Raw genomic sequence first — 55220 nt, forward strand, 5'->3', positions numbered from 1 at the left:
TAAGGTACCCTGAGGGTGGTCGGGCCGGGGGAGCGGGCCGGTGTTGACTGCAGAAGAGAGCTCTAGCCGCGCGCGCCGAACAAGGCCGACCCGACGCGGACGTGGGTGGCGCCCATCATCACCGCCACTTCGAAATCGCCCGACATGCCCATCGAGCGCCCGGCGAGGCCGTGATCGGCGGCCAGCTTGTCAAGCAAGGCAAAGAACGGCGCGGCCTCGATCCCCGCTGGCGGCACGCACATCAGGCCGATCACCGGCAACGCCGCATCGCGCGCCTGCGCCAGCAGCGCGGGCAGTTCGGCAATCGCGCAGCCGCCTTTCTGCTCCTCGGCACCGATATTGACCTGGACGAAGCACGGCACCTGCCTGGCGGCCTTGTCCATCGCCTTGGCCAGCGCGGTGACCAGGCTGGGCCGGTCGAGCGCGTGGATGCAATCAAACAGCGCGGCGGCTTCATCGGCCTTGTTCGATTGCAGCTGGCCGATCAGGTGCAGTTCAAGGCCGGGATGCCGTTCACGCAGCGCGGGCCATTTGTCCGCCGCTTCCTGCACGCGGTTTTCGCCGAACGTGCGTTGGCCCGCCAGGATCAGCGGGGCGATGGCCTCGGCCGGATGGGTCTTGCTGACCGCGATCAGCGTCACCTCTTCGGTTTTGCGCTGGGCCACTTTGGCCGCATGGGCGATGCGGGCGTGGACATCGGCGAGCAGGACGGCTGGATCGGTCATGGCGCGGTGCTATAGCCAAGTGGTGCCGCGTTTGAAGCCCCTGCCTGCAATCTGGCTGTTCAGCGATGCCCGCAATGCTGCCGGGCTTGGTGCAGCGTTGCGCCGCCTGCCGCGCGGGAGCGGGTTGGTATTCCGCCATTATCACCTGAACGAGCGCGAAAGACGCGCCGAATTCGTGCGTTTGGCGCGGTTGGCGCGGGCCTGCGGCCACGTGGTGGCGCTGGCCGGCAGCAAGGCCCTGGCCCGCCGCTGGGGTGCGAATCTGGCCTATGGTCCGCGCGGTGATCTCGTCCCGGTCCATTCGCTGCGCGAGATTGGCCGGGCCGGGCAGGCACAGGCCGTAGTGCTGTCTCCGGTCTATCTGACCCGCTCGCACCCCGGCGCGGTCAGCTTGGGTCCGTTGAAATTCCGCATGCTGGCGGCGCGAGCCAAGGCGCCCGTGATTGCGCTTGGCGGAATGAACGCAGCCACCGCGCTGCGGCTCAAATGGCGGCACTGGGGTGGGATCGATGCCTTTTTGCGGCAAACCGAATCCTTGGAATCCTAAGGATTCTTGACGGCGAGTCATGGCAAGGCGCATAACGCCTGACCAGACCAGGGGAGCAACAGGCACATGGCCACACGACCGACTTCGGCCAGCCATCGCGGCGCGCGCGTCAATTGGCGTGCGGCGATGAAGCGCGCCGCGCGGCGCAGCGCCGAAATCGGCGGTGCGGCGGCGCTGCTGGGGGCGATGGTGTTCCTTGCTCTCGCGCTGGTATCCTATCACCAGACCGATCCTTCGGCTTCGACTGCCGCAGGCGGTCCGGTGCTGAACTGGATGGGCGGGGCCGGGGCCTGGGTGGCCGAACGCGCGCTGTTTCTGTTCGGCTGGATTTCGGTGCTGTTCCTGCCGCTGCTTTATGTCTTCGCGCGCAAGCTGTGGCGCTTCGTCGAAGAAGAAGACCTCGATCTGCCGCATGCCGACCATGCCTGGTGGCGCCCGATCGGGCTGCTGCTGTTCGCCATGGCGCTGATCGCCAGCACGATCGCACTCGCCATTCCCAGGGGCGGCGATGCCTATCCGGCAGGCTGGGGCGGTGTTGCCGGGCTGCTTGGCGCTGGCGCGGTGCATTGGCTGGCCGCTTTCGCTGGCGAAGGTTTCGCCTGGGTCGTCACGGTGCTGGCGGGCCTGGTGATGCTGGCTGCCGGGGCATGGATCGCGGGCCGGGTGTTTGCGATCGACTGGGCCAGCCTGATCACCCTGCCGGGCTTTCTGCGCCGCGCGCCGCGGACCGACCTCAGCGACGGCGATTTCATTTCCACCGCCGCGCCGCGCGCCAGAAAAGACCATGGCCAGCCGGTTCAGCCGCTTGCCGCTGCGCGCCGGGCCCCTGAAATCACCGATCCGGCCCGGGCCGCGCGGCCCGCGCAGCCCGGCGCCACCGCCGTGCGCCAGCGCGATCTGTTCGATGCCTATCGGCTCCCCTCGCTTGATCTGCTGCGCGATCCGCCGCCCGCCTCGCAGCAAAAGATCGACAAGCTGGCGCTGGAGCGCAACGCCCGCCTGCTCGAAACCGTGCTCGACGATTTCAACGTCAAGGGCACGATCGATGCGGTGCGCACCGGCCCGGTGGTGACGATGTACGAGCTGGAACCCGCGCCCGGCACCAAGGCCAGCCGGGTGATCGGCCTGGCCGAAGATATCGCCCGCAACATGAGCGCGATTTCGGCGCGCATCTCGTCGATCCCCGGGCGCACGGTGATGGGGATCGAACTGCCCAATGCCGATCGCCAGACGGTCAGCTTCAAGGAACTGGTCGCCTGCGAAAAGTTCGCCAATTCGAAGGCCCAGTTGCCGATCATTCTGGGCAAGGATATCGCCGGCGAACCGATCGTCGCCGATCTGGCGACCATGCCGCACTTGCTGGTGGCGGGCACCACCGGCTCGGGCAAGTCGGTCGGGCTCAACTGCATCCTCTTGTCGCTGCTCTATCGGCTGACCCCGGCGCAATGCCGGCTGATTCTGGTCGATCCCAAGGTGCTCGAACTCAAGAGCTACGACGATATCCCGCACTTGCTCTCGCCGGTTGTCACCGAACCTGCCAAGGCGGTGCGCGCGCTGAAATGGGCGGTCGAGGAAATGGAGCGGCGCTATCGCCAGATGAGCGAGCTTTCGGTGCGCAACATCACCGGTTTCAATGAAAAGGTCACCGGGGCGATCGCCAGGGGCAAGCCATTGGGCCGCCGGGTCCAGATCGGCTTCGATCCCGAAACCGGCGGGGAATTGTTCGAGGAAACCCAGCTCGATTACCAGGTGCTGCCGCAGATCGTGGTGATCGTCGATGAACTGGCCGATCTGATGGTCACCGTGGGCAAGGAAGTCGAAGTGCTGATCCAGCGGCTGGCGCAGAAAAGCCGCGCGGCGGGCATCCACCTGATCATGGCCACCCAGCGCCCCTCAGTCGACGTGATTACGGGCGTGATCAAGGCTAACCTGCCGACCCGGATTTCGTTCGCGGTGACCAGCAAGATCGACAGCCGCACGATCCTGGGCGAACAGGGCGCCGAACAGCTGCTGGGTAAGGGCGACATGCTCTACAAACCCGCCAGCGACGCGATCAAACGCGTCCACGGCCCGTTCGTTTCGGACGAGGAAGTCGAACAGATCGCCGATTTCTGGCGCGCCCAAGGCACGCCAGAATACGTCGATAGCGTGACCGAAGAGCCCGAAGACGGAAGTTTCGGCTTCGATGATCTGGATGCCACCGCATCGGACAGCCCGGACGAACGCAAGTATCGTCAAGCTTGCCAGATCGTGTTCGAAAGCCAGAAGGCCAGCGCCTCGTGGCTCCAGCGCCAACTTGGCGTGGGCTACAACACCGCCGCCAAATGGGTCGAGCGGATGGAGGGCGATGGCTTCGTCGGCCCGGCCAACCATGTTGGCCGGCGGGATATCTACCGCGACAAGGACGGCAGCCCGCTTTAGCGCCAGTCTTGCCCCTTGCGCGCTTCGTTCATCATGTGTGTGCTGGCTGCGTCAAAAGCCGCGAAATTCGGCGACAAAGAATTCCGTGCTGTTTGCAGCAAAGATCATGTTGGCATCTGGCATGCTGTGCCATTCGGCCTTCCAAAACCTGAAATCGCCGCGGGTGATTTTGATCCGACGAACCAGCATTCCCATGGCCGGATCACAGCCTGTCGCAAAGTCGTAAGCTTGCCTTAGTGCAAGCTGGAATCGCGCGATGGTGGTCGGCGTCATCTTGAGCAATTCAACCTTCAATTTAAGATCGGGGACCATTTCAAGGATGAGCCGCAATGTGTTGGCTTCGCCCCAGTTAGGCCCGCTGTCAGCTTCGTCCTTAAACATTGGCCGGCATTCCTTTTAACGAGATCGCCCAACACGCTTACTTCGGTTATTCGCCCCCCAATGCTCTGCGAATCGCTTGATAGCCGAAAAACAGACGACCTTCAATAGCATGTCACCGATATGACGCATGGAGGTGGTGAATACTGGCTTCCAGATGCGCGATGAAGTGTCTTATACGTGCGCTATGAGGCACGCAAGGTAGTTGCGTATTGCGCTTCAACCGCTTAATGTCGACCTTTCACGCGCCACGCGAATGTGCGGCATGTCGAAATTTGGAGGCCATCGAACCTATGGGAGCCAGACTATGAGCACCAAAGTTAACCCCAAAAAGACCTTACGTTCTGCTGGGCGAACAAATGGTCCAGACATCGCAATTGACGAGTTGGATGCAACCGCTAGCGCTCGGATAAACCTCATCCTCCCTGGAATGCAAAACGCAACCTTGAACGCGTTGGTCGCCCAAACTGGTTTGCCACGAACTGAAATCGTCAGGCACGCGATTGCTTTGCTTGGGGTTGCAATGAAGGGGCGAAGCAAGGGTTTGGAGCTTGCCATGGTTGATGCGCGTGACAATGTCGTTTCGCATATAGCGTCAGCACTTTAGCGCTGTACTTCGCGCTTGGCACCTAGCCGCACCAACAAATCCGCCCGGCCCGGCAATTCCGTAAGGATCCAGCGGGTCAGGCGTTCGTAGTGCTGGATGAAGCGCGCGATTTCGGGCGGGTCCATGGCGCGCGGTGCGGCGGCGGTGCGCAAGACTTGCTCCTGCTCCTCGCGCCACTTGGCCACCACGTCCCAGCCCGGCGCGGCGAGCAGGATCAGCAGGTCGATCCGGCCAAACAGGTCCTGATAGGCACCGGCCAGGGCGGCGTTGGCATAGCCGCGCCAGATCGCCTCGCGATCCTCAGCGGCTTCCAGTGCGTTGATCGGTTCGATCAGCGCAACTTGGCCCTGCGGCCTGGCCCCAACGCACCAGCCTTCCAGCAGCAGCACCTGCGTACCGCGCGGCGCGCAGGTCCAGTCAGCTTCATCCGCGCGATCATCGCGGCCCTTGTCGAAGCGCGGTAGCTTCGCCGGTTCGCCGCGATCGAGCGCCGCAATCGTGGCCATGCCGAGCGCCACATCATGCGTGCCGGGGACGCCGCGCGTAGCCAGCAGCGGGTGGACATCGCGCGCCAGCTGCGCCCGCTCGGCCCGCCTCAGGTAAAGATCATCGAGCGATAGCGCGGCGCAGGCTGTTCCTTGCTGGTTCAATCTGGCCGCCAGCGCCGCGACCAGCGTCGACTTGCCGCTCCCTTGCGCCCCGCAGATACCGACCACGAGCAGGCCCGTATGCTGCGCCGCCGCAGCGGTGATCCGGCGGCAGAGCAGGTCAAGCAGGTGCGGGTCGGGTCCGGCCATGTGGGCGATCCTAGCGCAGGGCCGCGCCCCTGCACATGGCCTGCACCGAAAAGGCTTGGCCCGCTCAACGCCTGCCCCATCCGTGCTGCTTGGCCGCCAATGCAAGACCGCAAGGTCAACAGGGAGGACAGACGTGATGCAAATGCTGGCCACGCGGCGCTGGGATGGCTCGCTGCTGCTCAAGATCGCTCTTGCGGCGGGCCTGGTGGCGCTGGGCGATACAGTGTTCTGGCGCTGGGAGCAGGTCGGCGGGGTGCAGGGGCTGTTCGGCCTGGGTCTATGCCTTGCGCTGCTGGCCGGGCGACCGGCAGTGCGGCGCGATAGGCGCGCGCTGGTGGCGCTTGGCGCGGCCGTGCTGTTCGCCTGCGCGCTGGTCTGGAACCCCGGCGCGCTCGCCTTCGTGCTGTTCTGGATCGCGATCGGGATGGCCACGCTGCTGCCCGCAACCGCCCGGTTCGATGATGGCTGGCGCTGGTTCCAGCGGCTCTGGGCGCATGGTTTCAAAGCGCTGTTCGGCCCGCTGATCGACCTGACGGTCCTCGGCAAGGTCCGCCGCAAACGACCGACGGGGCAAATGGGCCTGCGCCGGGTGATCCCGCTGCTGGCCTTGCCGCTGGCGGGCGGGGCGCTGTTTGTCACGCTGTTTGCCCAGGCCAACCCGGTGATCGCGGCGCTGCTGGCCGCGCTGAGCCTGCCCGCCTTCGATTGGGACCTGCTGCCGCGGATGATCACCTGGGGGGTGTTCGCGCTGTTTGCCTGGGGTGTGCTGCGCCCGCGCCCGCCGCGCCGCCTGCTCGGTACGCTGGATGCCACCGGCGATGTCACGCTGCCGGGCTTCTCGCTGGCCTCGATCACGCTTTCGCTGGCGGTGTTCAACGCGCTGTTTGCGGTGCAGAACCTGATGGATATGGCCTATCTTTCGGGCGCCGCCGCGCTGCCGCAAGGGATCACGCTGGCCGACTATGCCCACCGCGGCGCCTATCCGCTGGTTGCCACCGCGCTGCTCGCCGCGCTGTTCGTGTTGGTTAGCTCGCGCCCCGGTTCGAGCACCGCTGCCAGCCCGCTGGTGCGCTGGCTGGTCGCCGTCTGGATCGCGCAGAACGTGGTGCTGGTGTTCAGCGCGGCCTGGCGCACCTGGGACTATGTTCAGGCCTATTCGCTGACGACCTTGCGGATCTCCGCGCTGCTGTGGATGGCCTTGGTGGCGGTGGGACTGGTCTTGGTGCTGGTGCGGATGCTGCACGCCAAGCCGCTGAGCTGGCTGATCAATGCCAACCTGGCCAGTGCAGGTTTGCTGCTCAGCGTGGTCAGCTTCGTCGATCTCGGCGCAGTCTCGGCCAGCTGGAACGTGCGCCATGCCCGCGAAATCGATGGCGACGGCGCGCAACTGGACCTGTGCTATCTGCAACGGCTTGGCCCGGCAGCATTGCCTGCACTGGACCACCTGGCACAGCACCAGCCGTCATGGCCAGCCGTGTCCGGACTGCGCGCGCAGGCTCAGGCGCGCAGCGAAAGCGATATCAAGTACCACTGGTGGACGCTTGCAGGCCAGCTGCGCCTCGGCCGCTCGCTTGCGCTTGGCAAGGCCACCTATCCCGATACCTTTGGAGTAGGTTGCAATGCAAATGATCTGCGCGATTGACCTTGCCCCCACTTCGGCGACAATGGCCGCGATGACCCGCACCGTGCTCCTCGTCGATGATGATCCGCATATCCGCGAAGTGCTGGCCTTTGCGTTCGACAAGGCCGGGTTCGCGGTGCGCACGGCGGGTGACGGCGAAGAAGCGCTGAGCGACGCCGCGCGCCATGCCCCCGATCTGGTGGTGCTGGATATCAACATGCCGCGGATGGACGGGCTGGAAGTTTGCCGCCGCCTGCGCAGCCAGGGCGATGTGCCGGTGCTGTTCCTGTCCAGCCGCGACGATGAATTTGACCGGGTCTTGGGGATCGAGCTGGGTGCCGACGATTATGTGGTGAAGCCGTTTTCCCCGCGCGAAGTTGTGGCGCGGGCCAATGCGATCCTGCGCCGCTCCGGCCGCGCCGATGCCGCCCCCGCGGCCGGAGCGGCGGGCACAGTCGAAAAAGGCCTGCTCAGCCTCGACATCGAGGGCTGGGTGGCGCGCTGGCAGGGGGACGAAGTGGCGTTGACCGTTAGCGAGTTCAACCTGGTCCGTGCGCTGGCCGGGGCACCGGGGCGCATCCTCAGCCGCGACCAGCTGATCGACCAGCTCCACGGCCCCGGCTTTGCCATCACCGATCGCACGATCGACAGCCACATCCGCAACATCCGCCGCAAGTTCGGCGAGGTCGGCGCGCACGATGTGATCGAAACCCGCGCCGGGGTCGGCTACCGGCTGGGCCCTTGCAGCGGTGGTTCGGGCACCGGGGGCGCCAAATCCGGCGGCTGATTGCCAGCATGCGGCGCACCGCGCGGCGGGTCTGGCCGGTCCCGCGGCTGCGCTGGTTGCTGCTGGCGGTGCTGGTCTTCGCCGCGGCCTTGCCGGGCCTCGCGGCGCTGAGCCTGCGGGTCTACGAAAACGCACTGGTGCGCCGCACCGAGGCCGAGGTTTCGGCGCAGGCCGCCGCACTTGGCGCAGCCACCGCGCTGCTTTGGCCGGGCGCGCCGCCCGCTGCCGCGCCGCCGGCCAATGCGGTGATCCCGCGCGAGGAGGGGCGGCTCGACCCCTACGCCGCCGCGTTCGCCACCGGGATCGACTTGCGCTCTACCCCGATCCTGCCCGAACGTCCGCGCGCGGCCCGCGCCGCGCTGCTGCCTGATCCCGCCGCGCTTGAAGCGGCGCGGCGGATCGCCCCGGCGCTGGCTGAGACCAAGAACTCGACCTTGGCCTCGATCGTCTTGCTAGACCGTGAAGGAACCATGGTGTCCGGCCCGCAGGTTGGCTTTTCGCTGGGCCGGCTGACCGAGGTCAAAGCGGCGCTGGCCGGCGGCTCGCAAACCGTGATGCGCTATAACTCCAGCTACCGGCGCGGCTGGCTGCTCCACTGGCTCAGCCCGGCGACTGATATCCGCCTGCACCATGCCCGCGCGATTACTGTGGGCGGGCAAGTGGTCGGCGTGGTGCTGGTCTCGCGTTCGCCCAGCGCCCTTTTCCGGGGGATGTGGGAGGACTGGGGCAAGATCGCCTCTGGCGTAATCGTGATTTTCGGCCTGCTGCTGGGTATCGCCGCGGTGCTGGCCCGCGCTATCGTCGTGCCGGTCGAACGCCTGTCCGCCGCCACCCGCGCGCTGGCGCAGGGCCGCAGCGCCAGCCTGCGTCCGCCGACGCTGGAAGTACGTGAGATCCGCAGCCTCAATGCCGATTTCGCGGCGATGGCCGATGCGATCAACCGACGCAGCCGGTACCTGCGCGATTTCGCCGCCAGCCTCAGCCACGAATTCAAGACGCCGCTGGCCGGCATTCGCGGCGGGATCGAACTGCTGCAAGACCACGGCGCGACGATGAGCGACGCGGAACGCGCCAAATTCCTCTCCAACATCGAAGGCGATGCCGACCGCCTTGCGCGCCTCGTCAGCCGCCTGATGGAACTCGCCCAGGCTGACATGGGGGCCGACATGGCCCGCGCCGGTGATCAATCCCGCGCCGCCCTTCCCGCCGTGCTTGCCCGCCTGACCAGCGCCCACTCCACCGCGCATTTCGCGGTTACGGCCACGATCGAGCCCGACTATCCCGCGCTCGCCATCGAGGAAGAAGCGCTCGAGACCGTGCTCGCCACGCTGATCGAGAACGCCCGCCAAGCGGGTGCCTCCGCGCTGGCCATCACCACCGGTCACCGCGGCCGTTTTGCCTCAATCGCGTTGACGGATAATGGCCCCGGCGTGCCCGAGGCTGACCGGGTGAAGGTGTTTGACCCGTTCTTCACCTCACGCCGCGAAGACGGCGGCACCGGGCTCGGCCTGCCGATCGCACGGGCGCTGGCTGAAGGGCGCGGGGGATCGCTGGAGCTTGGCGAGACTGGCGCCGGGGCGTGTTTTGTGCTGACCTTGCCGGTGGCAGGCTAGCCGATTGGGGAGAGGAACATCATGGCGTTGCAAGAAGCCGGATCTGCACTGCGCTGGCAAGTAGGCGACGTTGCCATTACCCGCATCGTCGAGATGCCGATGCGGGTGAAAGTCGGTGAGGACGCGGCCTTCCTGCCCGTGGCCACAGTGGAGGCATTGCGCCGTCACCCCTGGCTCTATCCCGATTTTGTGTCCGAGGCTGACGAACTGCTGCTGTCGATCCATGCGCTGCTGGTCGAAGCGCCGGGGCTGCGGCTGGTGGTCGATACCTGTATCGGCAATGACAAGCCGCGCGGCTTTCTTGGCGGCAATTCGCTGTCTACGCCGTTCCTGGACAACCTGGCCGCGGCCGGGTGGCAGCGCGAAAGTGTCGATATGGTGGTCTGCACCCACATGCATGTCGATCATGTCGGCTGGAATACCATGCTCGACGGGGACAACTGGGTGCCCACGTTCCCCAATGCCCGTTATCTGTTTGCCCAGGCCGAATTCGATCACTGGATGGCCTTTGACGAGGACAATCAGCGCCAGATCATGGCGGATTCGGTACAACCGATCATTGATGCCGGGCTGGCGCAATTTGTCGCGCTCGATCACCGGCTGTCAGACGAAGTGCGGCTTATCCCCACCACCGGGCATACCCCGGGCCATGTCAGCGTGATGATCGAATCGCAGGGCCAGCGCGCGGTAATCACCGGCGATATGTCGCACCATCCCTGCCAGTTGCCCTATCCCGATTGGTCGCCCAATTTCGATACCGATCAGGCCGCTTCAGCCCGGACCCGCTGGCAGCGCTTCGGGGAATGGGCAGACGGCGAATTTCTGGTGATCGGCACGCACTATGCTGCGCCCACTGCGGGCAGAATCCGGCGCGAAGGCGCAGCCTTCCGGTTTGAGCTTTAACTCCCCACCGGATAACCGCGCCAGCGCTTGATCCGCCGGATCGCAAAGGCAGAGCGCATCGCGGAGACGCCGGGCAGCGCGGCGAGACAATCGCGGTGGATGTGGTCGTACTGTTCGAGGTCCTTGGCCGCCACGCGCAGCAGGTAATCGGCCTGTCCGGCCATCAGGTGGCAATCGAGGATCTCGTCAAAATCGGCCACCGCGCGCTCGAACCGCTCCATCGCCTCGCGGCTCTGGCTGGTCAGCGTGATCTCGACGAAGGCCTGCAGCTTGAGGCCGAGCGCGTGGGGATCGATCTGCGCAGCATAGCCGGTGATCACGCCGCTTGCCTCCAGCACCTTGATCCGCCGGTGGCAGGCTGAAGCCGATACGCCCGCCAGCTCGGCGAGGTCAGCGATCGAGCGCGACGAATCCTTCTGGAGCGCTTCGAGTATCAGCACATCATTACGGTCCACGGCAAATAATCCCGATACTGGTAGATAATCCGGGAAATATCACCGCAGAGACGCGATGCATAGGTAAAGATTGGTGAAACATTCGCCGCGCTCGCGCGTATTCTCTACGCCAGAACAAGGAGCACTCCATGCGCGTTGGTACCGTCAAGGAAATCAAGAACCACGAATACCGCGTGGGCCTGGCCCCGGAAAGCGTGCGCGAGCTGGTCAGCCACGGGCACGAAGTCTGGGTCGAAACCGGCGCCGGGCTCGGCATCGGCGCCGATGACAAGGCCTATGCCGCGGCCGGCGCGGTGATCAAGTCCGATGCCAAGAGCATTTTCGACGGCTGCGAAATGGTGGTCAAGGTCAAGGAACCGCAGGCCGGCGAGCGCGCAATGCTGCGCGAGGGCCAGGTGCTCTATACCTATCTGCATCTGGCCCCCGATCCTGAACAGACCGCCGATCTGGTCAAGTCGGGCGTCACCGCGATCGCCTATGAAACCGTGACTGGCCCGGGCGGCTCGCTGCCGCTGCTCAAGCCGATGAGCCAGGTGGCAGGCCGCATGTCGATCCAGGCCGGGGCCACCGCGCTCGAAAAGGCGCACGGCGGGCGCGGGGTGCTGCTGGGCGGGGTTCCGGGCGTGTTGCCGGGCCGGGTGCTGGTGATCGGCGGCGGCGTGGTCGGCTTCAACGCGGCGCAGATGGCGGTCGGCCTTGGCGCCGATACCACCATTCTTGATCGCGATCCCGAAGTGCTTGAACGGCTCGGGATCCACTTCGAAAGCCGCGCCAAGACGCGCTTTTCCAACCGCGCCAATATCGAACAGATGATCTGCGAGGCCGATCTGGTGATCGGCGCGGTGCTGATCCCGGGCGCCGCCGCACCCAAGCTGGTGACCAGGGACATGCTGGGCTGCATGAAGCCCGGCGCGGTGCTGGTCGATGTCGCGATCGATCAGGGCGGCTGCTTTGAAACCAGCCACGCCACCACCCACGCCGATCCGACCTATTTGGTCGATGGCATCGTCCACTACTGCGTCGCCAACATGCCCGGCGCGGTGGCGCGGACCAGCACCTATGCGCTCAACAACGTCACCCTGCCGCATGCGCTGCGGATTGCGGACCTTGGCTGGCAGGCCGCGCTGAAGGCCAATCCGTATCTGGCCGCCGGGCTCAACGTATCGGGCGGCAAGGTGACCTACGAAGCCGTCGCCGGCGAGCTGGGGTATGATTACACGCCGGTGGCCGAGCTGCTGGGATAGCAAGGACGACCTTTCGGCCCGGGCTGGGAAGTTGACACAGTTGACACTGAGTCCGCTTCTTCCAACAAGCCCTGGCAGTCGCTTTTCCGGGTTTGGTTGGCACGATTCGGGCATTCTGGACGAGCGTTGAAAATAAAAAGCCCGGTCCCTGCGCGCGGTTCGCTCACCCGTGAGATTCGCGGCGGCGCAGCGGGGGGAGAGCAAAAAGGGGCTGAAACCGGTCATGGCCCCGCAATGTCGCAGAGCGGCGCGAAGTAGGAAAACGCTTCTTTCGGCTGAAGGTTCGCGGGTCAGGACGAATTGAAGGAGAATCGTGCTCCCCCGCCCGCTTGCGGGAGGGGGCTGGGGGGTGGGTGATGCCGGTGCCGACTGGCCCACCCCTGACCCCTCCCGCAAGCGGGAGGGGGACTAGGCTTCATCCCCGAATGGCCGAAACGGCGCGGTCACATCGTCGCGCACGCGTGCCAGCCGGCCCGATGCGCGTTCGAGCATCGCCCAGGTGGTGTTCGCGCTGACAATAACCTTGCCCGCCGCATTGCGGAAATCGACCCGCCGGTCGAACCGCGCGCCGGTTGGAGCCGAGGGGATGAAAGTGGTCGCTTCCACGCTCTCGCCAAGCCCCACATTGCCGCGGTAGTCGATCGCGTGGCGGGTCACGACCCAGAAGTACTGCGCCTGATGCACGGGTGAGGCGGCGCTTTCCCAGTGGGCAACGGCGATCTGCTGGATCCAGTCGACCCAGACGGTGTTGTTGACGTGACCAAGCTCGTCGATGTGCGAGGGGGATGCGGTGAAGGTCAAGCTGTGGCGGTTGGTCATGGCCAAGGCGTAACCACTTCAGCGGCGCTGCGCCAGTTCGCCAAGCAGCGCCGCGATCCGGCGGCGAATCTGGTCAAGCGCCTCAGGATAGTGCTGGTTGACCGACGGTGTATCGCGCCAGTCGCGCAGGTCCTTCCCGCTGGCATCGAACGGCAGCGGATCAAAGAATATCACCTTGTCGGCCCAGGCGATGTCAGCCTTGGTCAAGCGGTGCAAGCGATCCCGGCGGACATCGATGCCATCGCGCACCAAGGCAGCGGCAACGTCTGCGCTCGCGCCTTCTTCGGGCTCGATCCCGCGTGATTTGACCTGCACAGCGATCCCGTGCGCCTTGGCGCTACTGCGCATAAGCTCGCGGGCAATCGGGCTTTTTACGGTCCCATGCAGGCACACGAACAGAATCCGCGGTGCCCGTTTCCCCGGTGCCCGGGCCGCGACAAGCAGTGCTGCGGACGAAAGTATTACGGCTCGGCGGGAAAACCCCGCGCTTGTGCTCTTACGCATAGCGCCTCCGGCAAATCAGCGCGCAGCATTGGGCGATTGGCCTCACCGGGAGCTGCTACAGCCCGGAGCCCAGAGGATAGTTGGCCCGGTTCCTCAACGCAAGCGCGCGCCGGATTTGTCTCACCCCTCCACCCCCAGCTGCCACAGGATGAATACAAACTCCTCGGCCGCCTCTTTCAGGCTTTCGAACCGCCCCGATTTGCCGCCATGCCCCGCGCCCATGTTGGTCTTGAACAGCAGTTCGTTGTGGTCAGTCTTCAGCTCGCGCAATCTGGCGACCCATTTGGCGGGCTCCCAATAGGTCACGCGCGGATCGTTGAGCCCGGCGGTGACCAGCATCGGCGGGTAGGCCTGCGCCCGCACCTGATCGTAGGGCGAATAGGACTGGATCAGTTCGAACGCGGCCTTGTCCTCAATCGGATTGCCCCATTCGGGCCATTCGCCCGGGGTCAGCGGCAGGGTGGCGTCAAGCATGGTGTTGAGCACATCGACGAACGGCACGTGCGCTGCCACCGCGCCCCACAGCCCCGGATCGGAATTGATCACCGCGCCCATCAGTTCGCCGCCGGCCGATCCGCCGGCAATCGCGATCCTGCCGGCCTCGGTCAGGCCGCGCGCGATCAACCCTTTGGCGACATCGACGAAATCGCCGAATGTATTGGTGCGCTGTTCCAGCTTGCCGGCCTTGTACCAGGCGCGGCCCAGATCATCCCCGCCGCGCACATGCGCGATGGCATAGGCAAAGCCGCGATCGACCAGGCTGAGCCGCGTGGTCGAAAAGCCCGGTTCCATCGCAATGCCATAGGCGCCGTAGCCATAGAGATAGAGCGGGCCGCCACCCGCGCGGTCGCGGCGCTGCATCACCGAGACCGGGATCAGCGTGCCGTCGCGCGCCGCAATCTCAAGCCGCTCGGTAACATAAAGCGAGGCATCGTACCCTGAGGGCACTTCCTGCACTTTCAGCATGGTCATGGCATGGCTGGCAACGTCGTAATCGATCACGCTGGCCGGGCTGACCATGCTTTCATACGACAGCCGCAGCACGTCCATCGCCCATTCGGGATTGTCGCCCAGCCCGGCGCTGAAGCTGGCTTCGGGAAACTGGATCGGTTCGATCCGGGCGGGATTGTCATAGTACCGCACCTCGATCCGGTCGAGTCCGCGGACCCGACCTTCGATCACGTAGAAATCGCGGAACAGGTCGAACCCGGTGAGGTAAAAATCGTCGCTACCTGCGATCAGCGTGGTCCAGGTGCCGGGATCCGCCAGCGGCGCAGTAGCAAGGCGGAAGTTTTCGTGGGTATCGTTGGTGTGGATGAACAGCGTCTGTTCGCGCAGATCGACATCGTACTCCAGGCCGGTCTGGCGCGGGCGCACCAGCAGCGGCTGGGCCAAGGGATCGGCGGCGGGAACCAGGCGGATCTCGCTGGTTTCATGATCTCCGGCGGACAGGATCAGCCACGCTTCGTTGGCGGACAGCCCGGCGCTGACGCGGAACCCCTCGTCGTGCTCCACGTAGAGCGTGATATCGCCGACGTTGGGTTGGCCCAGCCAGTGCAGGCAAACCTTGTCGGTGCGCCACTGTTCGTTGGCCGGGGTGTAGATCAGCCCCTTGTCCCCGGCGACCCAGACCAGGCTGCCCAGCGTGCCGGCGATCTCGTCAGCCAGCAACGCGCCGCTGGCAAGGTCCTTGATCCGCGCGGTGAAGCGTTCCGATCCGGTATCGTCAAACGAATAAGCCAGGCGGCTGCCATCCATCGAGATCGACAGCGCCTCAAGCCGGAAGTATTCCTTGCCCGCCGCCAGTTCGCCTTCATCAAGAATCAGCTGGTCGGCGCCGCCATCGTTTTTGGCAGCCACCGGCCTTCGCCACCATTTCTTGTATTCGGCGCCCTGTTCGAACTCGATCCAGTAGAGGTAATCGCCGTCCTTCTGCGGGACCGAAGTGTCGGCCTCCTTGATCCGCGCGCGCATCTCGGTGAACAAGGCATCGACCCGCCCCTGCTGACCGGCCATGCGGTGTTCGAACCAGGCGTTCTCGGCTTTCAGATGACCCAGCACCGCCGGATCGGTAACCTCGGGGTAGCCGGGATCGCGCAGCCAGGCGTAATCGTCGGTCACGGTGATGCCGTGGTGCGTGACGCTGAAGGGCTTTTTGGCAGCGACGGGAGGCTGGGCAAGGGATTCGTTCATCGCGCCTCACTAGGCGATTGTCGCGCCATGAAAAGCACGGCATTACTGACGGGAGGCAAAAAGCCTGGAGGAGCGGGCATGCGGATCGTTGCAGCGGGTGTGATCCTGGCGATGCTTGCCCCGGCTGGTGGGGCGATGGCACAGGTGCCTGAAAATCCGGTGCAGGAACCGTTTCGGCAGGTCTCGGTCTTCGCCTTTGCCGGTGAACCGACGCAGTGGCCCGCCTCGCCGCCCGATCTGATCCGCCGCGCTGAAGCAGTGGGCGATCCGGCCGATTGGCTTAATGAAACCGACGCACCGATCGCCGCCTGGCGCAAAACCACGCAGTCGGTCAACCTCACGCTGATCCTCGCAATCAGCGCCGAAGGCCGGGTCACTGGCTGCGCCCCCGATCTCCGTTATGCCGCGCGGTCCCCGGAATGGACTGCAGAGCTCTGCCCGCTGCTGGCCCGGCGCGCACGGCTGGTCCCGGCGCTGCGTAGCGATGGCACCCGCATGGCGGACCATTATGTGTTCGAGGCAAGCTTCCAGTATAGCACCTACCGTTCGGCGCAGAGCGGCCCACTGATTCAGGGCTATGGCTTGGCCCCCGCACCAAGTCCTTCAAGCGACTTCGACCCGCGACTCAAGGCTTGGCCGCCTTCGGGGGGCTGGCTACGCCGCGTAACGACACGACCAGTTTTCAAACTGCCGGTCGAAGCGCCCGGCGGTGCTCCGTTGGTTGGCCCAGCGATTGGCCTGATCGTCGCCGATCCCAAAAGCGGCGATCCCGAATGTCGGGTGGTGCTGTCTTCCGGCGATGCCAAGCTCGACAAGCAGGCGTGCGATTATGCGCACAAGAAGCTGAAGCCGAAGTGGGATGCGGCTGTCCGCTTTCCGGTGCGGCGCTGGCCGTTGCTGCTCAGCCCTGAAGGCAAGGGGTTCCGGGTGATCCAGCCGGATGGCAATGCCGCACGCGGCATCGGGATTGATCCTGCTGAACTGGCGCGCCTGATGGCACTGTGGCAGCCGCAAGCTATGGGCACCCAGATGGTGCGGGCTGGCGGAAAGATCGGTGCAGATGGTCAGCCTGAGAAGTGCCGGATCTATGACAGTTCGGGCAGCGACGCCGCCGATGCTGCCGCCTGCCGTCTGTTCATGACCGAAGCAAAATTCACCGCCGCACGCGATGTCTTCGGCCAGTCCATCACCGGAGCCGGCTGGACCAGCCTGCAACTGCGGCCGCAATAGTCCGCCCGCTGCACCGTCACTCGCCAAAGCCGAACGGTTGCCTTATATTGGCAGCATGACCGAAACTCTCGCGCCCGCGCGTCCCGCCGCCACCGCCCACGAAGCGCGTCTTGCCGCGCTGCGCAATGAACTTGCCGCCCGCGGGCTGGATGGGTTCGTGATCCCCATCTCCGATGAGCACATGAGCGAATATGTCGGGGCCTATGCCCAGCGGCTGCACTGGCTGACCGGGTTCGGCGGATCGGCCGGATCGGCGGCGGTGCTGGCAGACAAGGCAGCGATGTTCGTCGATGGCCGTTATACCATCCAGGTGCGCGAACAGGTTGATGGGCGTCTGTTCGAATACCAGTCGGTCCCGGCCACTTCGGCCACCGCGTGGCTGGCGGACAATACCGGGGCGGGCGCGAAGATCGGGTTCGATCCGTGGCTGCATGGCAAGCCCTGGGCCGATGCGACCGCCGCAGTGCTGAAGGCCAAAGGTGCGCAGCTGGTACCGGTAGAGAGCAATCCGATCGATGCCATCTGGGCCGATCAGCCTGCGCCTTCACCGGCCCCCGCGCTGGTCCAATCCACCCAACTGGCCGGGCAGCCGAGCGAGGCCAAGCGCAGCGCGGTGGCCGAATGGCTGAGTGCCAAGGGCCTCGATGCGGCGGTAATCTCGGCGCTCGACAGCGTGGCGTGGCTGCTCAACATCCGCGGGGCCGACGTTGATCGCACGCCCGTGGCGCTCAGTTTTGTGCTGGCCCATGCCGATGGCACTGCCGAACTGTTCATCGCAGAGGAAAAAGTCACGCCCGAACTGCGCGCGCACTTGGGTAATGCGGTGACGATCCGTCCGCGCGAAATGTTCGTGCCGCAATTGCAGGCACTGGCGGGCAAGAAGGTCGCGGTCGATCCCGAACGCACCGTGCAGGCGGTCTTCGCCGCACTGGCCGGCGCAGGGGCCAGTGTGGCCGAACTGACCGATCCCACGGTGTTGCCCAAGGCGGTCAAGAACAGCGCCGAACAAGCCGGGCAGCGCGCCTCGCAGGCGCGCGACGGGGCCGCGGTGGCGAAGTTCCTCCACTGGCTCAGCATCGAAGCGCCGAAGGGCGGGCAGGACGAATTGTCGGCGGCGGCGCAGCTTCGGGCCTTCCGCGATGAAACCGGCGTGCTGCGCGATCTGTCGTTCGATACGATCTCGGCCGCCGGGCCCAACGGCGCGCAGTGCCACTACAAGGTGAGTGAGGAAACCAACCGGGCGATCGACCCCGCCTCGGTCTATCTGGTCGATTCGGGTGGGCAGTATGCCGATGGCACCACCGATATCACCCGCACCGTGTGGATCGCGACGCCAGATGGTTTGAGCGAGCCGACAGCGGAACACAAGGACCGCTTCACCCGCGTGCTCAAGGGCCACATTGCGCTGGGCACCGCGCTGTTCCCCAAGGGCACGGTCGGCGCGCAGCTCGATACCCTGGCGCGGATGCACCTGTGGGCCGCCGGGCTCGACTATGCGCATGGCACCGGCCACGGGGTGGGCAGTTTCCTCTCGGTCCACGAAGGGCCGCAGCGGATTGCCAAGCCGCAGGCCGGGCAAGCCGGCACCAGCACCGAATTGATGCCCGGCATGATCCTTTCGAACGAGCCGGGTTATTACAAGGAAGGCGAATACGGCATCCGCATCGAAAACCTGGTGCTGGTCGAAGCCCGCGATGTGCCGGGGCAGGAGGGCGAGTATTTCGGGTTCGAGAACCTCACCTGGGTGCCGATTGACCGCACGCTGGTCGATACCGCGCTGCTGACCCGCGACGAGCTCAAGTGGTGGGACGAGTATCACGCGAGGGTTGAGGCGCTGCTGGCACCGCAGCTGCAAAGCGCGGCGTTGGCGTGGTTGAAGGAGGCGTGTGCGCCGCTCAGCCGGGGCTGATGAATTCGCGGAACCAGGCCGACATTTCGACTTCGGTCATGTTTCCGGCTGCCAGTTCAACGAAGGCTACGACCATCTCGGCGTCGCTGGCGGTTAGCACGTAACCGTTCAGAACCAGAAAGGTTTCGCTAACTACCGCTGCGGTCCGCTTGTTCCCGTCAACAAACGGATGGTTCCGCGCAATTCCGAAGGCATAAGCCGCGGCCAGTTCGGCCACCCCCGGATCGCCATAATGCGAGAGATTGACGGGCCGCGCCATGGCGCTTTCCAACGCACCGGCATCGCGCACCCCTTCGCCGCCGCCATGTTCGGCAAGCTGTTCGGCATGCGCCGAACCCGCCACGTCGAGCGCGACCCAAAGCCATTGCTGCGACATAGTGATTACCTGGCAAGCTCGCGCAGAGCGCGTTTGCGCCGGGCCATCACATCGCGTGCTGCGGCCATCTGCGCATCGAAATCGGCGTCGGCAGTCCTCAGCTCGATGCCATTCGGTGTCTTGGCGATCGTGAGCGCTTCGCCAATTCGGGCGTCGAGGTGTGCAAGCAATTCCTTTGGCAAGACAATGCCTGCAGAATTTCCGATTTTGGTGATCTTGACGGTCATGTTCATACGAGTGTTATAACGAAAACTGCACCCTTTGCCAACCCCGCTTGACACGACTCGAATGTTCACTTCATGTTCTCAGCATCCAACTGGAGAAACTCGATGATCGGATATGTCACCGTCGGCACCAATGACCTGCCGCGCGCTGCAAAGTTCTATGATGCGCTGGCTGCCGAGATGGGCACGCCAAGGATGATGGAATTTGAAACCTTCATTGCCTGGGGCACACCCGGCGGCGGCTGCGGAATTGCTGCGACAAAGCCTTATGATGGCAGCGCGGCCACGGTCGGCAACGGGGTGATGGTGGCGATCGAGGCGCGCGACAATGCGCAGGTTGACCGGCTCTATGCCATTGCGCTTGAAAATGGCGGGACCGATGAAGGCGCGCCGGGGCCGCGCGGCGATGGCTTTTATGCGGGCTATTTCCGCGATCCCGATGGCAACAAGCTCAATGCCTTCGTGATGGGGTGAACGCAGGCCGGCTTGCGGTGTGATGAACGGTCAGCGCAATCCGCGACAATTGGCGACAAATCTTGGCATACACGGCATAAGCGTGCGACAAGGCATGGGTAGAAGAGGCGTCGGAAGCCGCGCGGCTGTTCGATGACTCCCCCTCCCCATCGCCCCGCGCGGCTTCCAGCTTTATCCTTTTTTGGGAGTATCGAACCGATGAAAACCAAGATCCTGGGCCTGTCGCTTGCCGCCATCGGGCTGGCCGGTGCTGCCTATGCCGCTGCGCCGCAAAGCGACGCCGATCCGCTGGGTGACAAGACCGTCACCAAGGCTGAATTCATCGCCAGGCACGGCGAAATGTTCGACAAGCTGGACACCAACCGCGATGGCAAGCTCGATTCTGCCGATCGTGCCGCGCACATGGTGCAGCGCTTCGATACGGCTGATGCCGACAAGAACGGATCGCTTTCGCGCGATGAATTTGGCGCTGCCCACGCGCGCGGCCCCAAGCGCGATGACACCGCGCAGGATGGCAAGCGGATGCGCCATGGCGGCGGGCCCGGCATGGGCATGCACATGATCGGCATGGCCGATGCCAACAAGGATGGCAGCGTTACCCGCGCCGAATTCCTGGCCGGCGCCAGCCAGCATTTCGACATGATGGACGCCAACAAGGACGGCTCGCTCAGCGCGGCCGAACGCAAGGCAGCCCGCGGCAAGATGAAGGGCATGCGCCCCGGCGGCCGCGGCGGTCATGGTGACCACCAGATGGGCGACATGTCGCCGCCTCCGGCAAACTGAAGCGAGCGGACCGGTTAGAGCCATCCACGATGGAACGTACCGACCCGATCCGGCTGCTGGTCGTCGATGACGAACCGGCGCTGCGCGAACCCCTGGCGGAGTATCTCACCCGCCAGGGGTTTGCCGTGCGTCAGGCGGCCAGCGCTGCCGATGCGCGCAGCCAGCTGCTGGGCGAACTGCCCGATCTGGTGCTGCTCGATATCATGATGCCCGGCGAAGACGGGCTGTCGCTGTGCCGCCATCTGACCGAGGCCCACGCGATCCCCACCATTCTCCTGACCGCCAAGGGCGAGGCGACCGACCGCATCGTCGGGCTGGAAATCGGCGCTGACGACTATGTGGTCAAGCCGTTCGAGCCGCGTGAGCTGGTCGCCCGGATCCGTTCCGTGCTGCGCCGCAGCGCCAAGGGTGCACCGCTCCAGGGCGAAGACGAACATTATGAATTCGAAGGCTGGCAGCTTGATCCGCTCAAGCGTCGCCTGATCGACCACGAAGGCGTGGTGGTGCCGATTTCCTCGGTCGAATTCCGCCTGCTGCTCGCCTTCCTCGATCACCCTCGCCAGGTGCTCGACCGTGACCGGCTGCTCGATATGGTCCAGGGCCGCGAGGCGCATCTGTTCGACCGTGCGGTCGATAACCAGGTCAGCCGCCTGCGCCGCAAGATCGAAGTCGACAGCAAGAACCCGGCGCTGATCCAGACCGTCTGGGGCGGGGGCTACATGCTGGCCGCCGAAGTGCGCCGCGTGAAAGCCAGCCCCTGACATGACAGCGCGCTTCGGGGGCATCTGGCTCGGGGCTCGAACCCATTACCGGCAGGCCCGAGGTTTGAAGGAATTTGCTCCAGTGCAAGAAGCGAAGGCGATGGAATATGTCGATATTTCGAGACTTCTCGCCGCAGCAATGGGGCAAATTCATCAAACCCCGAAGAGGCGTCAGAATGGCTTCCATATCCAACCAAAACTCGCTTGCAGGGGCAACCAGCCCCTGCGGCGCTCGCTTCGGCCCGATATGTTTGCCAATTTGACGCCTCGGGCCTGCCGGTAATGGGTTCGAGCCCCAAAAGCCTGAAGGGGCAGCTGCTGCTGGCAGTGGCGCTTGCCCTGTTGCTGGCGCAAGGGATCAGCGCAGCGCTGGTTTACGGCGCACAAAACGAACGCCGCGATGCCGCGATCATCCACACCGCCGCGATGCGGCTTTTGCCGGTCGTCCGCGGCGACATAGCTTTGGTCGACGAAGTAGCGCAGATCGAACGCGGCCGTCCGCGCGGGATACGGCTCGAAGTCAGCCCGCAGTTCGCGCCGCTACCGAACGATTGGAACGATGCTGTCGGCGAGGCGGAACTGCGCCGCGTGCTGTCCGAACAGGGGATCGAGGTGGCCGAAGTGCGGGTTCTTCAGCGCCGCATCGGCGATGATGGCGCAGCACTGCGGCGCTTCGAACAGCGTGAACGGCTGCGTCCCGATCACCAGCTCGCGCGTCCACGCACGGTCGTGCTGGCTGCGGTGAGGCTCGGCGGACAAAGCCAATGGCTGATCGCCCGGGTGATGGTGCCGCCAACCGGGCTGCGCCCGCTGTCCAGCCTGATCGGCCAGACGCTGCTGATTTTCGCGCTGGTATTCGGCGCGATTGCCCTGATCGTCGGGCGGATCACCAGGCCGCTGAAAGCGCTGACCCTGCGGCTCGAACGCTTCGGCCAGACGCGCGATGCCGAGGACCAGCTCGAACCCGAAGGTCCCGACGACGTGCGCCGTCTGATCGAGGCGCACAACACGATGGAAGCGCGCGTCGCTTCGCTGCTTGATGAAAAGGACGTGATGCTGGGCGCGATCGGGCATGACCTCAAGACGCCGCTGGCTGCGCTGCGGGTCCGCATCGAAAGCGTCGAAGACGATACCGAACGCGCCAAGATGGCGGCGACGATCGAGGACATTACCCGCAGCCTCGACGATATTCTCTCGCTCGCCCGGGTCGGCCGCCCCAGCGACCCGCTTGAACCAACCGACCTGTCGGCACTGATCGCGCAGGTGGCCGAAGAATTCGAAGACATGGGCGAGCCTGTGGTCTTCGCCGGGGCAGAGCGGGTCGTCCTGTCGCTGCGCGCGACCTGGCTGCGCCGCGCGGTGCGTAACCTGGTGGTCAACGCCTTGCGCTATGGCAAAGTGGCGCGGATTTCTCTGGCCCGCGAAGGCGCCCGCGCGGTCATCCGGATCGAGGATGACGGCCCTGGAATTGCCGAGGGCCAGATGGGCCGGATGCTTGAACCCTTCACCCGCGGCGAGCCATCGCGCAGCAGCACCACCGGCGGCGCGGGTCTGGGCCTGACCCTGGCCCGGGCAATTGCCGAACAGCACGGCGGCGCGTTGCGGCTTGAAAACCGCCGCGATGCCGCCGGCACAATTGCCGGGCTCACCGCAACGATCACAATTCCGATCTAGCTGGTTTTAGCAAAGGCGGCCGAAAGTTCACTGCCGCGTGCTTCCTTCAGAATGCCGCAGCTGCGCACCCGCTCGATCGTCCGTTCAAGCGCCAGCGCGCCGGTCTTCCCAGCCAGGCGCGGACGCAGCAGCGCAGCGATCTCGTCGGCCTTCTCGGCCGAGCAGAACCCGGCGACTATCCCGGGCAGGCGCGAAGCTGTGAAAATACCGCTGCTACCGGCGAACAGTTCCTGGCCGTTGCTTTTGATCCATTCAAAGCCGAGATCGCGCGTTTCGCGGCTGCCGGCGATCCCGCCGATCATCCCGAAGCGTTCGCTGCGGCGCAAGCGCGCATCGTTCATGCCGCTCAGCACCCAGCGCGCCACATCGCCGTTGCCGCTTGTGGCGATGGCGCCAAGTGCGGCGGGGCGGAACAGCGGATCCTGCGAGGCGAGGGCCTTTTCGGCCAGCGCTTTGGCTGCGCCAAGCCCGCCCTGATCGATCAGGATGCGAAACCCCGTATCGAACCAGGCCGGGTCCAGCGCGGCCGAATCCCCCGCCAGATAGGCACCCGCCGCCTTGGCCAGCTGGGCCCGCAGCGCCGGATCGCGCGCGGTCAGCGCCAGGCGTAAGACCGCCTGTTCGCGCAGTTGCGACGTTTCGGGATCTTCCTTGGCGTAAATCCCGGCGCGCGGATCGAAGCCCATCGCGGCCAGACGCGGCGCATAGATCTTGGCAACGAAACGGCGATAACCGGCTTCGCCTTCGGCGCTCAGCATCCCGGTACCGAACAGCGCGGCGAGCGAATCGACCCCGGCGTCGGCGGCGTAGCTGTCAGGATTGTGGCTCAGCTTCTCGGCCGAAGCCAGCAGTTGCGCCGCGCTCGCCCGGCCGGCCTGGAAGCTGGCGTAAAGCGAATCGTCCAGCGCCAGCGCTTCGCCGCCGGGCAGCGCATCGGCCACGGCGATCAGCTTGTCCCAGTCCGCCGCTGGCAATTCGAAGCGATAATAACCGGTACCCCCGGCGTTGGGGATCACTGCGCCAGCGCCCAGTGCGGGAACGCTGGTCTGCGCCTGATCCATCAGCTGACACTGGCGCTGCCCGCCGCTGGCGCGCACGCACAGCGGAATGCCCCAGCGCGTTGCCGGTGCGACAGTGCCAAGCCGGGCAAAGCGGCTCTGGCTGACGGCATAGCCGCCTTTGCCATCGGGCGCGAAAGTGACCAGCGGCACGCCTTGCTGGTCGGTGAAGCTCTGCATCGCGGGCACGATCCGCGGATCGCCCGAGACCTTGGCCATTGCTGCGAAGAAGTCTGCGCTGGTGGCGTTGCCATAGCGGTGCGCGGCCATGTAGCTGCGCACCCCGTCGCGAAACTTGGTATCGCCCATATAGCCCGCGATCATCGCCACGACATGGCCGCCCTTGCCATAGGTGATGGTATCGAAGGCCTCGTCGATCTGGGCATTGGTGGGGATCGGCTGGTGGATCGCGCGCCCGGCGACCAGCGCATCGGTGCCCATCGCGCCAAACCCGTCGGCCAGCGCGCCGGCCCGGATGTTGAGATCGGGCCGCCATTCATCGCCGATGCGGAAGCCCATCCAGTTGGCAAAGCTTTCGTTCAGCCAGATATCATCCCACCACGCCGGGGTGACGAGATCGCCAAACCACTGGTGCGACAGTTCGTGCGCGACGACCATGCCGAAGATGCGCTTCTGGCTGGTCGAGGCCTTGTCGTCCATGATCAGGATCGGATCGGCGTACAGATCGGCACCGGCATTTTCCATCGCGCCGGGCATGATCGGCGAAGTGATCTGATCGAGCTTGGGATAAGGGAAACCCTGCCCGAAGTAGCTTTCGAGATGCGTGACGATGCCCTTGGTGCCTTCCAGCGCGAACTGCATCTGGCCGGCGTTTTCCTTCGTCGTTACAATCCGGATCGGCAGCGGTTTTGCGCGCTGCGGGGTGGCCGGGACCGTCCCCGAAACCGAACTGAACGGGCCGACCATCATCGCCACCAGATAGGTCGGTAGCGGAAGTGTCGGGGCGAAGCGGTGGACCTGCCAGCCGTTTTCAATCTTGCTGGAAAGTTCGGGCGCGTTGCTGACCGCCATCTGACCGGGCCGGGTCCGAACGGTGACGGTGAACGGCACCTTGAAGCCGGGCTCGTCAAACCCGGGGAAGGCGGCGCGCGCATCGATCGATTCGAATTGCGTCCAGCTGTACCAGTCACTCCCCACCTTGACGCGGAACATCCCCGCCGGGCTGTTCTGGAACGGTGCGTCATAGTCAAAGCTCAGCTTGATCGGGCCGGCCGGCAGCGGCGCATCGAACACCAGCCGGGCAACGCCGGTCGGATCGAGTTCGAACCAGCGGCCGACATAGGCCTTGCCGCGGGCCGTGGCGACAGCGCGCCGCACGGCCAGACCGCGCCCGTGCAGATCGATGAAATTGCTGGCTCTGGTCAGCGTCGCATCGATTTCGGCGTGGCCCGAGAAGCGTTCCTTGGCCGGATCGACCGTTAGGTCGAGGCGATAGGCCAAGGGCCGCACCGCGCCGGTCAGCTTGCCCGGCGGCACCGGGGCCAGCGCGGCGACCGCGGCCTTGCCGCCATCGGCTGCAGGTGCCGCAGCCGGAACCTGACCGGCAATGGCCAGGGTAAGCAGCGAAGCTGCGATCAGAAGCGGGCGCATGGGGGACTCCTTGGGTGCGACACAGTTGTTATTGTTTTGTCGCGTCAGACCCCATGCACTCCATCAAATCAAGCGGCGGGTTCGACGAAGCGCTTACCCAGCCCGACCGGCGTCAGCGCAGCAGCCCGCCGAGCAGCCCACGGGCAAAACGGCCAAGCATCGCGCCGCCCAGTGCGGTGCCGATTGCACCCGCCGCAGCGCTGGCCGCCGATGCCCCGACGTTGCTGCCCGATCGCCGCCCGCTCATCTTGCGGGCGATCATCGTCCCGGCCGAAGCGGCTGCGGCACCAAAGGCGGCCTTGCCGGCCTTTTCCCACATGCTGGGCGTGGCGCGCGGCTGGGCGCGTTGGGCCTCAACGCCCTGTTCTTCGACAACTTGCGCGGCGGCGGCGGCATCGGCAGACTTCTGGTTCAGCACTTCGGCGGCGCTTTCGCGGTTGACCGCAGTATCGTATTTTCCGCCGAACGGGCTGATCGACTGGATGATCGCGCGTTCCTTGTCGGTCACCGGTCCCAGCCGGCTGCGCGGCGGGGCCACCAGCGTGCGCTGAACCACTGTCGGCGCGCCATCATCGTCGAGCGTCGAGACCAGCGCTTCGCCCACTTTCAGTTCGGTAATAACCGTCTCGACATCGAGGTCCTTGTTGATCCGGAATGTCTCCGAAGCCGCGCGGATCGCCTTCTGATCGCGCGGGGTAAAGGCACGCAGCGCGTGCTGCACCCGGTTGCCGAGCTGTCCGGCGATCTTTTCGGGGATATCAATCGGATTCTGGCTGATGAAATAGACCCCGACACCCTTCGAGCGGATCAGCCGCACCACTTGCTCGACCTTGTCAAACAAGGCCTGCGGGGCATCTTCAAACAAGAGGTGGGCTTCGTCGAAGAAGAACACCAGCCCCGGCTTTTCGGGATCGCCCACTTCGGGCAACGCTTCGAACAGTTCGCTCATCAACCACAGCAGGAAGGTGGAATAGAGCTTGGGGTTCTGCATCAACTGGTCAGCGGCCAGCACGTTGATGATCCCTTTGCCGTTCTCGTCGCAGCGCAGCAGATCGTTGATCTCGAACGCCGGCTCGCCAAAAAACAGATCGGCACCCTGGCTTTCGAACGACAGCAGCTGGCGCTGGATCGTGCCGATCGAAGGCTTGGAAATGTTGCCATAGCTGGTGGCGAGCTCGCTGGCATTCTCGCCGCAGGTCAACAGCACCTGTTGCAGATCGTCGAAATCGAGCAGCAGCAGGCCATTGTCGTCGGCCCACTTGAAACACACGGTCAGCACCCCTTCCTGCGTCTCGTTGAGTCCGAGCAGGCGCGACAGCAGCAGCGGTCCCATTTCCGAAATGGTGGTGCGGATCGGGTGGCCCTTCTTGCCATAAAGATCCCAGAACACCGCCGGGTTATCGTGATATTCGAACGGTTCGATGCCAAGCTGCGCGGCGCGCGCCTTGATCGCGTCGGCATGGGCAAAGCTATCGCTGCCCGGCATGCAAATGCCCGAAAGATCGCCTTTCACATCGGCCATGAATACCGGCACACCGGCTGCGCTGAACTGCTCGGCCATGGTTTGCAACGTCACGGTTTTGCCGGTGCCGGTCGCCCCGGCGATCAGCCCGTGGCGATTGGCCTTGCCGAGCTTGAGCACCTGGCGTTCATTGTTGGCGCCAAGGCCGATGTAGATGTCTTCCATGGTCGAAATGCTCCCACCCGCGATTCTCGCGTACCCAGTCGCGATATACCGCCCCAAGCCGTTGTGCGAGGGGCTTTTTGCAACCCGCGCGGGTGCCGCTTTCCCTTGAACCGATCCGAGTCTAGAAGCGCCGCAGCATGTCCGAACCCTTCATCCTGCTTGACGATGCCCGCCCCGAAGGCGCCAGCGCTGCGCGCTATTACCACGCCCCGCGCGAAGTGGTGGTGGCGCGCCAGGTGGAAGAGGTGCTCCCCGCGCTTGACCGGATTGCCGCGCTGCAACGCGATGGCGCGCAACTGGCGGGCTATTTCGCCTATGAAGCCGGGCTGGCACTGGAAGCGCGGCTGGCGCCGCTGGCCGCGCCCCGCACCGGGGCGGCCGGTCCGCTGGTGTGGTTTGGTGCGTTCGATGGTTTTGAAGAGATCGCTGCGCAGGACGTGCCCGCATGGCTGGCCGCGCGGGCGCAAGGCAGCGCGCAGGTTGGTCCGCTCGATCCCACGCTGTCGGCCGGCGGCTATGCCCGGGCCTTTGCCGAAATGCAGGAACGGATCGCAGCGGGCGATATCTATCAGGCCAATCTGACCTTCCCGCTGTCGGGATCGTTCAGCGGCGATCCCTTGGCGCTTTATGCCGCAGCCCGTCCCGCCGGCAGCGCGGGCTATGGCGGGGTGCTGTTCGATGGCACGCACTGGCTGCTCAGCTTTTCGCCCGAACTGTTCTTTGCCGAACGCCACGGCGCGGCAATCGCCAAGCCGATGAAGGGCACGCGTCCGCGCGGCCGCGATGCAGCCGAAGACGCGCGTCTGCGCGATGAACTGGCCGCCTCGGTGAAGGACCGCGCCGAAAACCTGATGATCGTCGATCTGATCCGCAACGATCTGTCGCGGGTGGCCGAGGCGGGCAGCGTCAAAGTCGATTCGCCGTTCGCGGTGGAGACCTATCCGACACTGCACACCATGGTCACCACGGTGCGGGCCAAATTGCAGGACGGAAAGGGCGCGGCAGACATGCTGCGCGCGCTGTTCCCGTGCGGATCAATCACCGGCGCGCCGAAGATCCGCGCGATGGAACTGATTGACACCGTCGAACGCGATGCGCGCGGGCCATACTGCGGTGCGATCGGACGGATTGATGGTGGCGGTGATGCCGCGTTCAACGTGGCGATCCGCACGCTGCGTCTGACCCCGGGCGAGAACCAGCGCGGGCGCGCGGTGCTGGGGGTTGGCGGGGCGATCGTTGCCGATAGCGAAATGATGGCCGAATGGCGCGAATGCCTGGTCAAGGGCGGATTCGTGCGGCTTGTCGCGGGCGGCGCCGATCTGATCGAGACGATGCGCTTTACCCCCGATGAAGGCGTGCCGCTGCTCGAACTGCACCTCGAACGGATCAGGGCCAGCGCCGCCGAACTGGGCTTCGCCTTCGATCGCCATGCGGTGCGCAACGCGATTCAGGCGCTGTGTTTCGAAGCCGATGCCCCGGCGCGGCTGCGGCTGCTGGTCGCGCGCGGCGGGGCCTACAGCCTTGAACTGGGTGCGCTTCCCGCGCCGCTCGAACGGCCGGCGCTGTGCGTAGCGCTGCCGATCCCGGTCGATCCGGGTGATTGGCGGCTGCGCCACAAAAGCAGCGATCGCCACTTCTACGAACTGGGTCTGCAAGCGGCGCAAGGTGCCGGCGGCGATGAAGCGCTGTTTGTGCGCGACGATGGCCTGCTGACCGAAGGTTGCTGGACCAGCCTGTTCGTCGAACGCGATGGCCAGCTGTTGACCCCGCCGCTCGCACTCGGTCTGCTGCCCGGAGTACTGCGCCGCTCGTTGATCGAAGCGGGCCGCGCGGTGGAGGCCGAACTGACGCTCGATGATCTCAAAGACGGCTTCCTGATCGGCAACGCCTTGCGCGGGCTGATGCCGGCGAAGCTGACATGAAGCTGTCCGCTGCCATGGGCCGGATCGCCCCGTCGAGCACGGCGGCGATGAGCGACCGCGCCCTCGCGCGGCGCGCGGGCGGCGCGGATATCATCTCGCTCTCGGTTGGCGAGCCTGATTTCGCCACCCCGGCGCATGTGATCGAAGCGGCCAAGGCCGCGCTCGATGCCGGCGATACCAAATACACTGCGGTGGCCGGCACCTTGGCGCTGCGCGAAGCTGCGGCGCTGCATTTCGCGCGCGATCTGGGGATCGCAGTACCGCCAGAGCAGGTGATCGTCAGCGCCGGGGGCAAGCAGGCGATTTTTCACGCCTTGGTGGCCACGCTTGATCCGGGTGACGAAGTGCTGATCCCGTGCCCGTGGTGGGTAAGCTATCCCGAAATCGTGCGCTTCGCCGGGGGCACGGTGATGCCGCTGGAAACCACGCCCGCCAGCGGATACCGGATTACGCCCGCGCAACTGGCAGCGGCGATCACGCCCAACACGCGCTGGTTGCTGCTCAACAGCCCCGGCAATCCCACCGGCTCGGTCTATCCGGCGGCGGAGCTGCAGACGCTGGGCGCAGTGCTGGCGGCGCATCCGCAAGTCATGGTGCTGTCCGACGATATCTATGCCCCGCTGCGCTACACCCCCGGGCACCATGCGACGATCGCGGCGGAATGCCCTGAACTGGACGGCCGCGTTCTGACCGTCTCGGGCCTGTCCAAAAGCCACGCGATGACCGGCTTCCGGATCGGCCTGGCGGCCGGGCCCGCGTGGCTGGTCAAGGCGATGGGCAAGCTGCAATCGCACTCGATGGGCAGCCCATCGACCAACAGCCAGGCCGCCGCCGTGGCCGCGCTGGAAGGGCCGCAGGATTTCCTGATCGCATGGTGCGCCATCATGCGCCAGCGCCGCGATACGGTGATCGCCGCGATCAATGCCATTCCCGGCCTTTCTGCACCCTCGCCCGACGGCGCGTTCTACGCCATGGTCGATGCCGGGCCGCACATGGCGCGGTTCGGCGATGATCAGGCCCTGTGCCTGCACCTGCTTGATAACGGCGTGGCGGTGGTGCCCGCTTCGGCCTTTGGCGGCAAACATGGTTTCCGGATCAGCTTCGCCGCGTCCGAAGCAGCACTCGAAGAAGCGCTGCGGCGCATTGCAAAGGCCCTTTCATGATGCAGCTCCCGATCCTGTTCGAAGACGGCGAGGCGCTGGTGATCGACAAACCGGCCGGCTTGCCGATCGATCCGCCGCGAACCGGGGGCCTCGCGCTGGAAAACTATCTCGAGGCGCTCAAGCTGGGGTTCCAGCGCCTGCCGCAGGCGGTCCACCGGCTCGATCAGGATACCTCGGGCTGCCTGCTGCTGGCGCGCAATCCCAAGGCGCTCAAGCGCTTTTCTGCCGCCTTCGAAGCGCGCGAAGTGGAGAAGGTCTATCTCGGGATCGTCGCGGGACTGGTCGAAGGCGATGACGGGACAATCGACCTGGCACTGAGCAAGATCAGCAGCGAGGAACAGGGTTGGCGGATGATCCCGGCCAAAAAGGGCAAGCCTTCGCTGACCCATTGGCGCAAGCTGGTGGTGCGGGAAGGCCTGACGCTGGTCGAGTTCCGCCCCGAAACCGGACGCACGCACCAGATCCGCATTCATGCCTTGGCCGGGCTGGGCACCGCGCTGCTCGGCGATCCGGTCTATGGCGATGGAACCGGCGCGCGCCGCACCATGCTCCACGCCCGCGCGCTGACCGTGCAGCGCGGCGAGAAGCCGCCGATCACGGCCACGGCCCCGCTGCCGGCCGACTTCGCGGCGCTGGGATTTGGCGATGTCGACGTCGGCTGAAGAGGCGATTGCCCGCGCCAGCACGGTGGCGAGCGAAGCTTTCATCACCGCCTCGGGCCCGGGCGGGCAAAACGTCAACAAAGTGGCCACCGCAGTCCAATTGCGGCTCGATGTCTATGCGCTGCGCCTGCCTGAGCTGGTGTTCAGGCGGCTCAAGGAACTGGCCGGCAGCCGGATGACCAGCAAGGGCGAACTGCTGCTCACCGCGCAGCGCCACCGCACCCAGGAAGCCAACCGCGAAGATGCCCGCGTGCGGCTGGCGCAGCTGATCACCGAGGCCTTCAACCTGCCCGAGAAGCGCGCCAAAAGCCGGCTCAACCGGGTCAACAAGACCCAGCGGCTGGAAGGCAAGAAGCTGCGCGGCACGGTCAAAGCCGGGCGCGGCAGGGTCCAGTTCGACTAGTTGCAAAGCCCTTCCCCGCTGGGGAAGGGTGTTTTAATGCTAATTCCGCCCGTCGAGCAGTCCGCGCGCGATCACCTGGGCCTGAATTTCGGCTGCGCCTTCGAAGATGTTGAGGATCCGGGCATCGCACAGCACCCGGCTGATCTCGTATTCCAGCGCATAACCGTTGCCGCCGTGGATCTGCAAGCTGGCGTCGGCATTGCTCCAGGCGGCGCGCGCGGCCAGCAGCTTGGCCATCCCGGCCTCGATATCGCAGCGCTTGCCGGTGTCCTTGGCGCGGGCTGCTGCATAAGTCAGCTCGCGGCTGAGGACGAAATCGGTCAGGCTCATCGCCAGCTTGTCGGCGACGCGCGGGAACTGCACGATCGCCTTGCCGAACTGCTTGCGCGTGCAGGCGTAGGCCAGCCCCAGCTCCAGCGCACGCCGCGCCACCCCCACCGCGCGCGCGGCGGTCTGAATCCGGGCGGCTTCGAAGGTCCGCATCAATTGCTTGAAGCCCTGCCCCTGCTCGCCGCCCAGCACGGCATCGCCGGGCGCGGCCATACCGTCAAATTGCAGCGCGTATTCGCGCATGCCGCGGTAGCCCAGCACTTCGATCTCACTGCCGCTCATGCCATGTGCGGGAAACGGATCGGCCTCGCTGCCGCGCGGTTTGGGAACCAGCAGCATCGACAGCCCGGCATAACCCTTTGCGTCGGGCAGCGTGCGGCACAGCAAGGTCATCAGATCGCTGCGCGCGGCATGGGTGATCCAGGTCTTGGCCCCGTCGATCACCCACTGCGCACCTTCGATCCGGGCGCGGGTCTGCAGTGAACCAAGGTCCGATCCGGTGTCAGGTTCGGTAAAAACGGCGGTCGGCAACACTTCGCCGCTGGCGATTTTGGGCAGCCACTGGGCCTGCTGCGCAGGCGTGCCGGAATGCGCGATCAGCTCGCCCGCGATCTCGCTGCGGGTGCCGAGCGAGCCTGCGCCAATCCAGCCGCGCGACAGTTCCTCGGTGATCAGGCACATCACCAGTTTGGACAGGCCAAGTCCACCGAATTGCTCGGGGATGGTTGCGCCAAAGGTGCCCAGATCGGCCATCTTGGTCACGGTGGCATCGGGAATCAGCTCGTTGCCCAGGTGCCACTTGTGGGCGTAGGGCAGTATTTCGGCATCGGTGAAGCGGCGGAACTGATCGCGCACCGCGTCGAGCTCGGTATCGTGGAAACTTTCACTCGGCCATTGCCCTTCAGCCAGCGCAGCTGCCACTTCGGCGCGGACTGCGGATTGGTCCTGCGATGACAGCAGCGCGATCGAATCGCGCAGCACTTTGACCGCATCGCCCAGCCCCAGATCGACCGGGCGGAACAGCTCGTTCTGCCCCATTGCTAGCCCGCCGGTCAGCTGCCCCAGCGTTTCGGCATAGGCGAGCCGCACCAGACTGCGGTCGAGCCCCGAACCGCCGCCGTTGGCGTCGAGCCAGGCCGAAACCGCTTCCAGTGCGGCCACGCTGGTCGCAACCCAGGCAAAACCGTGGGCGGCGCGCTGATGGTCATCGATGCGCTGCCCTTCCAGCCGCTCGGCCAAGGAGGTGCGTGCCGCATCGCGGTAATTCTGCGCCGCCAGCAGCAGGTGGGAAAATTCGCTGCTCATGCCTTTTCGAACACGGCCGCGATCCCCTGCCCGCCGCCGATGCACATGGTTTCGAGGCCATAGCGGACATCGCGGCGCTGCATTTCGCGCGCCAGGTTGGCAAGGATCCGGCCCCCGGTGGCACCGATCGGGTGCCCCAGCGAAATCCCCGAACCGTTGACGTTGAGCATATCGTGGCGGCTGTCGTCGTCCGACCAGCCCCAGCCCTTGAGGCAGGCGAGCACTTGCGGGGCGAAGGCTTCGTTGAGCTCGATCAGGCCGATATCGCTGAACGACAGCCCGTTCCTGGCAAACAGCCGCTCGGTTGCGGGCACCGGGCCATAGCCCATCCGGCTTGGATCGCAGCCCGCTGCGGCCCACGAATGGAACCACGCGATCGGCTCCAGCCCCAGTTCTTCCAGCTTGTCCTCGGCCACCACCAGGCAGGCGGCGGCGGCATCGTTCTGCTGGCTGGCATTGCCGGCCGTCACCACGCCCCCGCTTTCCAGCGCGCGCAGCTTGCCGAGCGATTCGGGCGTGGCATCGGCGCGGTAGCCTTCGTCGTGATCGAACAGCAGCGGATCGCCCTTTTTTTGCGGGATCGAGACCGGCACCAGTTCATCGGCGAACTTGCCTTGCGCCCAAGCCGCCGCAGCGCGCTGGTGGCTGCGCGCGGCATAGATATCGCAGGCCTCGCGGCTGATATTCCAGTCCTTGGCGAGGTTTTCGGCGGTTTCGATCATGCCCGAAATCACCCCGTAGCGTTCGATCGGCTGGCTCATCACCCGCCCGCGGGTCAGCCGGTCATGCAGCGTCAGGTTGCCCGCGCGCACGCCTTTACGGATGTCGGTGCTGTAATGCTCGACGTTGGACATGCTTTCGCAGCCGCCCGCCACCACCACGTCGCTGTGCCCGGTCTGGACCATCATCGCCGCGTTGACGATCGCCTGCAGCCCCGATCCGCAGCGCCGGTCAAGTTGATAGCCGGGGACATGTTCGGGCAGGCCCGCCAGCAACCATGACCAGTGGCCGATGCACGGCGCTTCGCCGTTGCCATAGCCCTGGCTGAACACCACGTCGTCGACGCGGCCCGGATCGATCCTGGTGCGCTCCATCAGCGCCTTCAGGATCGTCGCGCCCAGTTCCCCGGCAGTGAGCGAGGACAGTGCCCCGCCGAACTTGCCAACAGGGGTGCGGATCGGGGCGACGATGGCGGCGCGACGCAATTGAGTCATTTCGTGTCCTTGTCCGATGTGGCGACAATGCCCCGGTCAATGAGCTTGGCGATTTCTCCCGAGGAGAGCCCCAGGCGTTCGGCCAGAACCTCTTCGCTGTGCTGACCAAGATAGGGCGCGGGCCTGGGATCGCCCGCTGCGGTGCCGGGTACATTCGCGAACGAACGTGTGGCGGGATATGCGAAGCCGCTGGGGTTGGCCGGAGAAGGCCCGAACAGCGGATTGTTCGTCACCAGTTCGGGGTCCTGGGCTGCTTCGAACATGGTACGATAGCGTTCGAAGGTGGCGCCCGCTGCGGTCAGCCGCGCGGCCAGATCGGCGTAGTCGAACCGCTCGGCCGCAGACTGGAACAGATCGAACAGCCGCACTCGGTTGACGAAACGGGCGTGATCACTGGCGGCGAAATCCACGTCCAGTTCGGCCTCCAGCGCGGCGACCTCGGCGGCGAGGCCGAACGCGTCGACTGTCGCCTTCCATTGCTTCGGGGTCAGCGCGGCGACCATGAAGCGCTTGGCGTCCCTGCTCAGGAAATCGCGCCCGAACGCGCCCCAGATGGCATTGCCCAGCCGCTCACGGTCCGCGCCGCGATAGAGCATTTCGGCCATCGCCCCGGCATTGGCCATGGTCCCGATCGCGACATCGCCCAAGGGCACACGCAATTCGGTCCCCTGGCCGGTCGCGTCGCGGTGGCGCAGGCCCGCCAGCAGGGCGAAGGCGCAGTAGGCCCCGGTGATGAAATCCCATGCCGGGAGCACCTGGTTGATCGGCGGGGCGCCAAGTCCATTGGGGCCGGGGTCCCAGTCTGCTGGCCCGGTCATCAAAGGATAGCCGCTGGCGGCGTTGACGGTGAAATCCATCGCCTGGCGGCCATCGTGCCAGCCCATGATCCGCACCGAAACCAGTTCGGGGCAGCCTTCCGCCAGCTTGGCGTGGCTGAGGAAGCTGTTCACCGGCAGGTTGGTGATCATCTGCCCGGTTGCGCGGACCATTTCCGCCGCCAGTTCGCGGCCCTCAGCCGCGTTCAGATCGAGCGCGAGGCTTTTTTTGGCGCGGTTGAGGTTTTCCCACGAGAGCGAGCGGCCCTCAGGCGTCATCAAGTAGCGATCGTAATCGAGCCCGCCCGCCTTGTGATCGATCCGCACGACATCGGCACCCATTTGCGCGCAATACAGCCCGGCAGTGGGCGAGGCGACAAAGCTGGAAACCTCAACGATTTTGAGGCCTGAAAGGAGGTCGTACATCTACTGTGCACCCGCCCATTCGCGCAGCATATGCTTGGCGATCTGCAATTGCAGGATCTGCGTGGTGCCTTCGTAGATCCGGTAGATCCGGGCATCGCGGAAGAACCGTTCGGCATCGTATTCCGCAAGATAGCCCGCGCCGCCATAGACCTGCACCACCCGGTCGGTCACCCGGCCGCACATCTCGCTGGCGAACACCTTGAACGCAGCGGCCTTGCGCAGCACGTTCTCGCCCGCATCGGCGCGAGCGGTCACGTCGGCCATCATGCATTGCGCGGCGTATATCTCGATCTCGCTGTCGGCCAGCATCTGCTGGATCAGCTGGAAATTGGCGATCGGTTCGCCAAAGGCCTTGCGTTCGTTGGCATAGCGCAGCGCCGAATCGAGCGCGCGGCGGGCATAGGCGGTGGCCGCTGCACCCACCGAAATACGTCCGTTATCAAGGCTCTGCATCGCATAGCCGAACCCCTTGCCCGCTTCGGTGCCAAGCATGGCATCGGCGGGCAGCACCACATCTTCCATGATCACATCGGCGATATGGCTGCCCGATTGGCCCATCTTCTTGTCACTGCTGCCGATCGAAACGCCGGGCGTGTCGGTGGGCACCAGAAAGGCCGAAACGTGCGCGTTCTTGGGCAGGTTTTCCTTGGTGGTGCGCGCCATGATCAGCGCCATCTTGGCGAACGGCGCATTGGTGATGTAGCGTTTGGTGCCGTTAAGCACCCAGCCGTTGCCGCTTTTCGCCGCGAAAGTCTGCAGCCCGGCGCTGTCCGATCCCGAGCCCGGTTCGGTCAGGCCAAAGCAGGCGATTTCACCAGCAGCCAGGCGCGGCAACCACTCGGCTTTTTGCGCTTCGGTCCCGCCGTTCTTGAGCGCCGAGCAGACCATCCCGATGTTGATCGAGATGATCGAACGGAACGCTGGCATGGCATAAGACAGCACGTTGATGGTGCGCGCGTACTGCGCGATGTTCATCCCTGCGCCGCCGTATTCTTCGGGTATGGTCAGCCCGAACAGGCCCATATCGCGCATTTCGTTCAGGATATCATCCGGGATCCGGTCGGTTTCGATCACCGCGCGCTCGGCCGGGATCAGCCGTTCGCGGACATAGCGCCCAAGCTGATCGATGAATTGTTCAAAGACATCCTGATCCATCACGCGGGGTTCCTCAAATCGGATCGTAGGGGAAGACGTGCGCCGAAACTTCATCGGCGCGGGCCATGCTGGGCCTGAACGCGGGAATCAGCTCTGCGGCAATACTTTCAGGCGTCCAGCCCTCCAGCTTGCTCATCGAGCGCACCGGGCGCGGCTTGTTGTACAAGGTGATCTCGTTCTTGCGGACCGAGAAGATCTGGTTGGTGACCTCCTTCGCGGCGTCGGACGCAAGATAGACCACCAGCGGCGCAATCTTGTCTGCGCTCATCGTCTTGAGCCGTTCGACCCGTTGCTGCTGCTCGGGGGTTTCGGCCGGGATCGAGGCGGTCATCCGGCTCCACGCAAACGGCGCGATGCAGTTGGAGCGCACGCCTGCGCGCGCCATATCGAGCGCGATCGATTGCGACAGGCCGACAATACCTAGCTTGGCCGCGCTGTAATTGGCCTGGCCAATGTTGCCGATCAGGCCAGACGTCGAGGTGAAGTGGATGAAGCTGCCGCTCTGCTGCTCGCGGAAATAGGGGGTTGCGGCCCTGGAAACGAGGAAGGCGCCGTTCAGATGCACATCGATCACCGCGCGCCAGTCTTCGAAGCTCATTTTGTGCCAGATCGCATCGCGCAGGATCCCGGCGTTGTTGACCACCGCATCGATTCGCCCAAAGCGCTGCACCGCGTCTTCGATGATGCTGGTCGCGCCCGCCGGATCGGCGACCGAGGCGAGGTTGGCGTGGGCCTTGCCGCCCGCCGCAATGATATCATCGACGGTCTGTTGCGCGGGCCCGGCATCACCGCCTTCGCCGCCGCCGCCAACGCCCGGATCGTTGACCACCACTGCCGCGCCATGGCTCGCGCACAGCAACGCAATCTCGCGACCGACGCCACGGCCGGCACCGGTAATGGCGACAACCTTGCCTTCAAGCATGCCCATGGCCCAGCGAATCCTCTGCAGTTTAATCGCACGCTTAACAGCGCCTAGTTTCGTCAGACGGTAAAATCAACCGGTGGGTTTCGCCCCGGGCGATGGCGTCACGGGCGGGTTCGCAGGCGGCTGACTGGCGGGCGGCTGGGGCGCGCCGCCAGGAACGCTGCCGGGCGGCAGTTGCCGGTCCTCGAGCATTTCGGCGGCGTCATCCAGCGCGCGGGCTTCGCTGGCGGTTGTGCCGCCGGCGGTCTTGTCCTCGCTGGAGCACCCAGCCAGCAGGATCAGCGGTAGCAGGAGCAATGTGCGCATCACGCCATGATAGCGCGGCTTGAAAAAAGGGAAAGGCGGACGCTGCCCGTTGGCCGCGCCCGCCCTATTGAGAGCTTGCAGCGATGCCTAGCGCACCGGGGGATCACCGGATGTCGTATCAGTATCAGCGGCACCCGCATCGGCCGAAGCATCGGCGACCGGGGTTCCGGCATCGGCCGGAACGGCTTCTTCGGCCGGCATTTCGACGTTGCCAGGCTCGGCTTCTTCCTTGGCGCTTTCCGAGCTGCCGCAGGCGGCAAGCGCCAGCGCTGCGATGGCGGTGAAGGCAAGGAGGGCAATTTTCTTCATCGGAATGGCCTTCTTCTGGAACAGTGCGACCGGCGGCGCGATTGCCGCCCATTCCCCCAGTCTAACCACGCGCGAATGCGCTGCCAACAGACAAAAGCAACGGATTGTGCGGTTTTGCGCGATCGGGTGTTGATAGGATATAAAGATTTCTTTATATGATAGCGCAATGCGGATCGAATTCACCTTGCGCGCGCTGGCCGACCCCACGCGCCTGCGGATCATGCGGCTGCTCAGCGCGATGGAGCTGGCGGTGGGCGAACTGGCGCAAGTGCTGGGGCAAAGCCAGCCGCGCGTCTCGCGCCACGTCAAGATCCTGATCGATGCGGGGCTGGCCGAACGGCGCAAGGAAGGCAGCTGGGTGTTCCTCAAAAGCGCGATTGGCGAGCACCGCGCCCCGCCGCTGGGCGCGGCTGCCGCACGGCTGCTGGCCGTGTCGGAACAAGACGACGCCCAGTTCGCCGCGCGCTGCGCCGAAGATCGCCGCCACCTGGCCGCGATCCGCGCCGCCCGCGAAGAAAGCGCGGCAGACTATTTCGCCCGCCATGCCGCCGAATGGGATCACTTGCGCAGCCTCCATTCGCCCGACGGCCCGGTTGAGGCCGCGCTGCAAACGGCGCTGGGCGGGGATCTGGGCGATCTGCTCGATATCGGCACCGGCACCGGCCGGATTGCCGAACTTTTGAGTGCGCGCAGCCGCGCGGTAACCGGGCTGGACAACAGCCCCGAAATGCTCCGCCTGGCGCGCGCCCGGCTGCAGCATTTGCCGGCGGACAGCCTCCATCTGGTCCAGGGCGATTTTGCCGCGCTGCCCTTTGCCGATGCGGTGTTTGATACTGCGGTGTTCCACCAGGTGCTGCACTATGCGCTGGAGCCTGAGCGCGCGCTGGCCGAGGCGGCGCGGGTTACCCGGCCGGGCGGGACCATCGCGGTGGTCGATTTTGCCGCGCATGAGCACGAGGAACTGCGCAGTCAGCACGCTCACGCCCGGCTGGGCTTCACCGACGAACAGATGCTGGCGCTGCTCGGCGATGCCGGCTTTGCCGCCGCCCCTCCGCGCGCGCTCCCAGGCACGCCGCTGACCGTAAAAATCTGGACCGGGACGCGTCAGTCTGCCCGCGCCGTGAAGAAGGTACCCGCCTGATGCCCCCCGGCTTTGACGCGCAGCACGAAGCGCGCACCGCGCTCGATACGCCGCTGTTCGCCGGGCTGCCTGGTGATATCGCGGTGAGCTTTGAATTCTTCCCGCCCAAGTCCGACGCGCTCAGCGAGCAGCTGTGGAATGTGGTGCAAACGCTGGCCCCGCTTGAGCCGCGCTTCGTTTCGGTGACCTATGGTGCGGGCGGATCGACCCGCGACCGGACCCATGCCACCGTCTCACGGATCATTGCCGAAGCGCATCTGCCCGCCGCCGCGCACCTCACCTGCGTCGATGCCAGCAAGGCCGAAATCCGCGAAGTGGCTGAGGCTTATTGGCAATCTGGTGTGCGTCACATCGTCGCCCTGCGCGGCGATATGGGCGCGCCGGGCGTGCCGTTCACCCCGCACCCCGATGGCTACGCCAGTGCTGCCGAACTGGTCGCAGGGCTCAACCAAATTGCCCCGTTCGAAATATCCGTCGCGGCCTATCCCGAAGTGCACCCCGATGCGGCGAGCGCCGCGGCCGATCTCGACAATCTGAAGCGCAAGCTTGACGCCGGAGCATCGTCGGCGATCACGCAGTTCTTCTTTGAACCCGAAGTGTTCTTCCGGTTCCGCGACCGGCTCGCCAAGGCCGGAATCGATGCGCCGGTCTATCCGGGCATCCTGCCCGTCACCAATGTCGCCCAGGCACGCACCTTCGCCAAGGCTTGCGGGGCCGTGATCCCGGCGTGGATGGACGGACTGTTCGACGGGCTGGACCAGCGCCCTGCCAGCCGCCAACTGGTTGCCGCGACGGTCTGCGCCGAATTCTGCCGGCGACTTTATGCCGGCGGCGTGCGCGATTTCCACTTTTACACCCTCAACCGGGCCGAGCTGAGCTATGCGATCTGCCACCTGCTCGGCCTGAGGCCCAAGGAACTTCAATCATGACTCCGCGCGAACTGTTGCTAGCCGAAGCCGCCAAGGCGATCCTGATCAAGGACGGCCCCTATGGCACCGCGATCCAGGCCGAAAAACTGGACGAAGCCGCCTATCGCGGAGAAACCGGGCTGGAGCGCGACCAGAAGGGCAACAACGATCTGGTCAACCTGACCCAGCCGCAGGTGATCCGCAAGATTTGCGACAGCTACATTGCCGCTGGCGCGCGAGTGCTGGCGACCAACACCTTCAACGCCAACCGCATCAGCCAGGCCGATTACGGCGCGGAGCATCTGGTGGCTGAGATCAACCGCTCAGCCGCGCAAATCATCCGTGCAGCTTGCGATGAAGCCACGGCCAAAGACGGCTTGCCGCGCTTCGTGGTCGGCGCGGTCGGGCCGACCAACAAGACCCTGTCGCTCTCGCCCGATGTCAACGATCCGGGCTTCCGCGAGGTCGATTTCGATCTGGTCAAGGATGTCTACCGCGAGCAATCGCGCGCGCTGGCCGAGGGCGGGGCGGACTACATCCTGATCGAAACGGTGTTCGATACGCTCAATTGCAAGGCCGCGGTCATGGCGGTGAAGGAACTGGAGCGCGAGCTTGGCCGCGAACTGCCGCTGATGCTGTCGATGACTTTGACCGACTTGTCGGGCCGCAACCTCTCGGGCCACACGGTCGAGGCGTTCTGGCATTCGGTGCGCCATGCCCGGCCCATCACGATCGGGCTCAACTGCAGTTTCGGCGCGTCGCAATTGCGGCCGCACGTGCGCCTGCTCAGCGGGATCGCCGATTGCCTGCTGATGGCCTATCCCAATGCCGGTCTGCCCAACGAACTGGGCGAATACGACGAACTGCCCGAAACCACTGCCACCCTGGTGCACGAATGGGCCGAAGCCGGGCAGGTCAACGTGCTGGGCGGGTGCTGCGGCAATACGCCCGCACATATCGCAGCAATAGCCAAAGCGGTGGCAGGCCTGCCCGCGCGCGCGATCCCGGTGCAGGTGCCAATGACCCGGCTGGCCGGGCTCGAACCGTTCGTGATGGCCGCGTGATGCGCGATTGGAATATCCGCGAGGCCGACGCCGCTGATGCCGAGGCGCTGGCACTGGTTGGCGCGGCCACGTTCCTTGAAGCTTTCGCCGATGTGATCGAAGGCAAGGACATTGTCGCACATTGTGCCAAGGCCCATTCGGCGCAGGTCTACCGCGACTATCTGGCAACAGGCAGTATAGCCTGGTTGGCCGAGACCGCGCTTGGCGCGCCGATCGGCTATGCTCTGAATTCGGCTCCGGATCTCCCCGGCATGGCGGTGGGAGACCGCGAACTGAAACGCATCTATGTCCTGTCGCGCTGGCACGGATCGGGCCTGGCTGCCGCACTGATGGCGCAGTCGCTGCAAGAGGCTTCGGACCATGACCGACTGCTGCTTGGCGTCTATCGCCACAACCACCGCGCGCGCGCCTTTTATGCCAAGCACGGGTTCGTAACAATTGCCGAGCGGATGTTCCGGGTTGGCGAGACCGACCATCATGATCTGGTTCTTGCCCGGCTACTGACCGCCACTGAAAGCACGCCATGACCGCCGCCAATTCCGCCCGCTTCGTCAATGTCGGCGAACGCACCAATGTGACGGGCTCTGCCGCGTTCAAGAAGCTGATCCTGGCGGGCGACTATGCCCGCGCGGTTGAAGTGGCGCGCCAGCAGGTCGAAAACGGCGCGCAGATCATTGACGTCAACATGGACGAAGGCCTGCTCGATGCGGTCTTTGCGATGACCACCTTTTTGAAGCTGATCGGCGCCGAACCCGATATCGCGCGGGTGCCGGTGATGATCGACAGTTCCAAATGGGAGGTGATCGAAGCCGGGATCAAATGCGTTTCGGGCAAGCCGATCGTCAATTCGATATCGATGAAGGAAGGTGAAGCGCAGTTCCTTGAACAGGCGCAGAAGTGCATGGACTACGGCGCCGCAGTGGTGGTGATGGCGTTCGACGAAAAGGGCCAGGCCGACTCCAAACAGCGCAAGGTCGAGATTTGCGAGCGGGCCTACAACCTGCTGCTCGGGATCGGTTTCCCGGCCGAGGATATCATCTTCGATCCCAACATCTTCGCGGTCGCCACGGGGATGGAAGAGCATGACCGCTACGGCCTCGATTTCATCGAAGCGGTGGCCGAGATCAAGGCGCGGCTGCCGTATGTCCATACCTCGGGCGGGCTTTCCAACCTCTCGTTCTCGTTCCGCGGCAACGAGCCGGTGCGCCGCGCGATGCACTCGGTGTTCCTGTACCACGCGATCCAGGCCGGGCTTGACATGGCAATCGTCAACGCCGGGCAGATCGACATCTACGACGCGATTGACCCGGCGCTGCGCGATGCCTGCGAAGATGTGATCCTGGCCCGCCGTAGCGATGCGACTGAACGCCTGATCACCATGGCCGAAAGCTTCCGCGGCACCGACGTCAAGGCCGAGAAAGAGGCCGAGGAATGGCGCGGCTGGGATGTGGTGCGGCGGCTGGAGCATGCGCTGGTCAAGGGGATCGACGCGCATGTGGTCGACGATACCGAGGAAGCCCGCCAGCGCTATCCGCGCCCGATCGAAGTGATCGAAGGCCCGCTGATGGCGGGGATGAACACCGTTGGCGATCTGTTCGGGGCCGGCAAGATGTTCCTGCCGCAGGTGGTCAAGAGCGCCCGCGTGATGAAGAAGGCGGTGGCCCACCTGATCCCGTTCATCGAAGCCTCCAAGGAACCCGGCGCGCGGCCCAAGGGCAAGATCGTGATGGCGACCGTCAAGGGCGATGTCCACGATATCGGCAAGAACATTGTTGGTGTGGTGTTGCAGTGCAATGGCTATGAGGTGATCGATCTGGGGGTGATGGTGCCCTGGACCAGGATCCTAGAAACTGCGGTGGAGCAGGATGCCGACATGATCGGCTTGTCAGGCCTGATCACCCCCAGCCTCGACGAGATGGTCACCGTGGCCGAGGAGATGCAGCGTGCCGGCTTTACCATGCCGCTGCTGATCGGTGGCGCGACCACCAGCAAGGTCCACACCGCGCTCAGGATCGATCCGGCCTATGATGGCCCGGTGATCCACGTGCTCGATGCCAGCCGCGCAGTGGGTGTGGCCAGCCAGCTGCTCTCCGATACCCAGGCGCAGCCGTTCATCAAGGCCACGGCGCAGGAATACCAGCACGTCCGCGATGTCCGGGCGGGCAAGGATCCCTCGATCCTGCTCAGCCTGGATGACGCCCGCGCCAACAGCTTCAAGGCCGACATGAGCGACAAGCCCCCGCCGCCCGAACAGCCCGGGCTGCATGTCTTCCCCGAATGGGATCTGGCCGATCTGGTCGCTGTGTTTGACTGGACCCCGTTCTTCCGCGCCTGGGAACTCGCCGGAACTTATCCGGCGGTGCTGTCCGACGAAGTGGTCGGCGAAAGCGCCCGTGCGCTGCATGTCGATGCCTTGGCGATGCTGGACAAGATTGTTTCGGAAAAATGGCTGACCGCCAAGGGCGTTGCGGGTTTCTGGCCCTGCGCGCGCGAAGGCGATGATGTTGTCATCTACTCCCCCCTCCCGCTTGCGGGAGGGGCCGGGGGTGGGCCAGTCGGCGATGGCGCGCAAGGTTCGGACTCACCCACCCCTAACCCCTCCCGCACGCAGGAGGGGGGATACGCTCACATCCGCATCCCCTTCCTGCGCCAGCAAATCCGCAAGAGCCGCGACCGGGCTAACTATTGCCTGGCCGATTTCATCGATCCCGATGGTGACTGGATCGGCGGGTTCGCCGTGGGGATCCACGGGATCGAACCACACCTCGCGCGCTTCCAGGCCGCGCACGATGACTATTCGGATATTCTGCTCAAAGCGCTGGCCGACCGGTTCGCCGAAGCCTTGGCCGAACGGCTCCACCAGCATGTCCGCACCACGCTGTGGGGCTATGCGCCGGGCGAGCAGCTGACCAACGAAGCGCTGATCCGCGAACAATACCGCGGCATCCGCCCCGCGCCCGGCTATCCCGCCTGCCCCGATCACAGCCTCAAGCCGATCCTGTTCGATCTGCTGAACGCCGGGACAAACGCCGGGATCGTGCTGACCGAAAGCCAGGCGATGCTGCCGACCGCAGCCGTTTCGGGCTTCTATTTCGCGCACCCGGAAAGCTCGTACTTCGGGGTCGCCCGGATCGGGCGTGACCAGCTCGAAGATTATGCGGCGCGGCGCGGGATTGATCTGGCGTCGGCCGAACGCTGGCTGCGGCCCAATCTGGACTGAGCCAGTCTAGTCGTCAGGCCCCGCCGCGTGTTCCTTGGCGCGGTCGGCCAGATAGGGCTGCCCGTTCTGGCCGCGCACCACCTCGAACAGGCCGGTCGCTTCGAACAGTTTGGTGAAATTGGACACGCCGTAATTGCGCGGATCGATCGGCGCGAGCCGCTTGGCTGCGCTGCCCGCACTCGACAGCCGGGCCCAGCCGTTTTCGCCCGCTGACGCTTCGACTGCCCCGCGCAGGACCGTCACCAGCTTGCTGTCCTGCGCCAACGGCTTGGCTGACTTTTCGGGCGCTGCTGCAGCAACTTTGGGCTTCGCCACGCGCCGCGTCGCAGTCTTGGCGGGAGCTGCAGGCTCGGTTCCCGTTGCCGCAGCAGCCCCGGCCAGCGTTTCCAGAAACAGAAAAGTAGTGCAGGCGTTCTGGAACGGCTCGGGGGTCTTGCGTTCGCCAAAGCCGTAAACGTCCTTGCCCGCCGCGCGCAGGTGCATCACCAGCGGGGTGAAATCGGCATCGCTCGAAGCGATGCAGAACGCGGCGAGGTTCTGGGTGTAGAGCAGTTCGAGCGCATCGATCACCATCGCGATGTCAGACGCATTCTTGCCCTTGGAATAGCTGAACTGCTGGATCGGCCGGATCGCATATTCGTGAAGCTGCGCGCGCCAGCTTTTGAGCCCCGCCGCGGTCCAATCGCCATAGGCGCGGCGGATATTGGCGGTGCCGTATTTCGACAATTCCGCCAGTATCGCAGGCAATTTGGCAGCCGAGGCGTTTTCGGCATCGATCAGCAAGGCGATGTGGCGCCCAGAGGCGGACGGACTTTCGATTGAACTGGCCATCTCGGCAATTGACCAGAGCACTGCCGCCCGGTCAATCGCTCTCGGCAGCCCGGCCCGGATCGGCTGCGGTCAAACCTCGATTAAGGCTGGCAATTGCAATCTCCCGCGCTAACCTCGCACCGTCAGGCGGGGAGTTGGCGATGGAATATTTCAGCATTGGACGGGTCTTTTCACGGGCTTTCGCGCTGGTTCGCGATACCGTCACCAGCGTCGGCCTGTTCACGTTGGTCATCGTATTGATCGAGGCTGCTGTCAGCTTTTTTGCGCAAAGCGCGATGCTCAGCGATCTTGGGCGGATCGCCGCAAGCGCGGGGCAGGCGGGCTTTGGGCAAGCCTTCTCGGGCCTCGTCGGGCTGGCATCGCTGCTCGGACTGGCCGGCCTCGGCCTGTCGTGGGCCGGCAGCGTTGGCGGGATGCTCAAACAGGATCGCAGCGGCCAGGTGACCTTGCAGGACTGCGTCAACCTGGCGATCGCCGGGTTCCTGCCGGCGCTGGCGATTTGCCTGCTTTACTGGATCGGCGTCTTCATCGGCTGGATGTTCATCATCGTCCCCGGGCTTATCCTGATCTGCATGTGGGCGGTCGCCCTGCCGGCGCAGCTGGCCGAGGGGATCGGCATTTTCGAAGCCTTCGGGCGCAGCCGCGATCTGACCCGCGGCCACCGGCTGTCGATCTTCGGGGTGCTGTTCGTGCTGATGATCGCCTACTATGCGATCTCGTTCGCCATGCTGGGATCGCTGTTCAGCATGGGCGATCTTCGAGCTTCGGTTTTGACTGACAATGTTGAGCGGTTCAGCATGATCGCCATCGCGGTCTCGATCCCGCTGGGCTGGATCACCAGCATGGTGCTGAAAGCGGTGGTCACCTCGCTCTACATCGAAACGATCACGGTCAAGGGTGGCGGCCCGGCCACCAATGTCGCGGGTGTGTTCGACTGACCATGCGCGGCGCGGTGTTGGCCTTGTGCGCAGCGCTGGCTGCAGTGCCGGTGAACGCGGCCGTGCCTGCAACCGTCGCGGTGGCGTTCGATCGCAGCCGGATCGTGCCGGTGCTGGCCGAGGGTGAGGCGGATCGCACCACCCACCGCCCGGTCAGCGCCGACGATCCGGTGCGGATCGCCTCGATTTCCAAGCTGGTGACCGCGCTGGGGGTGATGCGGCTGGTTGATGCGGGGAAACTCGATCTTGATCGCGACGTGTCGCACTATCTGGGCTGGAGCTTGCGGCACCCGGCCTATCCTGATCGCAGTATAACCCTGCGCATGCTGCTGTCGCACCAGTCGGGGCTGCTGGATGGCGATGATCTGTACCTGATCCCGCTGGGTGAAACGCTGCAGCAGCGGCTGGCCGATCCGCGGGTGTGGGATCCGGCCCATGCGCCCGGCTCGGGCTGGTTCCACTACACCAACCTCAACCTGCCGGTGGTGGCGAGTGTCATCGAACAGGTCACGCGGCAGCGCTTCGACGTGGCGATGCGCGATCTGGTGCTGGCACCGCTCAAACTGGACGCCTGCTTCAACTGGGGCGCGGGCTGTTCGGCCGGGGCAGCGCGGCGCGCGGTGGTGCTCTACCGCGCCAATGGCGCTGTCGCGCGCGACGATCTGCGCGGGACGTTTCCGGCCTGTCCGGTATTCACCGGCCCAGACGGGCGCTGCGATATCTGGACCTACACGCTGGGGAGCAACGGCGCGCTCTACAGCCCGCAAGGCGGCCTTCGGATTGCGATGCGCGATCTCGCCCGGCTCGGCCAGATGCTGGCGCGGCGCGGCAACGGTTTCCTCAGCGCCCGGGCCTATGCCGAACTGACCCGCCCGGTGTGGCGCTTCAATGGCCGCAACGGTGTCGGCGAAAACGGTTTGGCAGACGGGTTTTTCTGCGCCTATGGCCTCGCGCTGCACACCATCGGCAGCGGTGCAGCCGGGTGCCGCGACGATCTGTTCGGCGATGGACGCTCGCGGATCGGCCATGCGGGCGACGCCTATGGCCTCAAAAGCGGACTGTGGCTCGATCCCCGGACCGGGCGCGGGCTGGCTTTCTTCACCACTGCGGTAGCCGACGATGCGCCCACGGGTCGCAGCGCGTTTTTTGCCATTGAGGAGTCGGTTGTGGAGAGAGCGGGCCGCGTCCCCTTCCGCTAAGCCCCGGCTGCGGCTAGGCCCACCGCGTGACCGCGCCTGATATCCTTGAAACTCTCCACACTACCTTTGGCTTCTCCAGCTTTCGCGGGGTGCAGGACCGGGTGGTGGACCGGGTGCTGGCCGGGCAAAGCACCTTGGCGGTGATGCCGACGGGCGCGGGCAAGTCGCTCACCTATCAGCTGCCCGCGGTGATCCTGCCGGGCACCTGCGTGGTAATCTCGCCGCTGATTGCCTTGATGCACGATCAGCTGCGCGGCGCGGCGGCCAACGGCATCCGCGCCGCCAGCCTGACCAGCGCCGATGGCGAGGAAAGCCGTGAACGCGCGATCGCGGCATTTCGCGGCGGCGAACTCGATCTGCTTTACGTTGCCCCCGAACGCGCCAGCCAGGCCCATTTCCGCGAGCTGCTGTCCAAAGCCGAAGTCAGCCTGTTCGCGATCGACGAGGCGCACTGCGTTTCCGAATGGGGCCACGATTTCCGCCCTGATTACCGCCTGCTGCGGCCGCTGATGGATTCGTATGCCGATGTTCCGCGGCTGGCGCTGACCGCCACCGCCGATGCCCATACCCGCGCCGATATCCTGGCCCAGCTGGGGATTGGCGAGGACGGGCTGATCGTCGCCGGGTTCGATCGGCCCAACATCCGCTACAACGTCAGGCACCGCGACAATCCGGTGCGCCAGCTCACCGCGCTAATGGCCGAACAGCCCGGCCCCGGGATCGTCTATGCCCCGACCCGCAAGAAGGTCGAGGATCTGGCCCAAAAGCTCGCCGCCGCCACCGGGCGCCCAGTGCTGCCCTATCACGCCGGGCTCGATCCGCAGGTCCGCGCCGCCAACCAGTCGGCCTTCGTAGCCAGCGAAGACATGGTGATCGTTGCCACGGTTGCCTTCGGGATGGGGATCGACAAGCCCGATGTGCGCTTTGTCGCCCATGCCGGGGTGCCCAAATCGATCGAGGGTTACTACCAGGAAACCGGCCGCGCGGGCCGTGATGGCGATGCTTCGGTGGCGCTGATGCTGTGGGCGGCAGACGATTTCGCGCGGGCCCGCCAGCGCCTGGCTGAGGTTGAGGCGCACCGCCGCGATGGTGAGCGCAAACGGCTTGATGCGCTGGCCTTGCTGGTCGAAACTGCGGGCTGCCGCCGCGCGCTGCTGCTGCGCCATTTTGGCGAGGATCCGCCGCAAAGCTGCGGCAACTGCGACAATTGCCTCGATGCGCCGGGCGTGGTCGATGCCAGCGAGCTGGCGCGCAAGGTCCTGTCAGCGGTCTATCGCACCGGGCAAAGCTTTGGCTTCGGCCACATCGAAAAGGTGCTGATCGGCGCCAATGACGAGCGCATCGCCGCGCGCGGCCACGATCAGCTGTCGGTGTTCGGGATCGTTGGCGGCGACGAGGCGGCGCTGCTGCGTCCGCTGGTCCGGGCCCTGCAGGCGCGCGGCAGCCTGCTGCCGACCGAGCACGGCGGCTTGATGCTGGGCAGCGATGCCCGGGCGATCCTCAAAGGGGAGGACTCTGTGCTGATCGCGCTGCCGCCCAAACGCGACCCCGCCAGCGGCCGCAAGGCGCGGCGCGAGCGGAGCGGCGGCGGGGTCAATCCGCTCGGCGATCCGCTGTTCGAGGCGCTGCGCGATCTGCGCCGCGATCTGGCTGCCGAGGCCGGCGTCCCGCCCTATGTGGTGTTCCACGACAGCACCTTGCGCGAAATGGCGCAGGCGCGCCCCGGCGATCTTGCCGCCTTGGGCGAAATCACCGGGGTCGGTGCGCGCAAGCTGGAAGCCTATGGCGAGGCTTTTCTCGGCGTGATCCGGCAGCACTGACCGTTCACGGCCGGATTTCGTCGTGCGGCAGGTGCGGTGCAGCGTCCTCACCGTGGCGGGTCTTCCACAGCGAAAAGCCGACGCCGCCCGCGATCAGCGCAAAGGTCACCCCCAGGCTCAGCGCCGGCGGGAACTTCTCGCCATCCAGCACGAAGTCCGCGATGAAAATCTTGCTGCCGATGAACACCAGCACACTGGCGAGCGCATACTTCAGATAATAGAACCGGTGGATCATCGCCGAGAGCGCGAAGTAGAGCGCGCGCAGGCCCAGGATCGCCATGATGTTGCTGGTATAGACGATGAAGGTGTCGGTGGTGATCGCGAAGATCGCCGGAACGCTGTCCACCGCGAAAACCAGATCGGCCAGGTTGATCACCACCAGCGCTACGAACAGCGGGGTAGCAGCGCTAACCAGCTTGCCGGACTTTTCATCGGGCACTTTCACGAAAAAGTGCTGGCCGTGCAGCTCCTTGGTCACCGGGATGTGGTTCGATATCCAGCGCACCACCGGGTTCTTCGCAATGTCGGGATCGTGATCGCCCGCAAAGAACATCCTGATGCCGGTGAACACCAGGAAGGCAGCGAAGATATAGAGCACCCAGTAGGCCTGCTCGACCAGCGCCGCACCCGCCGCGATCATGCCGCCGCGCAGCACGATCACCGCCAGAATGCCCCACAGCAGGGCGCGGTACTGATACCTGGCGGGAATCTTGAAGAAAGTGAAGATCAGGCTGATCACGAACACGTTGTCGATCGACAGCGCCTTTTCGATTGCGAACCCGGTGTAGTATTTCATCCCCAGATCCGCACCGCGCGCGATCCAGATCCACGCCCCGAAGGCGAGCGCGATAGAGATGTAGAAGGCGGTAAGCTTGAGGCTTTCGCCGATCCCCATCTCGCGGTCTTCCTTGTGGAGGACGCCAAGATCGAATGCGGTCAGCGACAAGACGATTCCGGCAAACGACAGCCACAACCACAGCGGCGTGCCGAGCCAGTCGGCGAACAGAAATTCCATGGGATAAGCCCCCTGTCAGGCGTGCAAACACGTCCGGTGCCGCGCGCACGGCGGCACCGGATATTTATCGCTATGTTGATATTAGCTGCCCGGGCGCAGCGGACGCGCGGTCAGCCGGGTCAGCCGGTCCTTGATCGCCAGCTTCAGTTTTTTGAGCCGTGCCAGTTCGGACGGATCGGGCCAGCGCAGGCCCTGCAGCAGGCGTAGCCTGGCATCGAGCCGCTGGTGCCGCTCGAGCAATCGGAAAGTCATGTCGGACATTTTTCGCATCCCTAGGCAAACGTGTTGAACGTTGATCGGATGCTGCCGAGCCGGGATCGATGCTTGGGGAGGGGGAGCTAAAGCACTGACCCGCAGCATCGGCATGCATCCGATGCGGTCCGACATCACGTGGCATACTTCCCGTATGGGCAAGCACGCCGCGCCAGAGGGGCCCGGTCCCGCCTGATCGATATGGACACCGCAATCGGCGATTTCAAGAGGGCTTGACCCTAAGGGCATATCTGATATTAAAGTGATATCACATTAAAGGGGAATTCGACATGTCCGATTCGCACCAGCCGATGACTGCCAGCGCCGAACGGCGGGCGTGGAGCACCAGCGGCTACCTTATTTTCGTGGCCTTTCTGGCGCTGCTGATGCTGACGATCTGGCGGATCATTGCCTTTGCCGGCTCCAACCCGCCCGATAGTGCAGTGTTCGGCTTCGTGGTTTCGACCGGGCTCAGCATGGTCGCTCTGGTGATTCTCGCCAGCGGGTTTTACATGATCCAGCCCAACCAGGCCGCAGCGATCACGCTGTTCGGGGCCTATCGCGGCACTGATCGCAGCACCGGGCTGCGCTGGGTCTGGCCGTGGATGGGCAAGACCAAGATTTCGGTCCGCGCCAACAACCTCGTGTCGGACAAGATCAAGGTCAACGATCTGCGCGGCAATCCGATCGAAATGGCGGCACAGGTGGTCTGGCGCGTGGTCGATACTGCCCAGGCGCTTTATGATGTCGATGATTACAAGGCCTTCGTGATGGTCCAGATCGAAGCCGCGGTGCGCACGATCGGCTCGCGCTATCCTTATGACGATTTCAGCCATGCCGAAATTACCCTGCGCGGCAACCACGACGAGGTCGGGGTCGAACTGCGCAAGGAACTGATCGCGCGGCTGACGATGGGCGGCATGTCGGTCGACGAATGCGGCTTCACGCACCTCGCCTATGCCCAGGAAATCGCCGGGGCGATGCTGCGCCGCCAGCAGGCCGAAGCCGTTGTGGCAGCGCGCAAGACGCTGGTCGAAGGCGCTGTCGGCATGGTTGAAATGGCCTTGGCGATGCTCTCTGAAAAAGGCGTGGTCCACCTTGATGACGAGCGCAAGGCGGCGATGGTTTCGAACCTGATGGTGGTGCTGTGCGGCGAGCGGGATACCCAGCCGGTGGTCAACACGGGCTCGCTGTACACGTAGCGGCCTGACCGATGGGCTCGCCTGGCAAGAAATCTTTCGCACTCCGTCTCGATCCGGCGCTGTTCAAAGCGCTGGAGCGGGCGGCGGCGGGCGACTTCCGTTCGGTCAATACCCAGGTCGAAGTGTTGCTGCGTGAGGCCCTGGCCAAGCGCGGGGTGAAGATTGATCCGGCCGAACCCGCCAAGCGCGGTCGTCCGGCCAAGGAGAATGGCGATGGCTGATGAAGCGAAGCTTTTTACTTGCGTGAAATCGGGCCTGAACATCAGGATCAACCCGCGTAGCGCGGCCGGGTGGCGAGCCCTGGGGCTGTGGATGGCGGGCTTCTTTGCCATGCTTGGCCTGTTCCTGACCGGGATGGCCACGGCCGAACGGCCGCAATTGCAGGCGGGTTTCACCGCACTGTTCCTGCTTGCCACGGCGATCTGGGCGGTGACAATGATCCGCTGGATGATGGCGCGCAGCGAAATGATCAATGTGAAGGAACTGCTGGCACTGAAGCGCCAACTGGACCGCAACAAGCGCGGCTAGAGCAGATGCCCGCTGCGGTCGCGCTTGGTGGCGAGGTAACGGGCATTGTGCGGATTGGGCGGCAATTGGTGCGGCACGCGTTCGGCCACCTCCACGCCTGCGCCCTGGAGCGCCGCCACCTTGGCCGGATTGTTGGTCATCAATCGCACCGCCCCGGCACCCAGCAGGTGCAGCATCCGCGCCGCCACGGGAAAATCGCGCGCTTCGTTCGGCAGGCCGAGCCGGGTATTGGCATCGACCGTATCGAACCCCTGATCCTGCAACTGATAAGCGCGCAGTTTGTTGATCAGGCCAATCCCGCGCCCTTCCTGACGCAAGTACAGCAGCACGCCCCAGCCGCCATTGCCCGCTTCCTCGGCCATCGCGGCCAGCGCGGCATCAAGCTGTGGGCCGCAATCGCATTTGAGGCTGCCAAGGACATCGCCGGTCAGGCATTCGGAATGGAGCCGCACCAGCGGCGCGCGATCGCCGCGTTGCTGCCCCAGCACCAGCGCAACGTGTTCGCGCAGATCGTCGGCAGAGCGGAAGGCGACGATCTCGGCAGTTTCAAGCGCGGCCACCGGCAGCCGCGCGCGGCTGGCGATCACCAGATGATCGGCCTGCTTGTAATCGGCCAGGTCTGCGGGGCTGACGTCCTGCGGCTCTCCGGCGGGGACCGGATCGACCAGGAAGGCGGGCAGGATCCCGGCGATCCGGGCCAGTTCCATCGCGGTGCGGGCCGCCTCGGGCGCGGCCAGCGGCTCGGCCAGGAACGGGCCCTTGAACGGATTGGCCAGATCGAGCGCGGGATCGGCCATTGCCCGCGCGGCGGGCAGATCGAACGGATCGGCAGCGCGGATCAGCACTGGCGCTTCGGGCACGGCGGCGTCGCGCTGGTTGGCCAGTTTGAGCGTGACCGCGCGGGCGCAGGAGATCAGCATGCGCGGCGCCGTCACCCCGGGACCGAACCCGGTTTCGGCCGGCAGCAGCACCATGGTGCCGTCAAGCCGGATCGGCCAGCCGTGGCGCAGCGCATCGATCGCCTGCGCGGCGCGCCTGGCGCTGCTGCTCAAAGATTGAACTCCGTGATCAGCGGCACATGATCGCTGCACTGTTCCCACTGCCGGGTTTCCTCGATCACCCGGTGGCCTGACGATTGCGCAGCAAGGCCGGGCGAGGCCCACATGTGATCGAGCCGCCGCCCACGGTCCTTGCCCTGCCAGAAGGTGCGATAGGACCACCACGACCAGTTCCGCAGCGGCGCGGGGATATGTTTGCGGCCCAGATCAACCCAGCCGTGGGCATCGCTCAGCCGCTGCAGGGTTTCAACCTCCAGCGGGGTGTGGCTGACCACTTTGAGCAGCGCCTTGTGATCGTAAACGTCGCAATCGAGCGGGGCGACGTTGAAATCGCCGACCAGCAGCGTCGGACGGTCCAGCGTGTCGGACCAGCGCGTCATCCGCTCGAGGAAATCGAGCTTCTGCCCGAACTTGGGATTGACCGTGCGATCGGCAACATCGCCGCCCGCCGGGATATAGACGTTTTCGAGCACCAGCCCCTGGCCGGCACCAAGCAGCTCAACGCCGACGTGGCGCGCTTCGCCATTGGCCTGCCAGTCATTGCGGGTCAGCTCACGCAGCGGGATCCGGCTGACCGTGGCGACGCCGTGATAGCCCTTCTGCCCGTGCACCGCGCGGTGGGTATAACCGGCCGCTTCGAACGCCTCGTGCGGGAAGGTTGCTTCGATCGTCTTGATCTCTTGCAGACACAAGACGTCGGGCTGCTGCTCTTGCAAAAAGCGCAGCACCTGATCGACGCGCAGGCGGACCGAGTTGATATTCCATGTCGCGATAGAAACCATGCTGCGGCTTTAGGTGCGCACCGCGCGGGCGGCAAGGGCCGAACCCCCACCCCAACCCCTCCCCTACGGGGAGGGGCCATTGCGCGACGCGTGGCTTGGAGTCGGATTGGCTCAAGCCGGAGCGAGAATGCAGGTGATCGAGAACCGGAGCGCAGCGGCCTTAATGGCCGTGAGCACCGGAAGCGCAGAGCGCCTGCGTTCGCAGCCCGGCTTCAGTCAATCCGGCCCAAGACACAAAAAACCCTCGGACCGGGGGCATTTGGTCCGAGGGTTCCTTTGTGCGTTCGTCACGCTACGACAATGCGGCCAATATCGAGGCATGGGCAACAGGGGGGAAACCCGCCTCAGGCCGCGCTGTCATTCACGGTTTTAGGCCGTTTTCCCTTGCGCTGTCATGAACAATCGCATCGGGGTTGTCGCAAATTGTCGCATGTCAGGCACGCCCCACGACGAGCCGCCCGCCATCATCGACGAGTGGCGCTGCGCGGATCGTTGAACTTGAAGGTGCTGTCAGGCACGGCCAGCCCGTAACGCTGATTCGACAGATTGACGACCGTGCGGGTGTTCTGCGAATCGACCGTCGCCCAGCTCGAAAGTTCGAGCCCGCCCGGTACGCCGGCCCGGCGCACGAAGATGAAAGTGATGACGCCGTATTCAGGGTGGCGCTTGTCGCGCACTTCAATGCCGACGATCTGACCATTGGTGGCCGGGGTCAGACGGGCATATTGCATCACGTTGCCGCGCGGGTTGAGCAGCGCGCCAAGCGGGCTATTGCCAATCGGCCAGCGCTGCACCTGACGCACGCCATAATCGATAAAGGTCAGCGCCTTGCCATCCGAGACGACCAGGATCGGCACGCCCTTCTGGTACTGGAAACGGATCTTGCCGGGGTTCTTCAGCGTCAGCACGCCGGTCAGGCGCTTGCC

53 protein-coding genes (1 of these 53 running past the window's edge) are annotated in these 55220 nt (G+C 65.1%); 29 read left to right on the forward strand and 24 right to left on the reverse strand.

The features are described from left to right. Positions 1-62: 62 nt before the first annotated feature. Positions 63-725, reverse strand: coding sequence for a YggS family pyridoxal phosphate-dependent enzyme (locus tag RMN99_RS12905; protein ID WP_309623728.1), 663 nt, complete (start codon positions 723-725; stop codon positions 63-65). Here RMN99_RS12905 and RMN99_RS12910 point away from each other — a divergent pair. Together RMN99_RS12910 and RMN99_RS12915 are read left to right on the forward strand one after the other, a co-directional pair. After that, positions 724-1272: a thiamine phosphate synthase gene (locus tag RMN99_RS12910; protein WP_309623729.1), complete on the forward strand. Its 549-nt coding sequence runs from the start codon at positions 724-726 to the stop codon at positions 1270-1272. The two genes, RMN99_RS12905 and RMN99_RS12910, sit on opposite strands and share 2 nt — an antisense overlap. Before the next feature lie 66 nt (positions 1273-1338). Further along, the gene (locus RMN99_RS12915; RefSeq protein ID WP_309623730.1) at positions 1339-3693 is read left to right on the forward strand and encodes a DNA translocase FtsK 4TM domain-containing protein; all 2355 of its coding nucleotides are present in this window, start codon (positions 1339-1341) and stop codon (positions 3691-3693) included. Between the two features lie 51 nt (positions 3694-3744). On the opposite strand, the gene RMN99_RS12920 is transcribed toward RMN99_RS12915, so the two are convergent. Then, a complete protein-coding gene (locus RMN99_RS12920; RefSeq protein WP_309623731.1) occupies positions 3745-4074 on the reverse strand; it encodes a hypothetical protein in 330 nt (109 codons plus the stop codon). 304 nt (positions 4075-4378) lie between these two features. Between RMN99_RS12920 and RMN99_RS12925 the strand changes: the two genes are divergently transcribed. After that, positions 4379-4678 (forward strand): hypothetical protein, encoded by a 300-nt coding sequence (locus RMN99_RS12925; protein ID WP_309623732.1) that lies wholly within the window; start codon positions 4379-4381, stop codon positions 4676-4678. On the opposite strand, the gene RMN99_RS12930 is transcribed toward RMN99_RS12925, so the two are convergent. Then, positions 4675-5475 carry a kinase gene (locus tag RMN99_RS12930; RefSeq protein ID WP_309623733.1) on the reverse strand — a complete coding sequence of 267 codons (801 nt, stop codon included), beginning with the start codon at positions 5473-5475 and terminating at the stop codon, positions 4675-4677. The genes RMN99_RS12925 and RMN99_RS12930 overlap by 4 nt on opposite strands. 136 nt (positions 5476-5611) lie before the next feature. On the opposite strand from RMN99_RS12930, the gene RMN99_RS12935 reads away from it, so the two are divergent. The 4 genes from RMN99_RS12935 to RMN99_RS12950 are packed head-to-tail and all read left to right on the forward strand — an operon-like array spanning position 5612 to position 10399. Beyond that, on the forward strand, positions 5612-7117 hold the full coding sequence (locus RMN99_RS12935) for a DUF4173 domain-containing protein (protein ID WP_309623734.1): 1506 nt from the start codon (positions 5612-5614) through the stop codon (positions 7115-7117). Continuing rightward, positions 7095-7883 carry a response regulator transcription factor gene (locus tag RMN99_RS12940; RefSeq protein ID WP_309623735.1) on the forward strand — a complete coding sequence of 263 codons (789 nt, stop codon included), beginning with the start codon at positions 7095-7097 and terminating at the stop codon, positions 7881-7883. Before RMN99_RS12935 ends, RMN99_RS12940 begins: the two co-directional genes overlap by 23 nt. Before the next feature lie 8 nt (positions 7884-7891). Further along, positions 7892-9496 (forward strand): HAMP domain-containing sensor histidine kinase, encoded by a 1605-nt coding sequence (locus RMN99_RS12945; protein ID WP_309623736.1) that lies wholly within the window; start codon positions 7892-7894, stop codon positions 9494-9496. 21 nt (positions 9497-9517) lie between these two features. Continuing rightward, entirely contained in the window at positions 9518-10399 is an 882-nt protein-coding gene (locus tag RMN99_RS12950) for an MBL fold metallo-hydrolase (RefSeq protein WP_309623737.1), read from the forward strand. Here RMN99_RS12950 and RMN99_RS12955 read toward each other — a convergent pair. Next, complete coding sequence (locus RMN99_RS12955) at positions 10396-10854, reverse strand: Lrp/AsnC family transcriptional regulator (RefSeq protein ID WP_309623738.1); 459 nt, start codon at positions 10852-10854, stop codon at positions 10396-10398. The genes RMN99_RS12950 and RMN99_RS12955 overlap by 4 nt on opposite strands. A 128-nt stretch (positions 10855-10982) precedes the next feature. Between RMN99_RS12955 and ald the strand changes: the two genes are divergently transcribed. Beyond that, positions 10983-12098, forward strand: a complete 1116-nt coding sequence (gene ald, locus RMN99_RS12960; protein ID WP_309623739.1) for an alanine dehydrogenase — start codon at positions 10983-10985, stop codon at positions 12096-12098. A gap of 408 nt (positions 12099-12506) precedes the next feature. On the opposite strand, the gene RMN99_RS12965 is transcribed toward ald, so the two are convergent. From RMN99_RS12965 to RMN99_RS12975, 3 genes are all read right to left on the reverse strand, one after another. Next, positions 12507-12917 carry an acyl-CoA thioesterase gene (locus RMN99_RS12965; RefSeq protein WP_309623740.1) on the reverse strand — a complete coding sequence of 137 codons (411 nt, stop codon included), beginning with the start codon at positions 12915-12917 and terminating at the stop codon, positions 12507-12509. Positions 12918-12935: 18 nt separating this feature from the next. After that, positions 12936-13421, reverse strand: coding sequence for a hypothetical protein (locus tag RMN99_RS12970; RefSeq protein ID WP_309623741.1), 486 nt, complete (start codon positions 13419-13421; stop codon positions 12936-12938). Between the two features lie 120 nt (positions 13422-13541). After that, a complete protein-coding gene (locus RMN99_RS12975) occupies positions 13542-15614 on the reverse strand; it encodes a S9 family peptidase (RefSeq protein WP_309623742.1) in 2073 nt (690 codons plus the stop codon). 78 nt (positions 15615-15692) lie between these two features. Between RMN99_RS12975 and RMN99_RS12980 the strand changes: the two genes are divergently transcribed. Together RMN99_RS12980 and RMN99_RS12985 are read left to right on the forward strand one after the other, a co-directional pair. Next, positions 15693-16844, forward strand: a complete 1152-nt coding sequence (locus tag RMN99_RS12980) for a hypothetical protein (RefSeq protein WP_309623743.1) — start codon at positions 15693-15695, stop codon at positions 16842-16844. Between the two features lie 55 nt (positions 16845-16899). Beyond that, positions 16900-18753, forward strand: a complete 1854-nt coding sequence (locus tag RMN99_RS12985; RefSeq protein ID WP_309623744.1) for an aminopeptidase P family protein — start codon at positions 16900-16902, stop codon at positions 18751-18753. On the opposite strand, the gene RMN99_RS12990 is transcribed toward RMN99_RS12985, so the two are convergent. Further along, positions 18740-19129, reverse strand: coding sequence for a type II toxin-antitoxin system death-on-curing family toxin (locus tag RMN99_RS12990; RefSeq protein WP_309623745.1), 390 nt, complete (start codon positions 19127-19129; stop codon positions 18740-18742). The two genes, RMN99_RS12985 and RMN99_RS12990, sit on opposite strands and share 14 nt — an antisense overlap. A gap of 5 nt (positions 19130-19134) precedes the next feature. Further along, complete coding sequence (locus RMN99_RS12995; RefSeq protein WP_309623746.1) at positions 19135-19362, reverse strand: AbrB/MazE/SpoVT family DNA-binding domain-containing protein; 228 nt, start codon at positions 19360-19362, stop codon at positions 19135-19137. A gap of 96 nt (positions 19363-19458) precedes the next feature. Between RMN99_RS12995 and RMN99_RS13000 the strand changes: the two genes are divergently transcribed. From RMN99_RS13000 to RMN99_RS13015, 4 genes are all read left to right on the forward strand, one after another. Further along, positions 19459-19827, forward strand: coding sequence for a VOC family protein (locus RMN99_RS13000; RefSeq protein WP_309623747.1), 369 nt, complete (start codon positions 19459-19461; stop codon positions 19825-19827). Positions 19828-20025: 198 nt separating this feature from the next. After that, complete coding sequence (locus RMN99_RS13005) at positions 20026-20610, forward strand: hypothetical protein (protein ID WP_309623748.1); 585 nt, start codon at positions 20026-20028, stop codon at positions 20608-20610. Between the two features lie 29 nt (positions 20611-20639). After that, positions 20640-21371, forward strand: a complete 732-nt coding sequence (locus tag RMN99_RS13010; RefSeq protein ID WP_309623749.1) for a response regulator — start codon at positions 20640-20642, stop codon at positions 21369-21371. A gap of 282 nt (positions 21372-21653) precedes the next feature. Next, positions 21654-23045 (forward strand): ATP-binding protein, encoded by a 1392-nt coding sequence (locus RMN99_RS13015; protein WP_309623750.1) that lies wholly within the window; start codon positions 21654-21656, stop codon positions 23043-23045. Here RMN99_RS13015 and RMN99_RS13020 read toward each other — a convergent pair. Next, the gene (locus RMN99_RS13020) at positions 23042-25714 is read right to left on the reverse strand and encodes a M1 family metallopeptidase (protein ID WP_309623751.1); all 2673 of its coding nucleotides are present in this window, start codon (positions 25712-25714) and stop codon (positions 23042-23044) included. The genes RMN99_RS13015 and RMN99_RS13020 overlap by 4 nt on opposite strands. 112 nt (positions 25715-25826) lie before the next feature. After that, complete coding sequence (locus RMN99_RS13025) at positions 25827-27401, reverse strand: helicase HerA-like domain-containing protein (protein ID WP_309623752.1); 1575 nt, start codon at positions 27399-27401, stop codon at positions 25827-25829. Positions 27402-27538: 137 nt separating this feature from the next. Between RMN99_RS13025 and pabB the strand changes: the two genes are divergently transcribed. Genes pabB through arfB form a run of 4 tightly spaced genes read left to right on the forward strand, consistent with a single transcriptional unit; the run spans position 27539 to position 31551 of the window. Next, on the forward strand, positions 27539-29323 hold the full coding sequence (gene pabB, locus RMN99_RS13030; RefSeq protein ID WP_309623753.1) for an aminodeoxychorismate synthase component I: 1785 nt from the start codon (positions 27539-27541) through the stop codon (positions 29321-29323). Next, the gene (locus RMN99_RS13035; protein ID WP_309623754.1) at positions 29320-30486 is read left to right on the forward strand and encodes a pyridoxal phosphate-dependent aminotransferase; all 1167 of its coding nucleotides are present in this window, start codon (positions 29320-29322) and stop codon (positions 30484-30486) included. The genes pabB and RMN99_RS13035 overlap by 4 nt, the downstream gene beginning before the upstream one ends. After that, positions 30483-31148, forward strand: a complete 666-nt coding sequence (locus RMN99_RS13040) for an RNA pseudouridine synthase (protein WP_309623755.1) — start codon at positions 30483-30485, stop codon at positions 31146-31148. Before RMN99_RS13035 ends, RMN99_RS13040 begins: the two co-directional genes overlap by 4 nt. Then, complete coding sequence (arfB, locus tag RMN99_RS13045) at positions 31132-31551, forward strand: alternative ribosome rescue aminoacyl-tRNA hydrolase ArfB (RefSeq protein ID WP_309623756.1); 420 nt, start codon at positions 31132-31134, stop codon at positions 31549-31551. The genes RMN99_RS13040 and arfB overlap by 17 nt, the downstream gene beginning before the upstream one ends. 39 nt (positions 31552-31590) lie before the next feature. Here the strand turns inward: arfB and RMN99_RS13050 are convergent, their stop codons facing one another. The 7 genes from RMN99_RS13050 to RMN99_RS13080 all read right to left on the reverse strand — a co-directional run bounded on the left by RMN99_RS13050 (position 31591) and on the right by RMN99_RS13080 (position 38405). Next, the gene (locus RMN99_RS13050; protein ID WP_309623757.1) at positions 31591-33186 is read right to left on the reverse strand and encodes an acyl-CoA dehydrogenase family protein; all 1596 of its coding nucleotides are present in this window, start codon (positions 33184-33186) and stop codon (positions 31591-31593) included. Then, positions 33183-34400, reverse strand: a complete 1218-nt coding sequence (locus RMN99_RS13055; RefSeq protein ID WP_309623758.1) for an acetyl-CoA C-acetyltransferase — start codon at positions 34398-34400, stop codon at positions 33183-33185. Before RMN99_RS13055 ends, RMN99_RS13050 begins: the two co-directional genes overlap by 4 nt. Next, a complete protein-coding gene (locus RMN99_RS13060) occupies positions 34397-35641 on the reverse strand; it encodes a CoA transferase (RefSeq protein ID WP_309623759.1) in 1245 nt (414 codons plus the stop codon). Before RMN99_RS13060 ends, RMN99_RS13055 begins: the two co-directional genes overlap by 4 nt. Beyond that, complete coding sequence (locus RMN99_RS13065; RefSeq protein ID WP_309623760.1) at positions 35642-36796, reverse strand: acyl-CoA dehydrogenase family protein; 1155 nt, start codon at positions 36794-36796, stop codon at positions 35642-35644. 13 nt (positions 36797-36809) lie between these two features. Continuing rightward, entirely contained in the window at positions 36810-37718 is a 909-nt protein-coding gene (locus RMN99_RS13070) for an SDR family NAD(P)-dependent oxidoreductase (RefSeq protein WP_309623787.1), read from the reverse strand. Between the two features lie 72 nt (positions 37719-37790). Next, entirely contained in the window at positions 37791-38027 is a 237-nt protein-coding gene (locus tag RMN99_RS13075) for a hypothetical protein (RefSeq protein WP_309623761.1), read from the reverse strand. An 87-nt stretch (positions 38028-38114) separates the two neighbouring features. Next, entirely contained in the window at positions 38115-38405 is a 291-nt protein-coding gene (locus tag RMN99_RS13080) for a hypothetical protein (protein WP_309623762.1), read from the reverse strand. 97 nt (positions 38406-38502) lie between these two features. Here RMN99_RS13080 and RMN99_RS13085 point away from each other — a divergent pair, with 97 nt between their 5' ends. Genes RMN99_RS13085 through metH form a run of 5 tightly spaced genes read left to right on the forward strand, consistent with a single transcriptional unit; the run spans position 38503 to position 44669 of the window. Further along, positions 38503-39477 (forward strand): metalloregulator ArsR/SmtB family transcription factor, encoded by a 975-nt coding sequence (locus tag RMN99_RS13085; protein WP_309623763.1) that lies wholly within the window; start codon positions 38503-38505, stop codon positions 39475-39477. Then, positions 39477-40406, forward strand: coding sequence for a methylenetetrahydrofolate reductase [NAD(P)H] (gene metF, locus RMN99_RS13090; protein ID WP_309623764.1), 930 nt, complete (start codon positions 39477-39479; stop codon positions 40404-40406). The genes RMN99_RS13085 and metF overlap by 1 nt, the downstream gene beginning before the upstream one ends. Further along, positions 40403-41449, forward strand: coding sequence for a homocysteine S-methyltransferase family protein (locus tag RMN99_RS13095; RefSeq protein ID WP_309623765.1), 1047 nt, complete (start codon positions 40403-40405; stop codon positions 41447-41449). The genes metF and RMN99_RS13095 overlap by 4 nt, the downstream gene beginning before the upstream one ends. Beyond that, the gene (locus RMN99_RS13100; RefSeq protein WP_309623766.1) at positions 41449-41976 is read left to right on the forward strand and encodes a GNAT family N-acetyltransferase; all 528 of its coding nucleotides are present in this window, start codon (positions 41449-41451) and stop codon (positions 41974-41976) included. Before RMN99_RS13095 ends, RMN99_RS13100 begins: the two co-directional genes overlap by 1 nt. Beyond that, positions 41973-44669, forward strand: coding sequence for a methionine synthase (gene metH, locus RMN99_RS13105; protein WP_309623767.1), 2697 nt, complete (start codon positions 41973-41975; stop codon positions 44667-44669). Before RMN99_RS13100 ends, metH begins: the two co-directional genes overlap by 4 nt. A 6-nt stretch (positions 44670-44675) precedes the next feature. On the opposite strand, the gene RMN99_RS13110 is transcribed toward metH, so the two are convergent. Continuing rightward, complete coding sequence (locus tag RMN99_RS13110; protein ID WP_309623768.1) at positions 44676-45500, reverse strand: NYN domain-containing protein; 825 nt, start codon at positions 45498-45500, stop codon at positions 44676-44678. Between the two features lie 140 nt (positions 45501-45640). On the opposite strand from RMN99_RS13110, the gene RMN99_RS13115 reads away from it, so the two are divergent. The 3 genes from RMN99_RS13115 to recQ all read left to right on the forward strand — a co-directional run bounded on the left by RMN99_RS13115 (position 45641) and on the right by recQ (position 49457). Continuing rightward, positions 45641-46438: a hypothetical protein gene (locus RMN99_RS13115; RefSeq protein WP_309623769.1), complete on the forward strand. Its 798-nt coding sequence runs from the start codon at positions 45641-45643 to the stop codon at positions 46436-46438. A 62-nt stretch (positions 46439-46500) separates the two neighbouring features. Next, entirely contained in the window at positions 46501-47637 is a 1137-nt protein-coding gene (locus RMN99_RS13120) for a serine hydrolase domain-containing protein (RefSeq protein WP_309623770.1), read from the forward strand. Between the two features lie 26 nt (positions 47638-47663). After that, positions 47664-49457: a DNA helicase RecQ gene (gene recQ, locus RMN99_RS13125; protein WP_309623771.1), complete on the forward strand. Its 1794-nt coding sequence runs from the start codon at positions 47664-47666 to the stop codon at positions 49455-49457. 4 nt (positions 49458-49461) lie between these two features. On the opposite strand, the gene RMN99_RS13130 is transcribed toward recQ, so the two are convergent. Then, positions 49462-50472, reverse strand: a complete 1011-nt coding sequence (locus tag RMN99_RS13130; protein ID WP_309623772.1) for a TerC family protein — start codon at positions 50470-50472, stop codon at positions 49462-49464. A gap of 81 nt (positions 50473-50553) precedes the next feature. Then, positions 50554-50733 carry a YdcH family protein gene (locus tag RMN99_RS13135; protein WP_309623773.1) on the reverse strand — a complete coding sequence of 60 codons (180 nt, stop codon included), beginning with the start codon at positions 50731-50733 and terminating at the stop codon, positions 50554-50556. Positions 50734-51014: 281 nt separating this feature from the next. Here RMN99_RS13135 and RMN99_RS13140 point away from each other — a divergent pair, with 281 nt between their 5' ends. The 3 genes from RMN99_RS13140 to RMN99_RS13150 are packed head-to-tail and all read left to right on the forward strand — an operon-like array spanning position 51015 to position 52454. Next, positions 51015-51926 carry an SPFH domain-containing protein gene (locus tag RMN99_RS13140; protein WP_309623774.1) on the forward strand — a complete coding sequence of 304 codons (912 nt, stop codon included), beginning with the start codon at positions 51015-51017 and terminating at the stop codon, positions 51924-51926. A gap of 11 nt (positions 51927-51937) precedes the next feature. Next, on the forward strand, positions 51938-52147 hold the full coding sequence (locus RMN99_RS13145; protein WP_309623775.1) for a toxin-antitoxin system HicB family antitoxin: 210 nt from the start codon (positions 51938-51940) through the stop codon (positions 52145-52147). Beyond that, entirely contained in the window at positions 52140-52454 is a 315-nt protein-coding gene (locus RMN99_RS13150) for a hypothetical protein (protein ID WP_309623776.1), read from the forward strand. Before RMN99_RS13145 ends, RMN99_RS13150 begins: the two co-directional genes overlap by 8 nt. Here the strand turns inward: RMN99_RS13150 and ribA are convergent. The 3 genes from ribA to RMN99_RS13165 form a co-directional block, all read right to left on the reverse strand. Beyond that, positions 52451-53473, reverse strand: coding sequence for a GTP cyclohydrolase II (ribA, locus tag RMN99_RS13155; protein ID WP_309623788.1), 1023 nt, complete (start codon positions 53471-53473; stop codon positions 52451-52453). The two genes, RMN99_RS13150 and ribA, sit on opposite strands and share 4 nt — an antisense overlap. Before the next feature lie 29 nt (positions 53474-53502). Next, positions 53503-54294 (reverse strand): exodeoxyribonuclease III, encoded by a 792-nt coding sequence (locus tag RMN99_RS13160; protein WP_309623777.1) that lies wholly within the window; start codon positions 54292-54294, stop codon positions 53503-53505. 464 nt (positions 54295-54758) lie between these two features. Further along, positions 54759-55220: the 3' portion of an outer membrane lipoprotein carrier protein LolA gene (locus RMN99_RS13165; RefSeq protein ID WP_309623778.1), read on the reverse strand. The gene runs 198 nt beyond the window's last position; only the last 462 of its 660 coding nucleotides appear in the window; the start codon falls outside the window, past its right edge; the stop codon is at positions 54759-54761.

It is taken from the genome of Novosphingobium sp. (assembly GCF_031417815.1).
In the GTDB taxonomy this organism is placed as follows: Bacteria; Pseudomonadota; Alphaproteobacteria; order Sphingomonadales; family Sphingomonadaceae; genus Novosphingobium.

Bases quoted from the DNA above. Each gene is read 5' to 3' on its own strand.
- RMN99_RS12920 (WP_309623731.1), bottom strand. From the start codon at position 4,074: ATGTTTAAGGACGAAGCTGACAGCGGGCCTAACTGGGGCGAAGCCAAC.
- RMN99_RS12975 (WP_309623742.1), bottom strand. From the start codon at position 15,614: ATGAACGAATCCCTTGCCCAGCCTCCCGTCGCTGCCAAAAAGCCCTTC.
- RMN99_RS13040 (WP_309623755.1), top strand. From the start codon at position 30,483: ATGATGCAGCTCCCGATCCTGTTCGAAGACGGCGAGGCGCTGGTGATC.
- pabB (WP_309623753.1), top strand. From the start codon at position 27,539: ATGTCCGAACCCTTCATCCTGCTTGACGATGCCCGCCCCGAAGGCGCC.
- RMN99_RS13100 (WP_309623766.1), top strand. From the start codon at position 41,449: ATGCGCGATTGGAATATCCGCGAGGCCGACGCCGCTGATGCCGAGGCG.
- RMN99_RS12965 (WP_309623740.1), bottom strand. From the start codon at position 12,917: ATGACCAACCGCCACAGCTTGACCTTCACCGCATCCCCCTCGCACATC.
- RMN99_RS12910 (WP_309623729.1), top strand. From the start codon at position 724: ATGGCGCGGTGCTATAGCCAAGTGGTGCCGCGTTTGAAGCCCCTGCCT.
- RMN99_RS13070 (WP_309623787.1), bottom strand. From the start codon at position 37,718: ATGCTTGAAGGCAAGGTTGTCGCCATTACCGGTGCCGGCCGTGGCGTC.
- RMN99_RS13135 (WP_309623773.1), bottom strand. From the start codon at position 50,733: ATGTCCGACATGACTTTCCGATTGCTCGAGCGGCACCAGCGGCTCGAT.
- RMN99_RS13010 (WP_309623749.1), top strand. From the start codon at position 20,640: ATGGAACGTACCGACCCGATCCGGCTGCTGGTCGTCGATGACGAACCG.
- RMN99_RS13020 (WP_309623751.1), bottom strand. From the start codon at position 25,714: ATGCGCCCGCTTCTGATCGCAGCTTCGCTGCTTACCCTGGCCATTGCC.
- RMN99_RS13055 (WP_309623758.1), bottom strand. From the start codon at position 34,400: ATGACTCAATTGCGTCGCGCCGCCATCGTCGCCCCGATCCGCACCCCT.
- RMN99_RS13060 (WP_309623759.1), bottom strand. From the start codon at position 35,641: ATGTACGACCTCCTTTCAGGCCTCAAAATCGTTGAGGTTTCCAGCTTT.
- RMN99_RS12995 (WP_309623746.1), bottom strand. From the start codon at position 19,362: ATGAACATGACCGTCAAGATCACCAAAATCGGAAATTCTGCAGGCATT.
- RMN99_RS12985 (WP_309623744.1), top strand. From the start codon at position 16,900: ATGACCGAAACTCTCGCGCCCGCGCGTCCCGCCGCCACCGCCCACGAA.
- RMN99_RS13095 (WP_309623765.1), top strand. From the start codon at position 40,403: ATGACTCCGCGCGAACTGTTGCTAGCCGAAGCCGCCAAGGCGATCCTG.
- RMN99_RS12970 (WP_309623741.1), bottom strand. From the start codon at position 13,421: ATGCGTAAGAGCACAAGCGCGGGGTTTTCCCGCCGAGCCGTAATACTT.
- RMN99_RS13160 (WP_309623777.1), bottom strand. From the start codon at position 54,294: ATGGTTTCTATCGCGACATGGAATATCAACTCGGTCCGCCTGCGCGTC.
- RMN99_RS13130 (WP_309623772.1), bottom strand. From the start codon at position 50,472: ATGGAATTTCTGTTCGCCGACTGGCTCGGCACGCCGCTGTGGTTGTGG.
- RMN99_RS12990 (WP_309623745.1), bottom strand. From the start codon at position 19,129: ATGTCGCAGCAATGGCTTTGGGTCGCGCTCGACGTGGCGGGTTCGGCG.
- RMN99_RS13035 (WP_309623754.1), top strand. From the start codon at position 29,320: ATGAAGCTGTCCGCTGCCATGGGCCGGATCGCCCCGTCGAGCACGGCG.
- RMN99_RS13025 (WP_309623752.1), bottom strand. From the start codon at position 27,401: ATGGAAGACATCTACATCGGCCTTGGCGCCAACAATGAACGCCAGGTG.
- RMN99_RS13015 (WP_309623750.1), top strand. From the start codon at position 21,654: ATGGGTTCGAGCCCCAAAAGCCTGAAGGGGCAGCTGCTGCTGGCAGTG.
- RMN99_RS13115 (WP_309623769.1), top strand. From the start codon at position 45,641: ATGGAATATTTCAGCATTGGACGGGTCTTTTCACGGGCTTTCGCGCTG.
- RMN99_RS13150 (WP_309623776.1), top strand. From the start codon at position 52,140: ATGGCTGATGAAGCGAAGCTTTTTACTTGCGTGAAATCGGGCCTGAAC.
- RMN99_RS13145 (WP_309623775.1), top strand. From the start codon at position 51,938: ATGGGCTCGCCTGGCAAGAAATCTTTCGCACTCCGTCTCGATCCGGCG.
- ald (WP_309623739.1), top strand. From the start codon at position 10,983: ATGCGCGTTGGTACCGTCAAGGAAATCAAGAACCACGAATACCGCGTG.
- arfB (WP_309623756.1), top strand. From the start codon at position 31,132: ATGTCGACGTCGGCTGAAGAGGCGATTGCCCGCGCCAGCACGGTGGCG.
- RMN99_RS13050 (WP_309623757.1), bottom strand. From the start codon at position 33,186: ATGAGCAGCGAATTTTCCCACCTGCTGCTGGCGGCGCAGAATTACCGC.
- RMN99_RS12925 (WP_309623732.1), top strand. From the start codon at position 4,379: ATGAGCACCAAAGTTAACCCCAAAAAGACCTTACGTTCTGCTGGGCGA.
- RMN99_RS13000 (WP_309623747.1), top strand. From the start codon at position 19,459: ATGATCGGATATGTCACCGTCGGCACCAATGACCTGCCGCGCGCTGCA.
- RMN99_RS13085 (WP_309623763.1), top strand. From the start codon at position 38,503: ATGCGGATCGAATTCACCTTGCGCGCGCTGGCCGACCCCACGCGCCTG.
- RMN99_RS13110 (WP_309623768.1), bottom strand. From the start codon at position 45,500: ATGGCCAGTTCAATCGAAAGTCCGTCCGCCTCTGGGCGCCACATCGCC.
- RMN99_RS12980 (WP_309623743.1), top strand. From the start codon at position 15,693: ATGCGGATCGTTGCAGCGGGTGTGATCCTGGCGATGCTTGCCCCGGCT.
- RMN99_RS13140 (WP_309623774.1), top strand. From the start codon at position 51,015: ATGTCCGATTCGCACCAGCCGATGACTGCCAGCGCCGAACGGCGGGCG.
- RMN99_RS12945 (WP_309623736.1), top strand. From the start codon at position 7,892: ATGCGGCGCACCGCGCGGCGGGTCTGGCCGGTCCCGCGGCTGCGCTGG.
- RMN99_RS13005 (WP_309623748.1), top strand. From the start codon at position 20,026: ATGAAAACCAAGATCCTGGGCCTGTCGCTTGCCGCCATCGGGCTGGCC.
- RMN99_RS12915 (WP_309623730.1), top strand. From the start codon at position 1,339: ATGGCCACACGACCGACTTCGGCCAGCCATCGCGGCGCGCGCGTCAAT.
- metH (WP_309623767.1), top strand. From the start codon at position 41,973: ATGACCGCCGCCAATTCCGCCCGCTTCGTCAATGTCGGCGAACGCACC.
- RMN99_RS12940 (WP_309623735.1), top strand. From the start codon at position 7,095: ATGCAAATGATCTGCGCGATTGACCTTGCCCCCACTTCGGCGACAATG.
- metF (WP_309623764.1), top strand. From the start codon at position 39,477: ATGCCCCCCGGCTTTGACGCGCAGCACGAAGCGCGCACCGCGCTCGAT.
- RMN99_RS13065 (WP_309623760.1), bottom strand. From the start codon at position 36,796: ATGGATCAGGATGTCTTTGAACAATTCATCGATCAGCTTGGGCGCTAT.
- RMN99_RS12950 (WP_309623737.1), top strand. From the start codon at position 9,518: ATGGCGTTGCAAGAAGCCGGATCTGCACTGCGCTGGCAAGTAGGCGAC.
- RMN99_RS12935 (WP_309623734.1), top strand. From the start codon at position 5,612: ATGCAAATGCTGGCCACGCGGCGCTGGGATGGCTCGCTGCTGCTCAAG.
- RMN99_RS12905 (WP_309623728.1), bottom strand. From the start codon at position 725: ATGACCGATCCAGCCGTCCTGCTCGCCGATGTCCACGCCCGCATCGCC.
- RMN99_RS12930 (WP_309623733.1), bottom strand. From the start codon at position 5,475: ATGGCCGGACCCGACCCGCACCTGCTTGACCTGCTCTGCCGCCGGATC.
- RMN99_RS13075 (WP_309623761.1), bottom strand. From the start codon at position 38,027: ATGCGCACATTGCTCCTGCTACCGCTGATCCTGCTGGCTGGGTGCTCC.